Source organism: Streptomyces sp. NPDC048258, from assembly GCF_043201995.1.
GTDB lineage: Bacteria > Actinomycetota > Actinomycetes > Streptomycetales > Streptomycetaceae > Streptomyces.
The window spans coordinates 54189-109423 of sequence record NZ_JBICZH010000017.1; the positions used below are offsets into that span (position 1 = coordinate 54189).

Sequence of the window (55235 nt, forward strand, 5' to 3'; positions counted from 1 at the left end):
CCACCACCAGCACTCCGGCGGCCGACATGAAGTAGTGGACCTCGTCATGGGCCAGCGAGGTACGGACCGGACCGTCCGTCAGCAGGAACTGCTGCGGATACGAACTGCCCAGGAAGGGCACTCCCAGCACCTCGCGGACCCTGCTGTGCGCGCCGTCGCAGCCGACGAGCCAGCCGACGCGTTCCGTCACCCGGCCCCGCGCCGTCTCCAGCTCGGCGCTCACCCCGGCGCCGTCCTGGGTGAACGAGGTCAGGGACGTCCCGAACTCGATCGTCCCGCCCAGCCCCCGGAAGGTGTCCCGCAGGACCGCCTCCGTCTCCTGCTGCGGAATCGACAGGGCGTACGGGTAGCGCGTGCGGCGCATTCCGCCGAACGCCAGACGGGCGACACGCTCCCCCTGCGAGTGGTAGTTCTGTGCGCGCAGCACCACGCCGCGCCGGTGCAGTTCGTCCGCGGCACCGAACCGGGCCAGGGCCTCGATGCCCCGCGGCCACAGGGCGATCGCCTTGGAGTGGGGGTTGGGACGCTCGGAGCGGTCGACGACGCGCACCGGCACGCCGCGCCTGAGGAGTTCGATCCCCGTGACGAGCCCCACCGGGCCCGCTCCGACGATAAGCACCTGCGACGATTCGGTCATGATTCCACCTTCTGTGCGGATGTCTCTTTAGGCGCAGCCGTGCGCTTCTTGCGGGGCAGAGCCGCCGGACACGGCCCACCTGCGTGCTTGTATTCCAGCCGGTGAACGGCGATGCGCACGGTGTCGCCGGCGGACTGACGGAGGTGCTGGCAGCAGTGGCCGGCCAGATCTGTTTCTCGGTGCTCGGCGCTCTCGGCGTCTCCACGGGCACCACCCCCCACACCCTGCGCGGCCCGATGGTGAACAAGGTGATGGCCCTGCTCCTGCTGCGAGCGGGCCAGGTGGTGGAGGTCGACACCTTCGTCGACGAGCTGTGGGAGGAGCGGCCCCCGCGCTGGGCGCTCAGCACCCTGCGCACGCACGTCTACCATCTGCGCCGCCAGCTCGACGAGGTCCTGGAGCTCCCGGCCCAACAGCTGGTGCACACCCGCCGGTCCGGCTATCTCCTGGACATCGACCCCGAGCAGTTGGATGCCACACGGTTCACGCGGCTCCTCCGGGACAGCGAGCGGCTGCTCGCCCGGGACCGGCCGGACGAGGCCGTCGCCGCCTGCCGTGAGGGGCTGGCGCTGTGGCAGGGCCGCGCCCTGTCCACGGTGCGCCCGGGGCGGGTCCTCACCGGTCACGTCCAGTACCTGGAGGAGCTGCGCGTACGGGCCCACCAGGTGCGCGTCGAGGCGGAGATGCGCCGCGGCCGCCACATCCACCTCGTACCCGAACTGCGCGACCTGGTCGCCACGCACCCCTTCAACGAGTGGTTCCACCACTCCTTGATCGAGTCCCTGCGGGAGTCGGGCCGACGCGGTGAGGCGCTCAGCGCCTTCCAGGCGCTCAGGACCATGCTCCGGGACGAGCTGGGTCTCGAACCCGCCGACGGTCCGTCGTGGAGCGTGCCCGCGTGACGGGATCGTGCACCCTCTGGACATGGACCTCCTCCTCGCTCTGCCGGGAGTCCTGATGGTGGGGCGCCGCCATGAAAGCCCGATAAAAGCGAGGGGAAGGACTGCCGGATGGACGGAATCTGTCACCTTGGAGACACGGGCGGCCCCTCCTTGAGAGGCACAGCGACCCCGGTCCTGGCCGTGCGCCCCGCGCGGGACGTGATCGCCGTCCTGCGCCTGGCGGACGGGTACGGAGATGGGTACGGGGACGCGGACGGGGCCGGCATGCATCCGGCGGAGCGGGCCCTGATGCGGGGAAGCTCACCGGGCCGCCGACGCGACTTCGCCGCGGGGCGCGCCGCGGCCGCCGACGCCCTGCGGCTGCTGGGCCGGTCGGGGCCGGTCCTGCGCGAGGCCCGGCGCCCCCGATTCCCGACGGGGGTGCGGGGATCCATCAGCCACTGCCGGGGCGCGGTCGCCACCTGTCTGGCCACCACCCGGACGGACGTGTCCGCCGTGGGCGTCGACGTCGAACGCGTCGGCCGGCTCTCACCGGAGACCGCCGGCCTCGTCTGCACACCACAGGAGCGCGCCCTGGTGGCCGGCGGCGACGGGGGCGGAGTCGGAGGCGGAGGCGGACGGCTCCTCACGGTGATGTTCTCGGCGAAGGAGGCCTTCTACAAGGCGGCCACCGCCCTGGACCTCCCCCGCGAGCCGGTCTTCCACGACCTGGAGGTCGTCCCGGATCCCGGCCACGAGAACGGCATCGGCATCGGCATCGGCAACGGGCTGTGCCTGACGCCCGCCGCAGGGCTCCTCCCCGACGGATACACCGTCCGGGGCCAGGTCCGGTCCGTGGGCCCGTACGTCTGGACGACAGTCCTGCTCCACGTCGGCGACGGCCCCACGTGAGCCGGTGGGCACCCCACGGACGACCGTCCGGACGCCCACCCGACGCTACAGCCGGGTCGTCACCCTGTTCGCGATCAGATCCACGCCGGAAGGTCCCGCAGGAGAAGCCGACGGACCGTGACGAAGGATCGAGGTCATTCCCAGTTGCACCCGTGGAACGCCACGAACAGAGGGTTCATGGCGTAGTCCCAGGAAACATCGGGCCGCCGGGATTCGAGATTCCACTCTTCGCCACCGGCATGAGTGCCATCGGAGTTCTTGGTGGCGTACTTGGCATGGCAGGCGAGTTGCTTGTACAGCGACGAGCCCTGCGCGTCGGTCAGCCATGCCTTCGGGTAGGGAACCGAAAGCCACGCCTGGTTCCAGACCTTGTCGTAGTCGGTTTCGTTCTTCGCGTCCTCGAACCCGGCCTCAGTGGGAATCACCTCGACTGTGATCTGGCCGTTGCTCACGAGCCGGTCAACAGATGTCTTCTGCACCCACGTCGCCGAAGACGGGGCCTGGTACCCCACGCACTCGGTCCTGCACTGATTCTTGTCGGCGTTCTCGCCGACCCCGGGGCTCCACGTCATCGCGATCTGCTGCCTGCCCGAGAACGTTTGACGAACGCCGTGGAACGACGAGTCCCAGACCTCATCGCTGGTCGGGTAGCCGAACTCGCCGCCCTCCCACCCAAACACGCCCCACTGCTTGCCGATCTCGCCCCAGACCGGGTGCGCGCCCCTGGACCAGACCGGATGCCAGTAGACGGTGCCGCCCTCAAACTCCTGACGTTTGCCCAGGTTGTCGGGGTTGGTGAGCTCGTCGCCGACCGGAAAGCCCAGCTTCCCCTCCTCCCAGCGCAGCTCCCCCCACTTGTCGCGGATCGCGCCCCAGACGGGGTGGGCGCCAGTCGTCGGGGTCCAGTAGATCGAGCCGCCGTCGAAGGTGTTGTACTTGCCGCGCCCGTTGGGGGTGGTCAGCTCGTCCGAGGTGGGGCAGCCCAGGGGCGAGGTCTCGCCGCCGATCCCCTGGTACTTCGCCCGGATTTCCCCGCCGATCTGGTAGCCGCAGATGGGCGGCTCGTCGTCGGCGGCGGCCGGACCGGCCTGGATGGTCAGGGCGGCGAGCGCGGCCAGGGCGACGGTCGCCGCCTTGAGCGGGGTCCTTCGCCGTAACAGCCAAGTACGTGTCGTCACGCGGTGCCTCTCTTCGGTTGTGTGCCCGTACGGGCGAGCGTCAACTGTAGGCCGCCGACCTATCCCCGAAGGAGGGGGTCATCAAGGTCCGGCCGAAGGTGATGCCGACGCTGGCGCGTGGAGCGGCCGACAGCGTGGAGTTGTCGCAGACCGCGACGGCGGACATCGGTGTGTCCCGAGGCCGCCTTCCTGACGCGGACTGCTGCGAAGCCACCCCGGCCTCGTGCAGAGCGGCGGGGGCCAGGGGCTGGGCGGGGTGGGCGCGGCCATCGCCAACAGGCAACCGGTTATTTGTTCGCTGAGCTGCCAGGCTTCAAGAAGCCTTCCACTGATGGTGGATGCAATGTCCGGCATGGTCACCCAGGTGCGCCCGCCACGGCGGGATGAGATGAACGCGTACCACCGGGCCTCGCCACTCTGCGATCCGGGCAAACTGCAACCGAATCATCAGACAGGAGACGCCCACGCATGAATACGCCACCATCGCCACCTGGAGCGGGGCGGACTGACGGGTCATCCGTCCAGATCGGCGCTCTCGTTCCGCTGACTCGGCCTGGCTGGGTCGAGGCAGGGCAACACTTGCTCGCTGGACTCGAGCTGGCCGTTCGCGAAGTCAATGAAGCCGGCGGGATCGTCGGAAGACCACTCGAGCTGGTGGTCCGAGACACCGCGGCCGATCCACAGAGGGCCACGGCGGCCGTGGACGAATTGGCTCGCCTGGGCGTGTCCGCCTTGGCCGGGGAGTACCACAGCGTCGTCGCGCGCGCCGCTGCCGCCAGGGCCGACGCCCTCGGCCTGCCGTTCCTCTGCTCGTCAGCGGTTCTCGACGCGCTCACCGAACAGCCCACGGAATGGGTCGCGCGCCTCGCCCCGGCGCAGTCCCGCGGCTGGCAGATCTACGCGGACTTCCTCCTCGGCGCGGGCCACAGCCGCATCGCCGTAGCAGTCGAGTCGAGCGTCTACTGGGCATCCGGGGCCCGCATTCTGCGGGAGTACCTCGCTCCACGCGGCGGCACCGTCATCGAACTCGACATGCGCGCGCTCGCCCCCGCGGCCCTGTGCGACGAGCTCGTCGACAGTCGCGCGACAGCCCTCCTTCTTCTGGTCGGCAACCCGGAGCCGGCAGTGTCGATCGTCAAGTCCGTCCGCCGCGACCAGCGCCTCGCCGAGATCATGATGGGTGCTCCGGCCGGGCAACCGGAGTTCGCCGAATGGGCGACGTTGCTGGGCGACGACGGCGCCGCGATCCCGTTCTTGCGCTACCTGCCCGAGCGCCTCGGTCCACTCGGTGCACGGGTCGAGACGGCCCTCCGTGAGCGGCTGGGCGAAGCGCCCTCCTTCGTCGCCTTCGAGGGCTACGACACGGTCGCCGTCCTCGCCGATGTGCTGCGTTCTCACGGCGCGGACCGGGCGCGCACTGCCGAATCCTGGCCGCGCGTCGCAGTCGAAGGCACCCGCGGCCAGATCCGGTTCTCCCGCACGCCGGGCATCAGCGTGTGGCAATGGCCATGGACGCCCATCCAAGTCGTTGATCGAGATCCGGCGGAACCCGATCGCTTTCGGATCCTCCACGCCGGCTGAGAGAGCACGGAGGTCCGACTGCCCAGGTCTTCTCAAACCGTCGCGCGGCAGCCGGCGCCGGCCTGGGGCAGCCCGGGGCAGCCCGACCGTGCAGCGGGAACCACGACGGCCGCCCGTCCCTGGAGGGGCGGGCGGCCGGTGCGTGGCGCCGCACGGTGCGGGCGGGCGTCAGTTCTTGTCGTACATGCCGAACAGGTCGACGATCAGGTCGGTCGGCTGCCAGCCCCGGTTCCAGAAGTCGACGACATCGGTGCTGCCGGTGCTCGCCTGCACCAGGTTCGCGACGGTGGCGTCCTTCGTCCAGTTCAGGACGGACGAGTCCGGCGGGGTCGGCCGGACCGCCTTGCCGGCGATGTAGTCATCCATGCTGTTCGGGTCCGGAGCGACCGAGAGGTGCCCGCTGCCCTGCGGGTTGGTCACCGTCGTGTTCAGGACGAGGGCCTCGAGCGCCATACCGTACGTCCACAGGGTCTCGTGGTGGTAGGCCTGGCCGGCGAGCGGCCAGTCGGAGGTCCGCGAGTCGTGCATGCGCCTGGGCTCCACCGGCAGGTAGGCGGCCTCGCCGTCGGCGCTGTAGTAGCCGGTGACGTCCACGATCACGTCGGTCGGGCTCCAGGCGCCGTTGCGGACGTTGATCCTGCCGTCCGGTCCGACCGGCACGATCACCGCGTTGGCGACCGTCTGCCCGGCGGCGAAGTTCACGCTCGACGTGGACGGCGCCTGCTGACCGCTCGGGAACACGGTCAGGTGGCCGGAGCTCTTCGGCCCGGTCACCGTGACGTTGAGGGCCACGGCCGTAACGCCCTTGGCCGGCAGCCCGCCCTGACCGGCGATCTGGACACCGAAGGTGCTCTGAGCGGCGACCTGGCCCCTGGCCGTACCCAGTCCCTCCCGGGTGTCGACGAGCCGGGACGGCTTCACGGAGGTGTATCCGCTGGCGGCGGAGCGGGTGAAGTAGCCCGTCACGTCAGCGATCAGGTCCACCGGGCCCTCGCTGCGGTTGGCCAGCTCGACGTACCCGTCCTCGCCGACCGGCACGATCGCCAGGTTCGGCACGGTCTGGCCCGCCGCGAAGTTGACGTTCGAGGTGGTCGGCTGCGGCTTGCCGGAGGCGTACGCGATGACGTGCCCGCCCGCCGAGGTGTTCGTGGCAGTGATGTTCAGGGCCACGGCGGTCACCCCGGCCGGGATGCCGGCGTTGCCGGCGACCTTCACCCGGGTCGTGGCGTACGGGGCGACGGGGCGGCCGGCCGAGGTGCCGGTGCCTGTGCCGGTACCGGTGCCGGTGCCGTCGCGGGTGTCCAGCAGCCGGGTCGGCGCGTGCGGGGTGAACTCGGAGCCGTCCACGACGACGTCCTTGGTGGTGGTGGAGGTCTCCTTGGTGAGCAGGTCGGTCGCCGTGATCGTGATCGTGTGGGAGCCGACCTCGGCGTACTTGTGCTTGAAGTACACGAACGCGCCGGCGTTGCCGAAGTCCTGGTCGGTGGTGCTGTCACCCCAGTCGACATCGAACTGGACGAAGCTGTTGGTCAGGTCGGTGCTGACGGAGGTGGCCAGTCCGATGGTGTGCGCGTAGGAGGTGGACGTACCCATCCCCACCTCGAACCACTCGCTCTGCTGCCCGCGTGCCGACGCGCCGGATCCGGTCGTTGCCGCCGGCGCCCCGGCCCTGGCCCCAGCCTTGGCCTTGGCCTTGGCGACCTTTGCGGCAGTGTCCTTCGCGGCGGCCTCCTTGGCCGCCTCCCGCGCGGAGGCGTCCTGTGCGGTGGCGTCCTGCGCCGTGGCGTCCTTCGCGGAACCGGCCTTGGGGGCCGGGGAGGTGGCGGTCGCGGCGCGGCCGGGGTCGGCGGACGGACCCGCTGCCTGCGCCGTGGCGGGTACGAAGCCGACGGCTGCCGCGACGACGGCGGCGGAGATCATGACGCGGTGACGGTACACCGGCCCCCCAATTCCTGAACTTGTTCACAAAGGTCTTGATCAGACTATATGCAGACAGGTCCGCGCCCGATCGGGGCTGTGATCCTCTCGATGAACCTCTCGATCACGCGTCAGGATCCGGCTACGCACGACACGTTCATGTCAGCGATCGATTCACACCATGAAACGGTCCTTTCGCCCTGCGGTGCAGCCACCGTTCTTGGCGTCAAGCATTGACGTGACGGACGGGCCGGACCGAACTCCCGGCTCCGGGCTGGTCGGTAGCCCTCGTCACCTCCCGTCCGCCGGGATGCCGGAGCGGCCGCCCTGACCGTGGTGAGGTATCAACGATCGTTTCAGTTGTGGAATCGATCGTCGCTCTGATCTAGTGGTTTCGCAGGTGGGTGGGCTATCCTCCGGCCGCCGCACAGTCACCAGACCCCGCCAGGAGAATCCGTGACCCATGAGGGTGACCCGCACCTGAAGAGCCTCGGTCTCCTGGAAGAGCTGATCGAGGAAGCCGATCTCGACTGGGCCACGGTCCTCGACCCGGAACCGCTGTCGATGAGTACGGGCCTCCCGGTGAGCGTCGTGCGGGCGGGGCTGACCCGTCGCCCCATGCCCCAGACCGACTTCCAGCAACAGGTGGCGCAGCGGCTGGCTTTCCTCCGGGAAACCCGCCTGCGCCCGGACGGCGGCCAGTACACACAGGCCGAGATCGCCGAGGAAGCCGAGGTGACTCCCCAGTGGGTCGGTGAACTCCTCAAGGGCCGCAAGGTACCCAGCCTCGAGCTCGCTTCCCGGATCGAGGACCTCTTCAAGGTCCCCCGCGGCTTCTTGACCGCGACGCCCTCCCAGGCGCTCAACCGCGCGCTGGAGGAGAGGCTCGCGCACGAGCAGGCGCAGCAGCTCACCGGCTTGCGCGAGCTCAAGGAGCGGTTCCAGCTGCGGTCGATCGCTTTCCGGGGTGCCCCCGAGACCCTGGCCGCGATGCAGGATCTCCTGAACCTCATCCTGGACGACCAGCCGAGATCGACATGAGTTACGTGTCCACGGTGGCAGGGACGCAAGGGGATCACGCATCAGCGCTGCACGGCACGCGGTGCGCAGGCGAGGAGTCAAGGGTGGGGATCGTGCGCAACCGGCGACGGGACCGGCAGCTGGAAGAGGAGATGGTCCGGCTGTGCGACGAGTTGTACGCCGGCCTCGGCGAGCCCGCGCCCAGCGACATCGATGACCTGATCGACCGAATCGCCGTGTACCTCACCGATCACCGCGGGGCCTCCACACGCCCCGTACGCCCCGCAGGCCCTGCACGCCCCGTACGCATCGTGCGCCGGGACTTCCCCCAGGGCCTCGGCCCCGTTTCGGGACTCTGGCTCGACCGCGAGACCGAGGACGTCATCGTCGTCGCGAAGAGCACCAGCCCCTTCCACGCCCTTGTCATCCTGGGCCACGAGATCTGGCACATGGTCCGGGGTCACCGCGGCAGGCACGTCCTGGGGGTGGAGGTCGCCACGCGCCTGCTCGGCGATGACGTCCTGAGCGCCGAAGACCTCGACGAAACGCTGCGCCTGGTCGCCGCGCGGGCCCACGCCGTGCCCGGCGACGAAGCCGAGGCCGAGCGGTACGGCCAGATGCTGGGCCGGCGGTTTCGTCACCTGGTCGAATTCGACCCCGCGCAGCGGGTCCTTGAGGGACCGGCAGCCAGGATCCAGGCCTCCCTCGGCGACGGCTGATGAACGGATCGGACCACTGCATACCGGCGGCCGCCTGCGGTCTTCAGACGATGACGGCACGTCACGATCGGGCGCTCGACGACGGAGTGAGCCCGGAGGACGCGTGGGCCGCGGCCGCGGCCACGATGATCGCGTTCGCCATCGCGGCCAAGGAATCCGCTGCCGAGACGGGCGAGGATTGCTTGGAGACAGGCACTGCAGCCCTCGGCGCTGTGCTTGGCTCCGGAACCCGGGGGATCGCCCGGATTTCCCGCCAGTACGGCACTCTTCGCCGCCACACCGTGGCTGCCTAGTGAGAAAGACTCCGCTTATGAATGGCCCTCGGCTCCACCAAGCCCGGCAGGTCGCTTCGTGACCACTCCCAACGGTGTCGCGTTCTACATACCGGGCGCCCTTCTGCTGCTGGCCGGCTGCCTGAAGCTGCCTGCTCTGTGGCGTAGCCCCAAGGACGAACTGCTGAGGTCCGTCTGTGTGCTGCTCTTCGTCGCCGCCGGCGTCTTCGCCGTCGCCGCGGTGCCGTCCATCGCGGCCATCAACCGGGTCACCGGCATCCCGAACGCGGCCGCCCCGGTCGTGTACTCGATCCTGACCGCCTTTTCGGGCTCCAACTTGGTGCTCATCATCCGATGGAGCAGCGGCCCCGATGAGGCGGAGCAGGCAGCCCGGTGGTCCCGCCGCTGCAATGGGGCCACGATCACGGTCATCACCGCGATCATCGGGCTCTTCGCGCTGGGAAACGCCCCGGTGGAGCGGCTGGTCGACCTCGACACGTACTACGCGAACACGCCGTTCATCCGCGAGATGATCGTGCTCTACCTGGTCGCGCACACCATCGCCGCGGTCACGATGACTTTCCTGTGCACCCGCTGGGCGAGGGTGGTCCACGGTCCCCTGCGCGCCGGGCTGGTCCTGATCGTCATCGGCTACATCCTCAACCTGGTCTACGACGCCCTGAAATTCACGGCGGTCGGCGCCCGCTGGAGCGGCCACGACCTGGACCGCCTGAGCTGGCCGATCGCCCCGCCGATCGCGGCGGTGTCCGCGCTGCTGATCGGTATCGGCTTCGTGCTGCCCCTGCTGTCCCAGCGGCTCATGAACCTGGTGAGCCCGTGGCGCCGGTACTACCAGCTGCAGCCCGCGTGGAAGGAGCTGCGGGTGGCCACGCAGCACAGCATCAACCTGACGCGCGGCCTGTGGACCCCGATCGACGTGCGGGTGTGCCAGCTGGAATCCGACATCTACGACGGGATCCTCACCGTCCACCCGTTCCTGGACCCCGAAGTACACGCCTGCTCACTCCTCGAGGCCCGCAAGACGGCCCGGACCGACGAAGACGCGGCCGTCATCGCGGACGCCGCCGCCCTGGCCCATGCCGTCATCGTGTGGACCAGGAGGACCGGCAACCAAGAAGCCGTTCCCGAGGAGCAGTCCAACGGCGGTCCCCTGCTCTCCTCCGCCGTCAACGCCGCCGGCCTCGTACTCCTGTCCCAGGCCCTGTCGAAGTCGCCCATCGTCCGAGCCACCCGCGAAGCCGCCGTCCTAGAGAGCAGTACACGATGACCCATCAGCCCACCGGCCACACCCGCGCCGTCATCCTCGGGGGCAGCCTGGCCGGCACCCTCGCGGCCGCTGCACTGGCACCGCACGTCGCGGAAGTCCTCGTCCTCGAACGCGACAGAACGCTCCCCGAAACCGCCGCGCCCCGGCCCAGACTCCCCCAGGCGGCCCACGCCCACATGCTGTGGTCGGGCGGTGCCGACGCCATCGAGGACCTGCTCCCCGGAACGACCGACCGGTGGCTGGGGGCCGGCGCGCACCGCATACCGATCCCCAACGGGATGGTCTCCTACTCGGCCGCGGGCTGGTACCGGCGATGGAGCGAGACCCACTACCTCATCGGGGCCAGCCGAGACCTCATCGACTGGGGCGTGCGCACCGCCGCCCTGGCGATCCCCAACGTCCGCGTGCGCACGGGCATGACGGTCACCTCCCTGGTGGGCGACGCCTCCAAGGTGACCGGCGTACGCGTCCGCGGCGAGGGGAAGGAGGGGAAGGAGGAGAGCGTGATAGACGCCGACCTCGTCGTCGACACCACCGGCCGTGGCTCCAAGGTGCTGGAGTGGCTCGCGCAGATCGGCGGCCCCGTGGTGGAGGAGACCGTCGTGGACGCCGGCGTACGGTACGCCAGCCGCCGCTACCGCGCCCCGGAAGGTGCCGAAGCGGACTGGCCCGTCATCCACATCCAGGCGGACCCGCGGGAAGGAAAGCCCGGCCAGGTCGTCTCCATCATCTCGATCGAAGACGGCCAGTGGCACGTGAGCCTCTCCGGCACCCGCGGCGGCGAGCCCACGGCCGACGAAGCCCTCTTCGAGGAGTTCGCCCGAGCAGTCCGCCACCCGTTGGCCGCCGAATTCCTGGCCCGCGCGGAGCCGATCAGCGACGTCGTCGTCTACGGCCGCACCGCCAACCGCCAGCGCCGGTTCGAGAAGGCCGCGATGCCCGCGGGGTTCGTCGTCCTCGGCGACGCCGCCACCAGCCTCAACCCGGTCTACGGCCACGGCATGTCCGCCGCCGCGCTCGGCGCCGTCGCCCTGCGCGACACGGCCGCCAAGACGCCCGTGAACGCACCGGAATTCGCCGCCCAGGCCCAGAAGGCCGTCGTCCGCCCCGCCGATGCGGCCTGGCTCCTCGCCGTCGGCCAGGACCGGTTCTATCCGGGCACCATCGGCAAAGCCCCCAGCCTGGCCGACAAACTCGCGGCCCGCTACGTACACCGGCTCAGTCGCACCGCCATCGGCAACTTCCACGTCGTCAAGGCGCTGACGGACGTCATGACGATGAAGAAGCCCGCCTCGGTCCTCGGCAAGCCCGGCGTCCTGTTCGCCGCGGCACGCGGCCTGCGCCGGCCACTGCTCAAGGGACCTGAACTCACCGAGCGGGAGCAGAGCATCCTGGACCGCGAGCCCCTGCTCAGAGGTCCCCACGAAGACGCCGGACGTGTCGGTCGGTGATGAGGCGGGCGGCTGCGGGGCGAGGAGGGCTGCGTGGTGGTCGTAGCGTCGTTCCCACCGGATCCGTAGTCGGCCGAAGCCGTGGAGCCGGGCGATGGTCCGCTGGACGACCCAGCGGTGCACTCCGAGTCCGGATCCGTGAGGACGCCGGGGCGACCGATCACTGGTGCGACCCCGATCGCCCGGACCAGGCGTCCGTATTCATCGTGGTCGTAGCCGCGGTCCGCCGGCAGGGTGCCAGGCCGCTTTACCTGCCCGATCGCGAAAACGGTGCGACCACGGCCGCTGCCGGATCCCCTCGGCTGCCCTCCCGCCACAAGCATCACGCACTATCGTGGAGGGCGCCGACCGGAAGAGGAGCACGATGCCCACCGCCCCTGGGCCCTCCCAAGGCGTCCCGCCGATGCCCGAGCGCAGCATTCCCGCGCTTCGGGCTGCGATCGCCGCGCACACGCCACAGCTGCTGGCCGACTTCGAGGCCAACTGGCGGGCGAAGATCGCCGATACCTACGACATCGGCGCGGCCCCCGCATTTCTGGCGCGATGGTGGGGCGAATACGCCCTCGCCCGGGACCCCGAGCTCGACCACCACGTCCGTGATCTTGAGCAGCGGGCCGCCGAGTGCGCCGATCCGGACAAGGCCAAGGACCTCCTGGAAGAGGCGTCCCGAATCCACCACCGGGTGGCTTCGCTCGGGCCCGGCGAGTGAGCGCAGAGCTCACCGGACCGCCCTGGGCCGCAGACTGGACCAAGCTGGCCGCCGAGTACCGCGACGCTTTGCCCGCTCGAGTGCGAGACCTGATCATCGACGCGGTCACCGAACTGAAGACCTCCCGCCACCCCTACCGTGACGACCACCTCGACACGGCGAACCTCAGCATCGAGCCCGTCCGCTCCACCGAACCCCGCGGCGCCCACATCCTCTGCTTCGACCACGGTCACGGCTGGCTTCGCTACACCTTTGTCCACCGCACCGCCGAACCACAGATCGTCATCGAGCAGTTCTTCTGGCAGTGACACCCCACGCCTGAAGCGGGTCTACACCCACGCAGCCCGGCTTCGTCGGGGCCGCCAGTAAGAAAACGCCGGTGAACGGCGGTATGCCACTGAGAGAATCCCGGACATGCCCAGCCATACCGCGGAAGAGCTCCTTGCCAGCTTTCAAGGACTGACCCCTGAACGCGCACAACAGATCGGCGATCAGATCGACGAATGCAGACGGCTACTGAACGCGAACCCCGACATGGACGCCGTCCAGCAGCACCTGAAAGACGAAGGCGTCGGCATAATCCAAGCGATCCTGATCACCACCAGGCTGCTGGCGGTGGAGGAACACCCGAGCACACTGCGTGCAGCACGAGAGATCGTGGAGTGCAGCCCAGCCCGAACACGCAACACGGCGTGAGCGTGCGTGACCTCGGGGCAGCTGAATCGTTTATCCGACTGTCGCGTGATGCACATACCGCTCCCCCCTGTTGCGGTTCCGCGACACCCGCGGTGCCCTGGGAGACCCGCCGCTTCCCAGGGCGCCGCGCATGCGGTCGGAGAGCCTGACCCCGGCTCGGTCACACCGTCGGCGAAACACCTTCCGTGAGCTGCTGGTACGCGGCCATGACGTCGGCCGCGTGCAGCGTGGTGATCTCGTCCTGCGACGGCACCCCCGAGGTGCCGTGGAGGTCGTAGATCCGCAGGTCTCGTACGGCGGAGACCTTCCGGGAGAGTTCGCGTGCGAAACGGCCGTTGCCCAGCGTGTCGATCAACCCGTCGCTGACGGCGCGCTCGCACGAGGCTCGCAACGCGGCCTCCGCTTCCTCCGTGAGGACATCGCCCTGTGCGCCGAGGAAGGAGTGGGCGATGAGTACGAGTTCGTCCGGGGAGTAGGCGGGGAAGTCCACCCGGGTGGTGAACCGGGACGCGAGACCGGGGTTCGTGGACAGCAGCTCCGCGATCTCGTCGGAGTACCCCGCGAGAACGACGACCAGGCGGTGCCGGTCGTCCTCGGCTCGCTTGAGGAGGACCTGGAGGGCCTCCTGGCCGAAGGCGTCGCCCCCCGAGTAGCCGGAGTTGGACAGCGCGTACGCCTCGTCGATGAAGAGGACCCCGTCGACGGCGTTGTCGACGGCCTTGCTCGTCTTGATCGCGGTTTCTCCCAGGTGCTGTCCCACCAGATCGACGCGCTGCGCCTCGATGACGTGTCCGCGTTCCAGCAACCCGAGTCCGGCGAAGATCTTTCCGACGATCCGGGCGACTGTCGTCTTGCCGGTACCCGGCGGCCCGGCGAAGACGAAGTGCTGCGGCGCGGAGGTCGCCGCCAGCCCCTGGCTCCGGCGGACGGCGGCCATCCGCAGCTGCGCCGACATGGTGCGCACCTGCCGCTTCACCGGCCCCAGGCCCACCATGGCGTCGAGCTCGGCCATCGCCTCGTCCAACAGCGCCCCACGCGACTCGTCGGTGTGCGAGGGCTCGCCGGGTGTGCCCTCGGAAGGCGCCGGACCCACCCGGGAGTCGGGGACCGCCTGAGCGGGTACGGCTGCAGATGCCGGCGCCGAGACCACCTTCGCCCGCTCGGCCACATCGGCGAGGCGGGGGCTGTAGCGGTAGGCGGCCTGGAACTGCTTCAGCCCTTCCACGGCGTCGCCGAGCCCTTCGTACGCGCACCCGCGCAGGTAGGCGACCTCACCGAGGAACTTGGTCTCGCCTCCCAGAGCGTGCGGCAGGGGCCTCAGTACGTTGAGGGCCTCGTGGAAGACTCCCTGCACGACCAGCGCGGAGGCGACGTACAGCTGCGACTCGTCGCGCAGGAACCGATCGCTGATCCCCTCGGCGAAGGTCAGGACGAGTGGCCAGTCCTTCTTCAGGAAGGCGTAGCGCGTACAGACGAACCGGGTCTCGTCACAGTCGAGCAGCGCGGACGACAGCATGCGCCACGCCTCGTCGAGCCGGCCGTCGTCGAGCAGCTTGGCCGCCGACGCGAGCCACAGGTCGCGGGGCCACTCCAGGCGGAAGCGTACGTAGCCACCGATCTGGAACTGGGACGCCAAACGCATCTGGAACTGCGTGCGCAGGGCTCCGAAGGAGCCCTGGTACCGGTTCATGGCGTCGACCGCCTCGCCCTGGAGGCGGCCCGTCGCGTGGAGTCCCAGCCAGGCGTCGGCGGCGAGCGGATTGTGCGTGACGGCTGCGTGGAAGACATCGGCCGCCGCCGCCCGATCCCCCCGTCCGATCAGTGCGACACCATGGAGCCACGCTTCTTCACACTTCTTGATCGAATGTCGCGAAACCGACGGCTCCGGCACTGCGGGTCTCCTCTTGTCGTGTCTGGTGTGCGTACGCGTGCCGTCGGCAGGCGGGCGGGCGGGCGGCGCGGCCGGCCGGGCGGGCGGGAGGGCGGGCGGGCGGGAATCCCTAGCTCCACCCGTGGAGAGATACCTGAGCTGTTCCGTCCAGGTACGCACGCAGGGCGCCGTCCGTGGAGGGTACGAAGGCTTCGGGGATGGTGTCGGCGTCGGTCCAGCGGACCTGGGAATGCTTGCCGGGTTCGCGGTTCTCGGGTTCGCCCGTCCATTCGTGGGTGGCGAAGACGACGGTGAGGAAGCCGTTGGGGGACTCGACGCCCCACGCGCCGTGGATGACGTGGGCAACCTTGAGGGCCTCCGGCTTCACGGTGAGGCCGGTCTCCTCGTAGAGCTCGCGCACCGCGGTTCGCGTGATCGGCTCCCCCGGCTCGCTCTTGCCTGCGGGCAGGTCCCACAGCCCTTGGCCGAACTTGGCGTTCTCGCCGCGCTGGAGGAGCACGACACGATGGGCGGCCCTGTCGTGCACGATGACGGCCGCGACCAGCAGGGTCATCGATTCGAGCGCCGGCGCGAGCGCTGGGGAACGGCGGTGGCCGATGGGCTGGCTCACGGGACTTCCTTCGTCTGACGGCTTGTTGGGAATGTTAAGCGAGAGCCTCCCGGTCACGACCGCCCGAATCAGCCGAGCCCGGCCGGCCCGCGGCGGCGGCACGATGGGTTCTGCGGCGTAGTCGATCCGCTCGGTGTGACCGACCTGCCGGCCGAGGACGAGCTGCCCGAGGAGCTCCTTGCGCAGGCGGAGGCCTGGGCGGAGGCCCACGGCACGGAGTACCACCGCGGTCTTGCCTGTCGCGAGGGGTGGAAGGCCGGGGGGTGGCTCAGCTGGCACCTGACGGACCTCGTGCCGATGGACTGCGTCGCCTGCGGTACGGGGGCCCGGCTGCTGCTCACCGTGAACAGCGGTCGGGACCCGGGCCTCAACGTCGGCCGGTACGGTGAACTCCGCATGTTCACATGCCCCGTCGACGCTTCGCACCCGCTCCGTCTGAACATCCAGTAGCGCGACGCTCCCGAAGCCCTTGCTCCAGCCGTCGGCTCCCGGGACTACCGTCAACCGCATGAACGACGACAAGGACTGGCAGGAACGTCTCGCCGCGGCCGGGCTGGTGGTGAAGAAGGGAGGTGCCGATCCGACGGGATTCGTGCCGCCCGTCGTAGCAGGCCAGATGGTGAGCTGCCCGCCGGGGGACGGCCGCAGCGAAGCCTGGGTCGACATCGAAGACCGACTGCTCCACGAGAAGGCGAATGCCGACTGGTACCGGCTCTCGGTGGAAGGAGGCCTCTTCCCCGAGAGCGATCCCTCGTTCTTCATCGGGCTCGCGCCCGAGGAAGAAGGCCCTGGACAGTGGATCCGCGTCGAACTGCAGACCTCGTGGGACATCATGGGGAAGGGCGCATCCGGTCTGCTCGGCAGCGCACACGGGCGCCCGGAGTTCCTCGCGCTGTCGTGTGACGGGACCGTGCTGTGCTGCGGCACCACATCACAGTTCTCGATCGGCACGGTGGTGGTCACCTCACCCGACCACTCGGAGGTTCTCCGCAGATTCGCCCGCTACGTGGCCACCTCCGAGATCGGCCATCCGGACGAGCGCACGGCAGCGCGCCGCTGGCTGGACAGCAACCCTGCACACACCTGGAACCAGTGAGTTCAGGCTCTCTCAGCCCGTGAGGCGCTCCCACCACCTCGGGCCCCACCCGGCCGGCGCGCCACCAGGCCACGCCCCGGGGTTTCGGCAGCGGCAGCGCCGGAGCGGCTCGTCGGGGGACACGGACGTCGTGTGCGGCGCAATCCAGCTGTCCGGACCCGGGGAGGGGCGGATATAGTGAGAGCACCAACTGTTACTCAGGCGCAGAAGGCCCTCCACCTCGGTGGGGGGCCTTCTGTCTTGTCCGGCTCCCGCCGGCCCCGGTCAGGCGACCTGGAGCTTCGGGCGGCCCGTCGGGGCGGGCGGCGCCTGGTGGTAGGTCGGGAGCTTCAGGTTGGGCAGGTCGCCCGCCTGGATGCGGACGAGGGCGGTGCGGAACGCGGCCTCCATGGCCTCGGGGCCCTCGTACTTCGCCGCGAGCGGGTGCAGCCGGTACGAGTTGCCGGTGCGCTCCTCGCTGCGCGGCCTGAGCACGATGTTCAGGTCGCACAGAGGCGCCATGAGTCCACTGACAGCCTGGGGTGTGACCCCGTACTCGGCCGCCATGTCCTTCTGGCGTACCGGCAGCGCTCCCCCGAAGTCGCTCCGGGAGACGAGGTACTGGAGGAACTTGACGGCGGACCCTGACAGCGGCAGGGCCCAGATGCGCTCCGCGACGATCGGAGACATGACGTTAGCCATGGGACAGCCTTCCTCGTGAGCGGTCGCCCGTGCACGGGCCTGGCAGCAGCACTATCACCCGGTACGTTTCCTTCCACGAAAGTCGGCCTCGGCCCCGAAGTCGAGGTCGAGCTCCTCCTGATGGGCGCCTTCGGGGCCCACCGCGTACGGGAACACCTCGGTGTCGTGGTCGTGCCGGTCGGCGATCTCGGCGAGTACCTCGTGCTGGGCCGTGCTGTTGCCGTGGAACCACAGTCGCACGTTGATCTGGATCCGGCCGTTGCCGGCCTTCTCCACCCAGTTGTAGCCGCACAGTGCCTGGACGGCGCGGTTCACCGTCGAACGCGTGATCATCTTGCCGCCCTTCTGGGCGGCGATCTTGTTCAGTCCGTCCGTGATCTCCTGCTGCGTGTACTGGGCGATACCGGTCCCCGGCACCTGCCCGCCGGCCACGAAGAGGAAGACGCAGAGCTGGGACTTGGTGATGCTGTTCGCGACGGCCAGCTGCGCCAGCAGCTGCGTGAACCAGTTGCTGGCCAGGCTGTATCCGGCGCCGCCGGCCATGTCGTGGACGGCTCGCGGATCCGCCGCGTACTCGAAGTGGACGCCCTTGAGCCGACGTCGTCCGCCGGGGTCGGCGGCCTGGGCCACCTTCTCCCCGAGTTGCTGGCCGAGGACGGCCAGGATGTCTCCGTACTCGGCTTCGTTCCCTGTCGCCGCGGGGACGGGAACAGGCCGGGGCCCGCGCCGACGACGGGCGGGCGGATCAGATGTCACAGGACCTCCTTGTTACTCAGGCGGTCCGAGACTATCCAAAAAATCAACGTGGGCTTGTCTTTTGGTGCGTCGGCGCGCCGACGGATGCGCCCGATCGACACCCCACCCAGCAGGTGCGCCAAAAGTACACGGTACGTGAAGTAATTTTGCGCTCTAGCGCCGAAAGTACACGGCTGCTTGATTTCGGTTGTCGTGATGACGTCACATCTCGCGGAGCCCGAAACGTGCGCGGCGGTCCGGGCGGGCCTTTGCTCGACGCTCTGACCTGCGGTGATATCAGGCCGGTTGGCGCTCTCAGAAAATCAACGGGTGCTTTAGTTTCCGGCCAAATGTGCCCGCTGGGGCTACACTTCGAGGGACCAAATGTGTCCGGGGGGACACATGGCCTCCGCCAAAACCGCAGGTCAGCGGCGTGCCACGGCGGCGCCCTCTTACTAAAGAGCAACCTGGCAACGGGCATCGGCATGCGCCGGGCCTCGGTAGGCCGAGCCATCAACCAGCTGTGGATGTCGGCTGCTTCATGACCCCCGACCCCCGACCCCTGATCCCTGACACACCTACAGCGGACGTGCTTGCTTCCACTCCCCCATCGACATCCTCGACATCCTCAACACCATCGACGCCAGCCACACCACGGTCATTTCAACCGGCCTGTTCCCTGTCGTTCGACCTAGGCACCCCCTCCTCAGCCCCATCTTCGTCAGCCACTCTTGGCTTCGGCCCTCATGCCCAGTGAGGGCGCCCAGCGCCCGAGGGGTGCACCGCCGACCGTCAGGGAGGCGGTGCAGGGCGTGAGGGTGAGCGGGTCCAGGGCGCCCGAGCGCCTGGCGAGGGGGTCTGGGGGGCGAGTAGCCCCCCATGCCAAGGCCGGTCCAGCGCGGCCTAGGCGCTGGCGGGGTCCAGGGGCTGGCCCCTGGGATTCACGGTCCGCGGACGAGGGCGGACAAGAACCTTGAACACGTCGACCTCGTCCGCGGTGGTCGAGTCCGACCGACAGCAGTCCAGGAGCACGGATGGCTGCCTCAAGTGAAGCGATCCGGAATTTTCCGGCACACCGGACAAAAATCGACCTACAGAACGGCCCCTCAGAGGGCCGATCCCATCCCTCCCGGTGCGATGTGACCTTCCCTCACACAAAAGGCCGCCAGAAGAGCGCACAGCGCTTTCAGGTCGCTGTCGACCAGCTCCAAGGCTCTCGAGGGACACCTCAACGGCTCAATCGAGAGCGTGCGTTCCACTTGGCGAACCTGGTCAGGCCTGTCATCGCCAGCAGCGTGACCGGTCGGTCATGCATCGAGGCGCGGTCGGCAAGGGAAGCCACACTCAACTCTTGATCCCCCGACATGGCGGTGAGCACCTGGGCAGGCGTGGATCCCGCCCACCTCGTAGCTGAAGGCACCCACACTGCCGGTTGGCGGGCGGAGTTTCGGGGCAATGCCTGCCATACACGCGCAACATGTTCGGTGTGCCTCTTCGCCTTCCGGCCTGAAGGTTAGTAAGGTACCCGCATGACCGCTCCATACGATCCGGAAGTCAGGGAAAAGGTAGTCGCCAAGCTGCCCGCGTCCCTGCGGCAGGAACTCAAGGTCCGCGCAGCCCAGTTGGGCGTGGACATCCAGGACGCCGTCACCGAGGGCATCCACGCCTGGCGTGCCGACGCGTCCGCGGCCACTCCCGTGGACACCTCTGGTGCCTCCTCCTTCTCCACCTACCTCCCCACCGGCCTGTACGGGGACTTCAAGGAGGACTGCCGGGTACGGGAGGTCCCCTACAACCAGGGGGTCGCCCAGTCGATCCGGCTGTGGCTCGACACCCACCCCTCCCCCATGGGCCGACGCCGACCCTCCAACGAGGGTGCCCGCCGGATCGTGGTCTGCAACCAGAAGGGCGGCGTGGGCAAGAGCGCCATCAGCAACGGGCTCTCCCAGGCCCTAGCCGAGACCGGCGCCCGCGTCTGCGTCATCGACTTCGACCCCCAGGGACACCTCACCCGGCACCTGGGCGCCGACATGCTCGGCATCAAGGAACCCAGCCTCGCCAAGCACATGCTCGGGGAGATCGACGGCCGCATCCGCGACCTCCTCGTACCCATCGAGCACGGCGTCTTCGCGGGCCGTCTCTTCCTCCTGCCGTCCTGCAAGGACGCCTTCCTCCTCGACGCCCGACTGGCCACCACCCGCCACGTCCGGACGAAGGAAACCGCCCTGGAGAAGGCCCTGGAGGACCTGGAGAAGGAGTTCGACTACATCGTCGTCGACTGCCCGCCGAGCCTCGGCTACACCATGGACACCGCGCTCTACTACGCGCGGACCCGCGAAGGCGAAGCCACCAAGACCTCCGGCATCATCGTCCCGGTCCAGGCCGAGGACACCTCCGCCGACGCCTACGACATGCTCAGCGAGCAGCTCGAGGACCTCATCGACGACCTCGACATCGAGATCGCCCAGCTCGGTTTCGTCGTCAACCTCTACGACAGCCGCAAGGGCTACGTCGTCACCTCCTCCCTCAACAGCTGGAAGGAGTTCGGCGACCCGCCCGTCATCACGGTCATCGCCGACCTGAAGGAACAGCGCGAGGCCGTGCGCGTCAAACTGCCGCTGCTGCACTACGCACCGGACTGCGAGCAGTCCGAGGCCATGCGCGAGATCGCCCGGAGGATTGCGGCATGAGCAAGAGCGACCTCCTCGGCACCGGCGCCGCCTTCAGCAACGCCCGCCGCACGGGTGGCCGGAGCGAGCGCGGCCGGGCCAAGGCCATCGCCCAGGGCGACGTGCCGGCGTACGAACTCATCCGCGTCCCCCTCGACCAGGTCGCGCCGACCCCCCTCAACCCGCGCCGGAACTTCGGTACGGACGAGGAGAAGACCCGCTTCGGTGAGGAGCTCCGCCAGGCGCAGCTCTCCGCGTGTGTTGTGGTCAGCCGGAGCTCGTACCTCGCCCTGTGGCCCGACCACGACTCGCGGATCGGCGCGTCCTCGTACGTCCTCATCAACGGCGAGCGCCGCTTCCGCAGCGCCCTGCACGTGGGGCTGGAGTCGCTGGACTTCGTCGTACGCGACGACCTCGCCGCCTCCCGTGCGGACTTCATCGACCACCTCCTCGCCGAGAACCTGGAGCGCGAGGACTTCGACGTGATCGAGCGCGCCCGCGGCGTGCAGCAGCTGGTCAACACCTGCGCGGAGGAGGGCCGGGAGCACGGCGCCAAGTCGCGCGCCGCGGAGCGGCTGGGCCGCTCGCCGTCGTGGGTCACCCACCAGCTGGTCCTGCTGGAACTCCCCCAGGAGCTCCAGAGCATGCTCAGCTCGGGGGACCTGCCCGAGCGGGACGGCAGGCTCCTGGCGCGAGCGGCGAAGGACCGGCCCGGAGCGGACGCGGCCGAGCTGCTGGGCTTTCTGAAGGAGAGCAAGGAGCAGGAGGCCCAGGTCAAGGCGGCGCAGCGGGAGATACTGCGCGGCGCGCAGGAGTCCGTACCGGTACGACAGCCGGCCGAGGAAACGCCGGCCGGGGGAGTGCCGGAGGCCGCGGAACAGGAACCGCAGCCGGCCCGACTTTTGACCGCGGTCAAAAGTCCGGAGGCCTCGGAACAAGACCCGGAGCGGGCCCGGCCTTTGACCGCGGTCAAAAGTCCGGAGCCCGAAACGCTGCCTGCGGAGGCGCCTGCGGAGACGCCGACCCCGGTCGCCGCACCGAACCGGGTCAGCCCCGCTCCGGTGCCGGTGGCTCCGAGTGCACCGGAAACCGCAGCGGCGGAGTCGGCTCACGAGCGCGAACCGGAGGGTGTCATCCCGCCCCAGGGCAGGGGGACGGACACGGCCCCGGTTTCGTGGCAGGACCCGAAGGCCGTGTACGACGCGATCTGGTCGAACATGTCCGCCAAGCACCGGGCCGAACTGACGATGCTCCTGATCGAGAACAACCGTTAGCCGGCGCTGATCCGTGCCGAGGGCCGAGGGCCCCACCGCGTTCGTTCGCGGTGGGGCCCTCGGCGTTCCGTCAGAGCTGGTCCCGTCAGAGCTGATCCCGACGCAGCTCGACGTACGTGCGCTCGCCGTGCGCATCCGTGATGTCGATGACGACGCTCTCCCACTCCTCGTCGGGCTCTTCCGCCGGCCACTTACGTGCCCTAGGGGCGGGGCACGGTGAGGTAGGTTGCGCCGCTGAGAGCCGGCTTGATCGTTACCGTGAGAACCGCTCCGTACCGGGCACGGAGGACCGATACGGTGTCGTGCCGCTCCGGGTGGAAGAGGCACCGGGAGTAGATCGGCGAGTCCGGCAGGCACACGGACGCGTCCATGGCCTCGACCTGGCTCGACTCCGCCGGGTCTCCGGGCCGGGGCGGATAATCCCACAGGATGCTGATGTCCTTGATCTCGGAGCTGAGGAACGGTGTGGGCATCAGCTGTCCGTCCGGGAACACACCTCGCAGCCGGTGGTACTCCAGCGCGTAGTCGAGCGTGCCCGAGGACGCACTCCCGGGGCCGTTGATGTTGGGACTCCCCTGAACGATGCCCGCAGCATCGATGCGCCGCAGCACGTCGGTGACGTCACCCTCCACCCCGAATACGGCGCTCACACTCATCGAACAGGTCATCAGATGAACGGTGGCCTGCTTCTTGAAGCCCCCGTCACTGGGGCCGGTGCACTCGTCCTGGAGCACGGTGTACCCCTGCCGCAACCCCTCGACTTCGTTGAAGCGCTCAAGAAGCCCGCGGATACGTGCCTCCTCCGAGTCCCGCTTCAGCCGTGCGCCATCCGTGGTGGCCATGGCCCGCAGCTCTTCAACGTCCGGCAACTGCGAGCACCCGCTGGTCATGGCCACCGTCACGGCGCCCACGACGGCCAGCACTCCGGCGCGCAGGCCACGCCTCGCCCGCATTCCCCACCCCCACCTACTCGCTCCTCCCCCCACTTTCGAGGCACCGGCACGTGGACGCATGAGTACGCGTACTCAGGGCACCGGGCCATCCGGCGTGCGGCGAACCGGTCCGTCCCAGGTAGCCCCTGTGGCGCAGGCAGTCGATTCTCCGCCCTCTCCCGCCATGCGGCCGTCGCCGGAGATCGCCGAACCTTTGACCGCGGTCAAAAGTCTGGCCCTCCAGGGCCCAGTTCCTGACGCACCCCAGGCAGGCCCTGTCCCCGCGGCAGACGAGGCATCCAGTCCCCCGGCAGGCCGCCACGTCACAGACCCTGGGCACCGACCAGCCCGGCCGAGCCTTCGTGGGGGTCAGACTTTTGACCGCGGTCAAAAGTCTGGCCCCCACGCTCGGCTTGCCTCCGGAGCAGGGGTGTGACTCCGGGGCTGTGGGTCAGTGCGGGATGCCGTCGATGAGTTCGCGGGCACCCTGCCGCAGGAGCGCGACCGCGACAGAGGTGCCGAGCGTGGCGGGGTCGAGCCGGCCAGCCCACTCGTGCGCGTTCAGGACGGTCTTGCCGTCCGGGGTGAAGACGCAGGCACGCAGCGACAGGTCTCCCCCGCGTTCGGCACGGGCGTAGCCGGCAATGGGACTGTTGCAGTGACCCTGCAGGACGTGGAGCAGCATCCGCTCGGCTGTCGCCTCGCGGTGGGTGCCGGGGTGGCCGAGGCCGCTGATGAGGTCGATGAGGTGGGCGTCGTCCTGGCGGCACTGGAGGGCGAGAATGCCTGCGCCGATGGGCGGCATCATCGTTTCCGTGGACAGCACCTGGGTGATCACGTCGGTACGGCCGATGCGCTCGAGGCCGGAGACGGCGAGGAGGGCGGCGTCGACCTCGCCCGCGTAGAGCTTCTCCAGGCGCCGGTTGGCGTTGCCGCGGAACGGCACGCACTCCAGGTGGGAATGGCCGGCCGCGAGCTGTGCGACACGGCGGACGGATGAGGTGCCGATGCGGGTCCCGGGCGGCAGCTGATCCAGGGGGAGACCGCCCGGGTGGATGAGCGCGTCGCGGATGTCGTCGCGCTTGAGGAACGCGGCGAACATGGTCCCGGCAGGCAGGGGCCGGTCGCACGGAATGTCTTTGAGGCAGTGGACGGCCAGGTCTGCGTCATCGTTCAGCAGCGCGGCGTCGACCTCTTTGGTGAACGCCCCCTTTCCTTCGACCTGGGAGAGATCGCCCATCCACTTGTCGCCGGTCGTGACGACCGGGACGACTTCGGTGCGGATGTGAGGGTGGAGCGCGGCCAGTTCGCTACGGACGCGCTCCACCTGGGCCAGGGCCATGGGGGAGTTCCGGGAGACGATACGGATGAGCTCAGGGGCGGACATGCCGCCCACGATATTCCTGTCAGGTGCGGGTCCCGACCGTGTAGCCCGGGCCTCTCTTCGGCGATCTGGTCCGATTCGCTTTGACCTCGGGCGATCGGCTTCAGCGGCAGAGCTCCATGATGGTGTCGTCGAAGTCGGGGAACTCTCGGGCGGCCTGCTCGATCACGGCAGTTGCCGGCGCGCGGAGGTGTGGTGCGCAATCTTCCGCGATGGCCGTCAGATTCGTCCCAGAAGCAGTGAACTCAGCGTGTCACTGGCTCACCGCGTCGAAGGGCTCGTCATGCCAGCGCCAGCCGGCTGTCCCGTCGTAGTGGATGTGCAGCATGAACTCAGCGACCGGGCTGCCGTCGGGGAACGTCATGGTGAGCGCACTGCGGATCTGGGTGTAGCAGGCGTCGGCCCGCTCCCAGTCCTCCTCGTCGACAGCCCGCTCTTGCTCAGTGAAGACAGGGCGGAACTCTTCGAAGCCAGGAAGTGTCTCGGCTTCGGCGTGGGTCCACGGCATGTCGGCGCCGGTCACGGTGAGCCGGGCAATCTCCTGGTCGCCGTGGTGGAGCCGCCAGATACTGCCGGCGGTCAGGTTTGCGTTGGCCATGGCTCCATGATGGCGATCGCCACTGACAGGCAGATCGCTGATGGTGGTCGCCGCCGACGAGGAGGCCGGCAGGTGCCTGCGGCCAACTGACCTGAGTATCGGATGACGGTGGCAGCCAGGTGCGTGACCGGTCATGGTGGCCTCGAACGCTGTGGGCGTGCGCACCCGGATTTCCGCGCCGTGGTGGGCCCTGCCGGCAGTGGGTCTGCTCGCGGCCGGATACGCCGTACCGATTTCCCTCGTTGTCGGCACCTCGTACGCCGCCACGTTCGGCTGGATCGCGGCCGCCGGGTTGCTGCCCGTGGGGGTGGCGGTGTTCGCGCGGATGCGGGAGGTGCCGAAGGTCAAGGTGCGGCGGTGGGCGCTGGGGCCGATCGTGGTCGCGGTGATCGCCACTTTCTTCGTCGGGGCCGCCTCGCCGATGTACCAGCCGCCGGTCCTTGAGCGCGCCGACTACGTCGGCGAGTGGGCGGGCGACGGGGTCCGCCTGGAACTCGGCGCGCAGGGCGAGGCAATGGCGGAGAAGCTGCCGGTCCACGACCGGTCCGACGTCGTGGACCGCTGTTCGGGGCACGGGACGTGGGAGCCGGAGGAGGAGACCTACGGCAGCCGAGCGGGGGTGGCCCTGACCATCCTCGACTGCGAGGGTGCGCAGCTGAGGTGGGAGGTGGCGGGGACGGACGAGCGGCCGGAGCTGTTCGTGCTCAGGGGTGATCCGGATGCCGGGGACGTGGCCGTGCTGCGGAAGCGGGTGGGGTAGCCCGCGGTGGCGTCCGGTCTGCTGGGGCAGCAACTTTTGACCGCGGTCAAAAGTTGCTGGCTCTCAGGCGAGCACCGTGCCAGTAACACGGCATTTGTCCCGTCTCATCAGACCCTGACCGGTCTCACCGATGGACACCGGCAAGTCCACGTATCAGATTGCTGGAGCGGCGACTTTTGACCGCGGTCAAAAGTCGCGGCTTTCGCCGCTCGGTCTTCCGCGCCGTTCAGCAGGCGGAGCACACTGGTGCTGATGCCCGCCGAGTCCTCGGGGAATGGGTCTGGCGGGCACCAGAGGGGATCAGTAGCAGTTGCGGATCGACCAGACCGGCGACCAGTCGTAGCTACCGCCGACGCCGACCTGAACATCCTTCAGCTTGTTGCCGGCCTGGCCGTAGAGCGTCGCGGTGGCACGGTCACCGGTTTGGTTGTTGGCGTAGTACCCGACGCCGTCCCAGTTCGACACCGAGTACCTGGCACACGGGTCGAAGGTGAACACCTCCCAGTCGCCCGAGGAGTAGTCCCACACGGCGGTGCAGAAGCTTCCCGTCGGGCAGGGGACACCGGTAGTGCCTCCCGGATAGTGCTTGGACGGCGCGTACGGCGACACCGACGGCGAGGCTGCCGCCACGGCTCGCGGCCCCGTGTCGACCGGGGCTGCGGGCATGTTCATGGTCCGACCGCTGCCGGAAGCCGCCGGGGCCTGGGCGGCTCCGGCGGTGGTGGTGAGGCCTGCGACCAGCAGGACCGCCGTGGCGGCGGTGCCGAGAAGCGAACGTAAACGCATGAGTGTGAACTCCCCCTGTTTGACGTGGTGTTTCTTCGACCCGACCCACCCTGGCGGCTTGTCCGGTCCAGGGCAAGGCTTCCGATCCTCGTTGGACAGAGGGTCCGGCCAAGGCAATCACCTGCTACGTCAAGGGCGACGTACTGGACGACGCAGGCAGGGCCGGAGCTGGGAATTTGCTGTCTTGGGAACCCCTGCGGCGGGCAGGTCCCGCCAGGGCGAACCGGCCCACGCTCCGGCGGAGGTCGGGCTCATGGGGGAGGGGCAGGTCCTGGTTGAATGCCTGGGTGGATCTTGAGACGTTCCGGGCGCTGCTGACGAACGAGGGCCAGGCCCTGCTGGCCGACCTGCAGGACGCCGACCCGGCGCAGGGGCCGGTGACGTCGGCCGGGTGATGCTTGCGCCCATGTTCATCCTGAACTGCGCGGACATCACGACGTTCGACAGCCAGGGCGAGGCCGTCTTCATCGACCTGATGCGACGTGTCGGGCCGGACCAGGGGCGCGACCCCGAGGCGTACGATCCACCGCTCTCCTGGGCGCTGGACCGCGTGCGTAAGACCGGGGCGGGCTGGATCGGGCTTGCACCGGGCCTCCTGGACGAGGCCGTACCCGACCTCGGACGGGCCGACGAGGCGGAGTGGATCTCCTAGGACGGGGAGATCCAGGAAGCCGGGCCGGCGCCGGTGCCACACGCCGAGAACGACGGCACGTACCGCCCGCACGGCGCCTGGACCGGGTCCTGAGGCAACACCGGTCCCAGTGGGGCGCGGCATCACCACCCGGTGCGCGATCAACGAGAACATCTACCCATGCCAAGGCTCGCTGCCCGAAACCGCCGACGATCTCGTCCATCACCGGTCCGCCACCCGCCCGTCCGCCACCCGCCCGTCCGGCATCCCTCCCTGCCGCGAGCACGGTGCGCGGCTGCGCTGCGTGCACCGCACCACAGTGCCGCCCGTCAGGACCGCCCCAGGTGAGTGGACAGGACACTCCCCGCCCGTTCGAGCCGCAGCACGGTCATGTGGTCGCCGGTGAGGCCCGCTGGCCCATGGCCGTTGCCGTCGTGGCCGCGATCGTGCTGACGTTGCTGCTGCCCGACGACCTGCGTCTGGCACCGCGCTGGGTGCTCCCTGTCGTCGAGGGGATGCTTCTTCTGGCGCTCATCGCGGGCGATCCCGGCCGGATCGACCGCCGCTCGACCGTCCTGCGCGCCGCCTCGATCGCGCTGGTCGGTGTTCTGGCGTGCAGTGCCGTGTGGTCGACGATCCGGCTGGTCGACGATCTCGTCCACGGCGGGAAGGAGACCAGTTCCGCCGCCAGTCTGCTGCAGGCGGGCGGGACGGTCTGGGCCGGCACCGTTCTCGCGTTCTCCCTGCTGTACTTCGAGCTCGACAGCGGCGGAGCCGCCGCCCGTGCCCACCACATGCCCCACACCCCCCAGCTCGCCTTCCCCCAGCATCTCAACCCCGAGCTGGACACCCCGTACTGGCGGCCGCGCTACATCGACTACCTCTACCTCGCGCTCACCAACGCCACCGCCTTCAGCCCCACCGACGTCATGCCGCTGGCGCCCTGGGCCAAGATCGCCATGAGCCTCCAGGCCCTGGTCTCGCTGCTCATCCTCGGCCTCGTCATCGCCCGCGCCGTCAACGTCCTCGCCTAGCGCTCGACCACCGCCACTGAGGCCATCGCCTGGTTTCTAGGCTGGGGGCCTCATGGGTAACTCGCAGTCGAAGGCCGAGCTGTACGCCGCGATTCGCCGGGATCATCGGCCGGGGATGTCTCTGAGGTCGCTGCAGCGGGTCCATGACGTGACGTGACGTGGCGGGACGGTGCGGCGGGCCCTGGACGGAAGTGGCCCGAGCCGCGGAAGAAGCCGCGGCGCAAGGCGTACGGGTCCGAGGGGCTCAGCCCGTCGGCTGAGTCGGCTCCGCCGCCTCGTCAGCCGATCCGTCCTGCCCGCCGCCGAACACCGCCTCGACGAGCCTCTCCTGCGCCTTCTGGAACGCCGCGGCCAAGGACATCGCGGCGTCATCGACATAGTTCAGCGAGGCGGTCAGGGTCTTGCTGCCGTCGGGCGTGCTGTACATCAACGCCGCGTGGCCGCCGTGTCCGCCGTTGTGGAAGAGGATGGTGCCGCCGTTTTCGCCCAGGTCCTGCACGCGCAACCCCAGGCCGAAGCCGCTCTTGGCATGCGGCGTGCGCATCTCGGCCAGCAGCGGGGCCGGCAGGAGCTTGCCGGACGCGAGCGCGGAGATGAACGTGTGGAGGTCCTGGGTGGTCGAGATCATGTCACCACCGGCGGAGATCCAGGAGGGGTTGTGGCGGGTGACGTCGACCGTCTTCTGCCGGCCGGCGTCCTCGTACCGGTAGTAGGCGTGGGCATACGGCTCGGGGATCTCCGGCGAGGTGTCCGGCACCACGGTGCCCGACAGGCCGAGCGGCCCCAGGATCCGCTCCTGCGTCTCCTCGGCGCACGAGCGGCCGGTGACCTTCTCGATCAGCAGCCTGGCCAGCACGTAGTTGGTGTTGGAGTAGCTCCAGCCCGTCCCCGGCTCAAACCGCGCCGGCTTCGACAACGACAGCCGTACCAGCTCCTCGGGCCGGTAGGTCTTGAACCGGTTGTCCACCCACTCCCGGCCCGCGATCGTGGAGGGGATCCCGTGCGCGACCGTCCCGTCCTCCAAGAGCTCGCCGGTGTGGTTGAACACCCCGCTGGTGTGCTGCAGCAGCATCCGCACCGTGATCCGCCGGTCCAGCCCGAACGCGGGCAGGTAGTCGGCCGCCGGGGTGTCCAGTCCGATCTTGCCTTCGGCCACCAGTTGCAGCACCAGGGTTGCGGTGAAGGTCTTGGTGTTGCTGCCGATCCGGAAGTGCCCGTCGACCGGCGGCTCGGCGGTCTCGCCCAGCTCGGCCACCCCGGCGCTGCCGACCCACTCGCCCTGCTCATCGTGCACGCGCAGCTGCACTCCGGTGAGACCGGAATCGACGATCTCCTGGATGGCCTTCTGCAGCTCCGGGCGATCCGGTACGGCAGCGGAGTTCTTCGTGGTGCGGAGGGACTCGCTCATGGTCATTCCTCAATCTCGCGATAGGCAGGTGTTGGCACAGCTCGAAAGCGCAACGTGGCCCTGATGGCCACCAGCCCTTTGGAGGCGGCCATGCGATGAGCGTGCACCCTGACCCAAGGTCAAGGTCAACCTCCATCGCGACCATGGGCTGCCGGCTTCGGCGCCGACGGTGATGCGCTGGAACGGATGCGCGCTACCCTCGCCCCTGTGATCGCCCGCAACCCGTACACCGCAGCCGCCCACGATCCGGAGGTGTGCTGAGCCGATGGCAGACGGGCTCACGATCGGTCAGGCGGCGGCGTTCGTCCGCGTCACGATCAAGACCGTGCGGCACTATCACCGGCTCGGCCTGGTCGCCGAGCCGGAACGTGACGGTTCCGGTTACCGGCGTTACGGGTCGGCCGACCTGCTCCGGCTGGTCCAGGTCCGGACCCTGGCCGGGGCCGGCGTGCCGCTGGCCGAGATCGGTGACCTGCTCGACGCCGACCCCGAGCGGTTCGCCGGCGCCCTGGACGACGTCCATCATCGGCTCACCGAACAGATCGAGGACCTGATCGCGCGCCGCGACACGCTGCACCGGCTCGCCCATGGCGACCGGGCCCTGCTGCCCGACCGGGCCTGCGCGGTCTTGGACCGACTCGCCGATCTCGGCTTCGGTCCCGACTACGTGGCCGGTCAACGGGAGGGTCTGGTGCTGGCCCGGGCGCTGGTTCCGGAGATCTTCGACAGCTTCCTGACCCAGCTCGAACACTCGCTCGACGACCCCGAGTTCGTCGAGCTGACCAAGCGCGGTTGCGATGCGATGTCCTGGGATCCGGACGACCCGCGGATCGAGGAGCTGGCGTCCGCGCTGGCCGACAAACTGCTGGCCAACCGCGCGCTGCTGACGATGCCGACCGGGTTTCAGAACCGGTCCGACGCCGCCTCCCGGTACGGACTGGTCAACCACCACCGGGAAGACCGGGCACCGTCCATCGGCCGGTTGAACGCGCTGGTCGAGGCGAAGCTGCGCGCGGCCGGCATCGACGTCCCGCATCAGTGACGGCCGCCCAGCAGACCCGGTGCTGCGGCGGGGACGCCCGCCTCATCCCGCCGCGTCCGGACCGGAATCTGCCCGGCTCGGCGGGGCGGACGGGCCGCGCGTACAGCCATTGACCTGCATGGCCGTCGCAGACGACGTCGTATGGCAGTTCCCGTTCGCGGCCACTCAGTCGAGACAGAACTCGTTGCCCTCGATGTCCTGCATCAGGAGGCACGACTCGTTGACTCCATCGGCAAGCAGTAGTTGCCCGCGTACCGCGCCGAGCGGGACCAGTCGTGCGCACTCGGCCTCAAGTGCGGCCAGGCGCTCTTCGCCCACGAGCCCGGTGCCGACCCGCACGTCAAGATGCAGCCGATTCTTGACGGCCTTGCCTTCGGGAACGCGCTGGAAGAACATTCGCGGGCCCACACCTGAGGGATCGATGCAGGCGAACGCCGAACCCTGACGCTCGGCCGGCAGAGAGCGATCGAAATCGTCCCAAGTGGCAAACCCCTCCGGTGGCGGCGGTACGACGTAGCCCAACACCTCGCACCAGAAACGGGCGACGCGCTCAGGTTCTGCGCAGTCGAAGGTGATTTGGATCTTCTTGATCGACGTCATCGGTCCATCGTAGAGGCGGGTCTTCGTCGTCTCCACGGGCCCGCCCTAGCTGGATTGGGGCGCACGCGGCCGACTCTTGGCGATGAGTGGGACCTTGAACCGTGCGATGACGATCCTGACAGCTGGTGGCACAGGCACTATTCGGTCAGCCTGGATGGACGTTCGATGAAGCGCACGCAGCCGACAGCAGGTCAACGCCCCGCGTACGGCTGTCCCGCAGGCTGCCACCGTCCGTTTGGGCGTGATCGCGAAGGGCACACCCCCGGCCCGAGCTGCCCGAACGACCATTCGGTCGCCGATAATCGAACGAGATGTCTGTAAATCGGCGTTCGATGTGCATGCACCCTTCGCACCCGACAGACTCGGCGGTGTCCAGTCGATATATCGCAGCCAACTGCTGCGTCTCCCCTTCGAATTGAAAGAGAGTTCCGTCGTGCGTCACCGCATCGCTGCTGTCTCCACTGCTGCCCTCCTGACCCTGGTCGGCGCCACCGGCATCGCGGAGGCACAGCCCGCCAGCCTGTATGCCCCCTCCGCCGTGGTCCTGACCGTTGCCCAGGGCGAGGACGCGGACACCGTCATGCGGGCATCGACCCTCAGCTGCGCGCCGACCGCCCAGGGAACGCACCCCGACCCCAAGGCCGCTTGTGCGGCCCTCGCCGCCACCGCCGGCACCCTCGACGCGCTTCTGGCCGCCCCGGACTCGAACCGCGCCTGCCCGATGCACTACGCCCCCGTCACCGTCACCGCAGACGGCGTCTGGCAGGGCAGCCGCATCTCCTGGAAGCACACCTTCTCCAACGCGTGCGCCATGTCCGCGACCTTCAACGGAAACGCCGTCTTCGCGTTCTGACCGCTCCGCCTGGGTCGTCCGCCCTGCGCGTCCGCCCCCGCCCCTCCCCGGGCGGGGGCGGACGCGCGTGCAGTTGATGGACGAGGGTGGCAGACTCCTGCGTCGCGCAGGGCTCCCGGGCAGGAGCAACGGTTCCAGCTGACCGACGCGCCGCGGCGGACGTGACGCGAGTCGGTACGCGAGTCGGTACGCGAGTCGGTACGCGGGTCGGTACGCGGGTCGGGTCCACCGGCGGCATCGGCAGGTGCGACGTGACGTGCTTCGGCCGGCCCCGTAGGTGACGAGGCGGCGCTGTCCCCGTTGGGGCAGCGCCGCGTGTGGGGGACCGGAGTCAGGACGGCGTGGGGGCGAGCGACGCAGCGGCCTCCCAGGCGAACCCGTCCGGGTCGGTGAAGGTGTCGGCGGTGCTGCCGAGGACGATGCGGTGCGAGCCGGTGCCGTCGGCGGGGACGCCGAGGTCCTTGGCCAGAGCGCGGCGCTTGTACAGCGCCAGCTTGACGGGGCTGGACTGACCGGTGGTGAACTCGGCGTACTTGCCGCCGAAGCTCTTGCCCACGGTCAGGCCCCGGCCGACGTAGAACTGCTTGGTGGCCTTCACGTCCTCGACGCCGAGCAGCAGGACGACCTCGTCGATCTCGCGGGTGGCGGGGCCGGTGTCCTTCTTCGCCGAGGTCGCGATCTTCCAGATCGTCCCGTCCGGGGCCTGGACGACGCCGCCGTAGCCCCACAGTGACTTCGCGGCGGGCTTCAGCACCGTGGCGCCTGCGTCCACGGCGGCGCCGACGAAGCTGTCGACGGTGGCCGGCCCGGACACCGTGAGCGCCAGGGTGAAGCCGCGGAATCCGGTCGAGTGCCCCTCGGACGCCCGCAGGCGTACGTACGTTTCCACGCCGAAGGCGCTGTAGAAGCGGCGGGCGGCCCCGGGGTCGGCCACCTCAAGGGTGACGGACGCGAGGGACGTGTTGGCTGCGGTGGAAGCGGTGTTTGCCATGACCATCACGCTAGGGGCTGCGCGGCGGCCGGGGCTTCTCGATTCCTGACCGGTCTTGAGACGTGCTCCGCCACGCACGCCGGCATCCCCTGTTGACCGCACCTTCTTGAGCCCGTTCCTGACCCTCGTCATATGAGGGCGACAGCGTCCCCGGAACTCACCGGGCCGGGCGCCACCACTGTGGCCAGGGCGTCCAGCCGGGCGTCATGAGCCTTCGCGATGACTCGCAGTACCAGCGGGGAATGAGGCAGATCCTGCTGGGCCTCGTTGGTCATGACACACCGCTCGCTGGAGCGCACGAACTCCACGCACAGGGCAGCCCCGATCCGTGCCTTGCATCCGAACCACTCGTCTTCGACGAATGGACGGGTACCCGGTGGGGTCCGTACCAGGAGGTTCGGCCGGAAGCGCCGCTCGTCGACCGGAACGCCGGGAACGGCTGAGCGCACCCAGTCGAGGGTGGCTGTGGTCAGGATGCTGAGAGGGAGCTGGTCGAAGTGGGAGATCGATCGATCGCGGGCCAGTTCGACGTCGTGTCGGCCAAGGTATCGGCGAAGGTAGGTAGTCGGATCCGCAACGGTCGCGCCGTGCGGATCCAGCAGTTCGGGCTGCTCCGTCCCGTCCGGGTAGCGGGAGCGCAACTGCAGCAGACCGGGCATCCGGCGGAATCTCCGGGTGTTCTTCCCCGAGCCGAACTTGCCCTCGCTGTCGCGCACCGCGAACAGGCGGTCGCCGACGAGACCGCGGGGGTCAACGTCCGCTTGCTCCAGTTGTTCGCCTCCCGTCGACTTGATCGGATACCGCCATATGCGCTCGACCGTTCCTATGGTGTACGCCATTCTGTAGAGGCTACAAGAGCTTTTCTGCCCGATTTCGGGCAGGAAGCAGGCAGTTGACCACTCTGGCGTTACGCCGCCCTCATCCTGCGCACCGCTGCACTGGGTCACCGCAGTTGCGCCTGGGGCGTCATCCTCGGCATCCAGACGGGCACCCTCGCGAATGGGCCGGCGGATCCCGCCCACTGTGGACCTCGTGCGCGGCCTCCCTCCGACTGGCCGTCAGGTCGGCCCCTGACAGCCAGTTCCAGCAGGTGTGCCCGCACCCGGTTTCGACGTTCGCGGGAGGAAGCGTGTTGCCGGGTTCCGGAAGCGCGCCGGTGTTGCTGGAACCGCGCACCGAGCCGCAGCGTCCCTCCCGGGCATGAGCGGGAAACCCACGGGCGCCACCGGCACTGCCACGACGACCAGGCGCACCGCCGCGTGCGTCATCGCCGGACTCGGAGCCATCGTGACCGGGCTCGTTTGCGCGCCCCGGGCCGCGGTGGCGTTCAGTGGGGGGTTCGAGGGCGAGGACATCAACCCGGGCGTCCTGGTCACCCTGGCGTTCATCGTCATCGGCGGCGCCCTGGTCCCGCTCGCCGTGTGGGCCCTGGCCGTGCGGTGGTCACGCCCATGGATCGCCGTGCTCGCGGCCCTTGCCGTGCTCACGCTCGGCCTGTGGGGTGTCACGGAGTGGTGGACACCCCGATTCCCGACCCCAGTCCCGGGCCACGGCCCGAAACTGTGAGCCCGAGGAACTCCTCGCCCCTCATCGGGGGCGGCCTGCTGATCGCGGGTGTATGCCGCGGCGGCTGCGGATCAGAAACGCGATGACCACCGGGGCGCCGAACAGCGAGGTGATCGCGTTCAGCGGCAGCACGGAGTCCATCCCGGGCGGCTGGCTCAGCAGCGCGCACGCCAGGGCGAGGAACGCGCCCGCGAGCATCGACGCCGGAATCAGCGCGCGGTGGTCGGATGTCCCGAGGGCCACCCGCGTCAGATGCGGAACGGCGAGCCCCAGGAAGGCGACCGGGCCGCAGAACGCGGTCGCCGCGCCCGCCAGCAGCGAGGTACCGAGCAGCGCCAGATCGCGGCTGCGCCGAACGTTCAGCCCCATGGTGCGGGCGTAGTCCTCGCCGAGCAGCAGCGCGTTCAAGCGCTTGGCGGTCAGCAGGGCAGCCAGCAGACCCGCGCCGATCACGGGCAGCATCACCTTGAGGTCGGGCCAGGTCGTGGCGCTGAAACTGCCCAGCCCCCACATGACGAACTGCTGGGCGCGTTCGGGCTGGGCGTACACCAGCATCACGCTGACCGCCGCCGTGGCTGCCGAGCCGATCATGACGCCGATGACGAGCAGGGTGACGGCCGACCGCACCCACCGTGAGAGCAGCAGTACGAGGGCCAGTACACAACCGGCGCCGAGGGACGCGGCCAGCACCACGCCCAGGCGTCCCAGCGCCGACGACTGCGAGGCGCCTGCGCCGCCCGGGCCGCGGTGCGTCCGGAGTCCCGTCCGTAGTTCCGTCCGGGGCCGGGGCCGGGGCCGGGGCCGGCGAGGTGGCCGCGGTGACGATCGTCCGGGTCGTCACGCTTGGGGGACCTTGGTGTAGAAGGTGAAGGCGTGGCCCGAGCCGCGGCTGTGCCACGCCCTGAGCTCTACGGCCGCGCGGCCGTCGCGGACGCCTGGAAGTCCTGGCTCAGGTTCCTGCTGGCCCAGAGCGTCCGGGGGAGCCCTGGTGCTCAGAACCTGCCGAGGGCGACGAAGAGGCAGACGAGCAGCAGGACCATGTTGGCGCCGAAGACCTGCTTGTACTCCCGAAGGCTCCAGTGCGCGACGGCCGCACCGATCATGACCGCGACGAGGCCGACGGCAGCCAACGGGGTGAGGACCGGGGCTATGCCGGTCAGTTGGGGAGCGATGAGCCCGAGTGCCGCCACCATCTCCAGTGCCGCGACCACACGGATCACCGGCAGGGGGAAGGGCGCGACGCCGGTCTGGCCCGTGGCAATCATCTTCTCCTTCGTCTGCGTCGACTTCAGGAATCCCGAGCCCAGGAATACGGCGGCCAGCAGGCCCTGCGCGATCCACAATGCGATGTTCATCGAGCCACTCCCATGGTCTGTGCTGGTTGGTCAGTCGTGCTCGCGCCGCTCAGGAGGCGGGCTGCTGGAGGAATCCTTCGGCGAGGTCCACGAAGGCAGCCACCAAACGGTCCTCATCGAGGCCGCTGGGATGACTGTCGAACACGTCCCGCAGCAGCCAGAAGTGCGAGACCGCCCCCACGAGCACCACGGCAAGGGCGTCCCAGTCGCGTTCCCCTGCGCCGGCCTGCATCCGCAGCCACTGCGCCACCGCGGCGTGAATACGGCGCATCTCGCCCTCGCGGACCTCTTCCAGCAGCGCCGGAAACGCTGCCAGGTCGCGCACCACGATCCGGTTGAGGTCGCGCTCCTCGTCCAGACGCCGCAGGCCGGCACGAGCCAGTGTCGCCAGACGCTCGCGCAACGGCAGCGCGGCTACGGCCTGCATGTCACCGAGGAGTGCGAGCAGCCCGGCGTTCTCGGCGACCTTCGAGCGCACACCCTCGGCCAGCAGCTCCTCCTTCGAGCGGAAGTGCCGGTAGAGGGCTCCGGACCCCGGCGAGAGCCCAGCGGCCCGTTCGATCTCGGCGATCGTCGTCTTGGCGTAGCCCTGCTCGCCGAAGAGCCGCATGGCCTCCGCCACTACACGCGTACGACTGTCCACGCCTCACCCTCCTGCAAGTAAGCACTTACTTACGAGCTGAGCTTAGCGAAGACTGCAGCGCACGCAAAGAGGGAGCCCGGGCCCTTCTGTGGCCGGCGGGGGCCCGCAGGCGTGATTCGGCGCTGGGTTCAGGTACCGGTCGCTCGGGCTGAGCGGAGTTGAGTGCGCAGGGCAGGCAGGCGGGCACGGTCTTCAGACTCGGCCAGGCCCTCGCCCAGGGCCAGGAGCGAAAGGAGCTGCACCGGGCGGCCGGCTGCGGCCGCGGCCTCCAGTTTGTGGTGGCCGTCGAGGAGGAAGTGCGTCAGGCCCCAGTGCCGGTAGTGGTCGGTCGGCAGGCCGGAGGCGGGTTCGCACACGTCCAGCGTCGAGACCGCCACAGCCGTCGGGACCGTTCCCCGGCCCATGAGTTCGACGTACTCCTCGACGCGCTCCCTCGCGTTCCACGTCGGGGGAACCATGGGCACGATGAACTCATAGAGGTGAGCGGACGCGTCGACTGCGGTCTCGAAGGTCCGGTAGTACGGGGTGTGCGGGTATTCCGGGAGGCCCCAGAACTGGTCGAGCCCCCACGTGGCTACCTGCTCGCCGCTGAAGTAGTCGCCTTCCTGGCCGGGGATGATCAGACGGGGCTCGACGCGGAGCAGCAGCGGAAGGTACTCGCCCTCCGGCAGCAACGCACCGAACGCATCGATCACGCCGCCGTCGTCAGGATCGGCCAGCGCGGCGGTGAGCCGCTCCTGCACGCCCTCCAGCGACAACGTCTGCCGGGCGGTCTCCAACCGGCGGAACAGGAACGGGCATGTTCCGCACCAGGAGCTGAGTTCGAAGGCGGGTTCCCCGTCGACCACGAGCAACCTGCGCCCCGGCCCGCCCCCGGTCTCCCGCTGCTCCGCCTCGAAGCGCAACCGCGCCTCGGGGGCCGGGACGCCTAGCCTGCGAGGCTCGCCCAATTCGATCATCACGGGCCGACCGTATGGGACATCCGCGGATCGGCGCCACCGGCTACTGAGATCGAGCCCGCGCAGTGGAAGGCGACATGCGGATGATGTGCGCACCGCACGCACCACACCGCACCGCACGCACCGCACCGCACGCACCGCCCCGGCCGGGCCGGGCCGGGCCGGGCCGTGCGGCAGGTGCCTTCGAGGCGGATGGGGGAGGGGCGACGAATCGGGCTGTCCGGTCGGCGCCGACACGCCCGCCCGGCTGCGGTGGATCGTCGGCCCGGTCGACGAGGATCGCACTGCGGCCACCGCCCCGCGTCTCGGAGAAGACGGCCGCCCGCGACGATCGTGCCCCGGCTTCGGCAGACCGCGCCGCGTGAGCGCGAGGTCCGCTCCCTGCCTCGGGCCGGACGAGTCCGTTCCCCTCCCACCTCGTAGTCGGAGTCACCATGGCCCCAACCTGGGACGAACGCCGCCCACGCCGCTCCGGGGCCTCGCTCCTGCCGGTCCTGCTTCCCATCGCGGTCCTGATCGTGGTGGCGGTGGCCGTGGGGTCGTGGCTGCAGTTCACCGAGCGACAGGCGCTCGACACGGTCCACACGGTCGGATCCGGAGCCGCCGACCGGGTGGACGTGGAGGCCACCGTCCAACACGTCGACGCCGCGGCCAGAGAGCTGGTACTGCGGGTCCGGGTCACCCCGCGCGGGACCCTCGGCGAGGAGGAGGGGACCGCCCCGGTGGCCGATCTCCGCCTCCAGACCTCCGCGGCGACCCTCGGCGACCTGGCGTTCAAGGCGCACGAGCGGCTCGCGACCAGGGACGTGCAGGTCGCGATCACGGGTGGATCGATCAGCGACTACCCGTTCGACACCTACGAGACCGACATCGAGTTCTGGGCACTGCTGGGTGGCAAGCAGGTGCCGGTGCGGATGCTGTTCTCCAACAACGACACGCTCTTCTCGATCTCCGCGACACCCACGCCCTCCCGGCAAGAAGCCGGCGTGGGGCTGGGGCTGTCCCGATCAGGCAGCCTGCTCGTCTTCGCGGTCTTCATGATGGTCGTGATGTGGGCGCTGGCGGCGTCCGTGCTCATCGGTACCTGGTACCTGACGACCCGCAGCAAGGGCCTGGTCTGGCCCGCTCTCGCCTGGATGGCCGCCACCCTGTTCGCCCTCTCGGCGTTCCGCAACACCGCCCCCGGCACACCCCCGATCGGCTGCGTGATCGACTGGTTCGCCTTCCTGTGGGCCGAGACCATCATCGCCCTCTGCCTGATCGCCGTGGTCATCACCGGCGTCCGCACCGCCCTCCACCCGGACGACACCCACCACACCTAGTCGCCGATCACATTCCACCTCGTCGTTCACGAAGACCCACGCCACCTCCGGCCCCTCCGTTGGTCGTCGAGGGCGGCCGACGGCGTCACCGCCGGGACGTTCCGAGGGTCTGGTCGGCCGTCGCGAAGCGGTGCTCCGTCGGCTTCAGCACGTCGTAGAGGTAGCCGAAGTACTCCGTTTCCGCCGTTCCTGTGAGCACCGCCAGAAGGAAGGCGAGGCACCCCATGGGGTGGTGCTCCCACAGCGGGCCGCGCCCCTCGTTGTAGAGCACGGTCCACTCGTCGGGGTGCTGACCGGGCCGCGCCAGCCAGTACAGGAACGCTCCCGTGCCCTCCTCGAATGCCCACGGCACGACCCTCGCCCCCGCCTCCAGCAGGCCGGCCGGCTTCTCCTCGCCCACCCCCCACAGGTCGGCCAGGATCTCGTCCCGTTCCGTCGTCTGCGCGTGCAGGTCGCAGTCGTCGTAGGCGGAATCGGGGACGAGCAGCCAGATCGTCTCGTCGAAGATGCCGTCGCCGTACGTCTCGACGAGCTGCTTGTAGTCGGCGGGCAGAGCCGCACCGAGGGCGCGCTCGGCCTGCGCCCAGTCCACCGCGGGCGACGGATCGGCGGGCGGCGGGCAGAGGCGGACGAGGGCATCGAGGGCATCGAGGGCGATCATGGAACGGACGCTACTGGGAGCCCGGGCCGGTGCCCGTGGGCGGGGCGGGGTCGGCCGGGTCGGTCGCAGTCGTACCAATGGGACCCAGGCCGGTGACCGCCCGTCAACCTGCCGGGTGCGGCGGTGCGGACGGCAGCGGAGCGCGGGACCAGCGGACGGGATTGCCGTCGGGGCCGTCGGGGTCGTCGGTGAGCCAGGAGCCGTCGCCCAGGGGCTCCAGTTCGTACGGGCTGGTCACCTCGACGGCGAGCTCGCCGCTGACCGTACCCGTGCGCACGTCGACCAGGTGGTAGCGGAACCACTCCTCCTCGTCCTGGCTCTCACCGCCCAGGGTGACGACGGCCGTGTCCGGGGTCAGGTAGCCGCCGCTCCATTCCACGAAGGTCTCCTCCGGGTCGTACCCGAAGGCTTCGACGGGGAGAGTGAACAGCACGTCCCCGCTGGGGTGATGGTGGAAGGCGACGTCCGCCTGCCCGTGGTCGACGGTCATGAACTGCTGCCCGCACGGCGCCAGGTCGATCAGGCAGCGGTCCCACCACGGGTACGTCACGAACTCCGGCTCGCCGTCGGCCCCGGGCATACCCCGGAGAATGACGGAGCCGTCCTGGCCCTCACCGATGTCGAGGTAGATGCTGCCGTCCACGGGGTGCACGTGGTGGCCGGCGCCGTGCCCGACCGTCTCCAGCTCCCGGCGGACGAGGACCACCCCGCTGTCGGCGTCGTACACGACCCACTGGTCTCCGCCCCCGCGTCCCGCCATCGCGTCCGGCCGGTAGACCCACACAGTCCGGCCGTCCAGGGACAGCGCACAGCCAGGCCGGTGGCCATGGCGCACGTCGGAGTGCGGCTCGAAGGCCGACGCCCACACCAGGCCACCGGCGCGCGTGAGGCAGACGACCCCGTTCAGCGTCGTGTACACGACTCGCTCCAGATCGGGCCGGACCGCCGACGCCACGACCTCGTCGCCGGACCGCGGCTGGAACACCGCGGCCGGCTCCAGCGTCCCGAAAGCGCCGGAGTCCATCACGTAGGCATGGATCCAGCCGTCGCGATGGCGCGTGATGACCTTCGGAGGCCGTGCAGGAATCATCCGCCGAGGCTAACGCCCAGCTCAGGCCCACTGGCAGCCGGGACCGGTGTGCACGATCCCGCAGGCGTGGGAGCGCGGGAGCGCCGCTGGTCACGGGTTTCCGGGAGGCCGTAACAGCTTCCGCGAGGCAGGCTGATCCCATGAGGCCATTTCCTCGCTCACTTGTTCGGCCGGGGCGCCCGGGAGCGTCCTCGCGACCAGGAGTGGGCGATCACGGCGAGGTCCTGTTCACGCTGGCGCGGTGTGCGCCCTTCGTGATCGCGCTGGGCGTGCTGGGCATCGAGCTCTCGCCCGCACACGATCTGGTCACCGGTCCCGTCCTCACCACGACGCCGGCGCTGGCCGCGCTGACTATGGGCCCGGTGGGCACGCTGTCCGCGGCAGCCCTCGCCGTGGGTGTGAACGTGACCACCGCGACCTACAACCAGTCGTGGGGAACCCAGGCCCAGCTGATCATCGGCAACTTCCTGGGGCTGATCGTGGTGTCCGTGGCCAGTGTCATCCTGAGTAACGCGGTGCGCACGCGCAGGCAGAGCGAGCTCGACCAGGTCCGGCGGATCGCGGTGGCGGCTCAGGAGGTCGTCCTGCGGCCTGTCCCCGAGCTCCTGGGCCCGGTACGGGCGGCCAGCCTGTGCCTCGCGGCCGGGACAGGGGCACAGATAGGCGGCGATCTGTACGAGGCCGTGCAGACGCGCTACGGCGTCCGCCTGATCGTGGGGGACGTCCGGGGGAAGGGGCTGTCCGCCATACGCGCGGTCGCGGTGGCATTGGGCGCGTTCCGGGAGGCCGTTCACTACGAGGACGAAGTGCAGGAGGTCATGAACCATTGCGCGGCCGCGCTGCGGCGAGAGGCCGCCGTACCGGGTACGTACTCTCAGGCGGAACTTCCCGAAGTCCTCATGGAGGGATTCACCACCGCGCTCATCGCCGAGGTGCCGGACGAACAGGTGGTGCACCTGGTCAACCGCGGCCATCCGCCTCCGCTGGTGCTGCACCAGGGCAAGGCTCAGGCCCTGATGCCCGCCTCGCCACTGCCGCCGCTCGGTCTCGAAGACCTCGTCGACGGCCCTCCCGCCAAGCCCGAGAGTTACCCGTTCCTCCCCGGTGACCGGCTGCTGCTCTACACCGACGGCGTGATCGAAGCCCGCAACCGTGACAACGACTTCCTCCCTCTGCCGGAGACCATGGAGCAGATACCCGCCGGCACCTCCCCACAGGAGTTCCTGGACGAACTGCACACGGCGTTGATCCGCCACACCGAGGGCCGCTTGACGGACGACGTGGCGATGATCCTCATCGACCGGCTCGCATGAAGGGGCCCCGGTAGTTCTCGCCGAAAAACCAACGCTAGGGAATGATCCGCAGGTCAGTGCGCGGTTCCACCGTAGGCATCCGCTCGTCGTGCTCGCGCAGCATCCGCATGACGGTCGCAGGCGAGGGGTGCTGGCCCTTCTTCTTGCCTGTGGTGATGACGAGCCGGGCGGCGATGTCGCGCAGGCTCATCTCCTGCTCCCGCAGGTGGAGGGCCATGGAGAGCATGTGGTCGTCGGTGACGCCCGCGCCGCCGATGGTCTTGCCGCGCTTGCGGGCGGACTCGTGGCCTTCCAAGGTGCGGCCGCGGATGTAATCGCGTTCCATGCCGGAGAGAGCCGCCAGGACCGTGAACACGACACCGGAGGGGTCGTGTGAGCCCTGGAGCTCACCGGTGAGGAACTGAAGGCCGACGTCACTGGCCTTCAGCTCTTCGGCCAGCGTCGCCAGTTCGATGCCGCGGCCGACGCGGCCCGTCGGGCAATAGGTGATGACTGGGCTGATCAGGCGCTGCTGGACATCGCTTGGCCGAACCCATGAAGCGTCATCAGGGTGGCGAGGAATAGCTGTGGTTGTGAGCGTCCCGGGTCGGTGTGCCGTCCCACTGGGATCTGCCCCCGAGCGAGTGCACGAGGTACCCGCGAGAAGTGGCGTCGCTGCGATGACCGCTGGATGCGGTGGCGCGAGTGGCGGCACGAAGACGAAAGGCGACTTGAATGGCCATGTCCATGTTCTTTCCTGATCTGCTCTTCGCGTTCAGACGACGTACTAGACGTGCCACAGGCGGGCAGTGGTCGAGGAACAGCCGGGTTGGGGCGGCAGCGGCCATGGGCGCGGCGCTCGTATTGTTCTGTCCCGGGGTCGCGCTGGCGGCGCCGGGCGACCTGGATCCCACCTTCGGCACCGGCGGCACGGTGACCACCGACTTCGAAGGCGGCAACGATGTTGCCCGGGGTGTGGCGGTGCAGGCCGACGGCAAGATCGTCGCCGCCGGCGCCGGCGGGGCGGGCGACTTTACGCTGGCCCGCTACAACACCGACGGCAGCCTGGACACCACCTTCGACACCGACGGCAAGGTGACCACCGACTTCGCCGGCGGCAACGACCGGGCTAACGGGGTGGTGGTGCAGGCCGATGGCAAGATCGTCGCCGCTGGCGGGGCGGGCTTCGACTTCGGGCTGGCCCGCTACAACACCGACGGCAGCCTGGACACCACCTTCGGCACCGGCGGCAAGGTGATCACCGGCTTCTTCGCCGGCGACGAGGCTTTCGGGGTGGCGCTGCAGGCCGACGGCAAGATCGTCGCCGCCGGCGGAACGGACACGGGCAGCAGCACCAACACCGACTTCGCGCTGGCCCGCTACAACACCGACGGCAGCCTGGACACCACCTTCGACACCGACGGCAAGGTGACCACCGACTTCGCCCTCGGCTTCGACCAGGCTCACGGGGTGAAGGTGCAGGCCGACGGCAAGATCGTCGCCGCCGGGGAGGGAGAGTCGGCCGGCAACGTCGACTTCGCGCTCGCCCGCTACAACACCAACGGCAGCCTGGACACCACCTTCGACACCGACGGCAAGGTCACCACCGACTTCGGCGGCACCGAGAGGGCTTTCGGGGTGGCGCTGCAGGCAGACGGCAAGATCGTCGCCGCCGGGGGGTCGACCGCCTTCTCGCTGGCCCGCTACAACACCAACGGCAGCCTGGACACCTCCTTCGACACCGACGGCAAGGTCACCACCGCCTTCGCCGGTCAGGCCAACGGGGTGGCGCTGCAGGCCGACGGCAAGATCGTCGCCGCCGGCGGGCCGGGCGACTTCGCGCTCGCCCGCTACAACACCAACGGCAGCCTGGACACCTCCTTCGGCACCGGCGGCACGGTGACCACCAACTTCGGCACATTCGACAATGCTCGGGGGGTGGCGCTGCAGGCAGACGGCAAGATCGTCGCCGCCGGCCAGGCGGGCACTGACTTCGGGCTGGCCCGGTACGAGGGCGTTGGCGCTGCCCCTGTCGGCGTGGACGTGGCCGTCACCAAGACCGGGCCGGCGACCGTCAGCCTGGGTGATCAAGCCTCCTACACCGTGACGGTGACCAACACCAGCACCACCCTGTCGGCCACCGGCGTCACGCTGGCCGACACCGTCAGCGGAGCCGGCGCGACCCTGGTGTCGGCCACGCCCAGCCAGGGCACCTGCACCACCACGTCCACCAGTGCCAACTGCATCCTGGGCACCCTCGCCCCCGGCGCCAGCGCCACGGTGACCGTCGTCGTCGAACCCACGGCCACCGGCTCCATCTCCGACACCGCCACGGTCAGCGCCACGGAATCCGACCCCGTGCCGACCAACAACACCGACACCGCGAACACCACCGTGAACAACGCCCACGGCTGCACGATCCTCGGCACCAGCACCGCCAACAACCTAGCTGGCACATCCGGCAACGACGTGATCTGCTCCTTCGGCGGCAACGACAACATCAGCGCGGGCAACGGCAACGACACCGTCTTCAGCGGTTCCGGCAACGACTCGGTCAGCGGTGGCGACGGCGCCGACACCCTCAACGGCGGTCCCGGCAACGACAACCTCAGTGGCGGCAACGGCGCCGACACCCTCAACGGCGGTCCCGGCAACGACATCCTCAGTGGCGGCAACGGCGCCGACGCCCTCAACGGCGGTCCCGGAAGCGACATCTGCGCCCCCGGCCCCGGCCCCGGCGACACCGTCACCAGCTGCCCGTAGCGAAGACACGACATACCCGGCGGCGGTCTGGGCGACCGTCCGCTCCCACCCCTCCTGACCCGCCCCGCTGCCCTGCGCTGCTGCAGTCACAGCGGGGCGATTCACCGCCGATCGGGCTCGGCGCCGCCCGCATGGAGGCGGCGCCGAGGACTACGGCTACTACAGCCCGGCTCCGGGATCGTCCATGGCCACGGCCCGCAGCGGCCGGTGTCCCCGCTCGTCGAGCTGGGCCAGTTCGTGCTCGTAGTCGACGGTGATCGAGCCGTAGTAGTTCACCACCGAGCTGCGGGCCGGCGAGATGTGCGCCAGGATCTCGGCGTCCACCTCGCGGCCGGCCCCGCGCAGTTCGCCGACGGCCAGGCCCATGTACTCGGTGTGCCAGCAGACCACCGCGTTCGTCACCACCGTCAGGCACCACGAGGCGTTTTGGGCCAGGTCTCGTCCTTCGAACCGTTGCAGGTCCACTGGATCAGTTGCGAGCCCTTCGTGGCGGCGGAGCCCAGGCCAAGGCACTTTCCGGAATACACGTTCCGTAGGACGTGGGTGTTCTCGTCGTACCACCACTTCTCGTCGACAGCGCCGTTGCAGGTGTACTGGACGATTTTGGCCCCGTTGTCCAGCTTGGATGCCGGCCCCATGCACTTGCCCGAGTGTTCGTTCTGCAGGAAGAACGCAGCCTTCCCGTTCGCATCGGTCGTGTCCACGAATACCCAGCGTTCGTCGCGGGCGTTGGTACACCCCCACTGGATGACGGGGTCGCCGTTGTCGTGCTTGTTCCCGACTCCCGCACACAGGACGCTGTAGCCGTTGCTCAGGTACACGCTCTTATCGGCGGCCTTCGGGACCAGCGAGAACACGGACCGGTCGCCGGCCGCCTCGTTGAGACCCCACAAGCGGCCGGATGACGGCGCGTAGCTCAGGTTCTGCGTGACCGAAGGTGCGCGGGATATCACCTCCGGAACACCGTTGGGCTCCGCGCGGTAGATACACGCGTGATCGCCGTTGTCCGAGGTCCATTCGTCGTCGCCCATGTAGTGGGGTGGACACGCCGCGGACAGGTAGTAGTACGTGCCGTCCGTAGCAACCCCCTGCAGGAAGGTGATGGTGCGCGGTGCGGCGTACGCGGCCGATGCCTTGACCGTGCCGGTGCTGTCGGGCTGGAGCAACTCGGTGGAACTGTCGAGGGGCCAGCGGATCACGTTCGTGGTGTACGGACTGCCCCCGTTCGGATCGACTCTGCTCGGTCCGGCAAGGTATTCACCCGATACCAGGTGGTCGGTCGAGCCACTCCGGTCCAGGCTCAGGGAACTGAGGCATGCCCGCTCACCGGGACAACTCCACAGGCTCTTCCCGACGGGCGGGATGATGTAGCGGCCCACCATGGGAAGGGCCCATTGGTGGTGGCGGGCGGAGGAAACGCCGTTCACGATGCCGACGTGGTCGCTTGCAGCGTTGCCCATCTTCCACAGGTGCCGGAAGTCGTAAACCTGCAGCTCTCCACCATTGGCCACGAACAGTCTGTTTCCGTACCAGACCATGCCGTCCGTGTGGATCTTCGTCACCGGCACGTAGTTTCCACCGCCGGCACGGGTCGGCTGCACGAGCATGACGTGCCCGTAGCTCCATTCGCTCCCGGTCGAATCGACGATGGAGATCCGGCCGAACTTGTTGCGATGTTCCTCGGCGTCGCCGCCACCGTTCCCGTAGTACCAGGACGCGAGGACAAGGTGGTGACCGTTCACGGTCCCGCCGGGATAGGCGTCATGCGAGCCCGTCAGTCCCTGAGGGTGCCAGCCGCCCGCCGGGTCCCAGGCGCTCGTCTTGTCATCGACTCCGTCCCAGCAGAACCCGTTGTACTTGTAGGTCCCGTTGAGTCCGGTGGTGTGGCACAGGGAGCGTCCTGCGTGCTGCCGGGATCGCGCAACGTCCAACGGAGTCACGTTCGTGACGGCTCCGGAACCCTCCAGATCCCGGACGATGTCGCCGTAGTCCTTGAAATTGGCGTCCGGGTCCACGTGCATCGTGTACTTGCCGGCGTCGACCTCCGCGAAGGTGGCGTCCGCGGCCACCGCAGCAGGCTGAGATCCGACGAGGGCGAGTGCAGCCAGGCATAAGGCGGTCAGCACTGCCCCCACGGAACGCACTTTTTCTGAACGTCCGTCTGAATTCATGCGAGGACACACTACTGGCCGGTCCGGCCGCGCCACACACGGGGATACGGCCTCTGGTGAGTATCCGAACGGAACATAGAGGTAGGTGCCAGGTGCCAGGTGCCAGGTGATGGGTCCCGGCACGAGCCCCTGTACCGATTCCGGCGCCCGGTCCTCAGACGGGGCGCTCGGCCATGACGACCAAGCCCGGCCCGCTCTGCTCATCTGCGGGGAGCCGAAGTTCGGCGACCGGGCGCAGTCCAGCCTGCTCGATCAGGTCCACGAGCTGTTCCGGCCGCCATTTGTGTGTCGTCCAACGAACGGGTACACCTCCGTAGGCCTCGGTGCGCACCGCGTCTTCGTCTCCGACGTGTGTCGCCGTGATGAAGTGGCCGCCTGGCTTCAGGGCGCGGGCGAACAGGGCGAGGACCTGGGGAAGGACGTCGCGGGGGAGGTTGAACAGTGACCACCACCCGAGTACGCCGCCGAGGGACGCTTCTCCAAGGTCGAGGTCGGTGGCAGAGGCGACGCTGAAGCGGCATTGCGGATGAAGGCGGCGCGCGTTCTCGATCATGCGGGGTGAGAGATCGACTCCGGATACGTCGAGTCCGCGTTCGGTGAGGTAGGCGGTCACCGTTCCGGGCCCGCAGCCGACGTCGAGGACGGGCCCGAGCTCGCCCACGGTGTCGGCGAAAGCGTCGATCGATGCCTTGAGCCACGGATGGCTACGGATGTCGCCGACTCCCGTCGTCACCACCATGTGGGCGTAGTTGTCAGCCACCCGGTCATAGGACTCACGGACCACGTCGAGATCGGCTGGGCGGTCAATAGGGTGTGCGCGCATCAGCCAACAATAGGACGGTACGGCGCCGTCAACGGGGCGACGAACTCCTCCTGACTCAAACGGGTCGAAGCCCGGTTCACAGCCCTCCGCTACGTCACCCCTCGACCGCACCGACCACGCCGACGCGCCCGGACCCATGCGGGAAAACGGTCAGCAGCGATGCGTCAGGTGACCGCCTATGGGCCATTAGGCGATCATTTCTGCCCGATTCACCTGTGGTTCATGTCACTTCGGGTGTCTGCTCTGATGAGAAGCATCGGGGTGCGGTCACGTTTCGCCTGATCAGACCATGTATGAGGTGCGCACGTTCGATTGCCGAAGCTGCCCAGCGCTCTGATTCATGATCATCGGATGGTTTTTCTCCGGGGGCAATGAGTGGTCCGCCCCCCGTTCTCGACATTGTGGTGACGGAAGTTCAACTGACTTCCGGCGCAGGGTCATTGACCGCGCTGCCCTCAATGAAGAGGTACAAGCGATGAACGCATTCCGGAGGCCCGCATGAGCGACGACGACGTCCTTCACGGCCCTTCGCCCCGAAGTGGCAGTGGTCGGCCGATGTACGAGCCGCTCGACCTGCCGTTGGACTTCGAGGGGTTCTACCTCGGACACCAGGAGTTCTACCACCTCTACGCCGAGATCCATCTCGGTAGCCTCCATGCCGCCCGCGAAGTGGTCCATCAGGTGTTCCTGGAGATCCACGCGGGCTGGGACCGGCTCCTGCGAGAGGACGACCTGGACCAGCGGACGCTGGAGGTGCTGACCCGCCGGGTCCGCCAGCAACTGGCCGTCGAGGGGCGTGATCCCGCCTTCCTCAACGAGGGGCTGATAGGGCCGACGCTGGGCGCGGTCCGCGCCGGGCTGGAAATCGCAGACGGCGCCGCCGGCCTGTACGACGCGATCCTCGAACTCCCGACCCGGCAGTTCAACGTGATCGTCCTGCGCCACATCCTCGGCTACAAGACCGACCGGATCGCCCGGTTCATGGGCCTGGACGTGCGCACCGTCGATTACCACGGCCGCAAGGGCAAGGAGCGGCTGCGCGTCCGGCTCGGCCTGCCCGCAGGCAAGCCGAGGAACACGAAGGAGGGGGAAGAACAGTGAGCACGACGATTGACGACCTGCTGGCCCGGGTGGCGCTGCCCACGGATTCAAGGCCCGGCATCGACGTCGGTGTGGCGCTGCGCCGGCTCGCGGCCGACGCGGCCAGAGCCAAGGCCAGGCCGACGCCGGACATGGTGTGCGCGGCGGAGGCCGCCCAGAGCCTGGTCGTGGTCTCGCGCTGGGTCCTCAACGGCCCGAGCGCCGCGATGCACGTCGACCGGCTCGCAGGGGCCCCTGAGGACGAAGACCACTTGGACGTCGAGGGCGCTGCGGTGTTCGCCTGCCTCCTCTACCTCACCGGACATCCCGAGAGCGCCCAGTTCTGGTGGCAGCTCGCCGCCGGAGCCGGACACCGCGCCGCCGCGTACTGCCTCCACCTGCATCACCTCGCCCTGGGCGAAGTCCGGGAGGCGATCCACTGGCACCGCCAGATCAAAAACGCGCCCGCGGGCTCCGCAGTCCTTGACGAGGGCTTCCTCGCCGGGCTCGGCGTCTTCGCCCGCTACGTCCGGCACAACGGCTCCGAGGCCTGCGGCCCCACCGGTCTCCTGGAGATGGAAGTCGACCGCCTCGCCGACGCCGGCGACAGCTCCTGCATCATCGTCCCCCGCCCGGACCGGCGCCTGGCCGAGCACCTGCTCGACTTCGCCCGGCGCTGACCGGGCCGCCCGCGCAAACGACAGAGGAGCCCCTGCTCCGACCCTCGGTTCCTAGGCCACCGGGTCGGAAGGGCTCCTCACGTGACACCCCCCGATCACGAAGGACATCCGTTGTGAACCATAACCCCGTCCGCTGGGTGCGACGCAAGGCCGCCGACATCATCACCCGCGCCCGCCGGATCTACGCCTGGGCGTACGCCCGCCGTTGCACCGCCCTCTCCTTCCTCCTGCGCGGCCTCTGCTACGGGACCGGCACCGCGGCCGCCGGACTCGCGGCCTTCTGGATCCAGAACCGGATGTGACCCCTCTCGGACCAGCCGGCGCATCCTGCCAGCGAACCGCTGGCGGGGTGCGGCCATGCCCGGGGGCGCACCCCGGCCGTCTCGTCCTTGGTGAGGCCGCGCGGGCGGAGGTGTTCCGGCGGGAAGCGCCCGTCCGCTCGCGGCCGACAGCGGCGCTGTCAGCGGGACGGTCTAGCCTGCGTCACATGATCGAGGGGGAATTCGCCGCACCGTCACCTGGGGAGCTCGCCGACGAGGTCGCGGCTGTGCTGGCCGACCGTCGTGACCCAGGCGTGGAGACGTTCGAACGTGTGCTCAACGCCGTGGTGAGTCACAGCTACCGGGACCGCGAGACACTGACCGCCGCGTTGCGGACCGTCCCGCGCGAGTTCACCGTGCGGCCGCACCCCCAGGTGCGGTGCGTCGCCGACGTCGTCGGCGCCGCAGTGGGGCCGGTCCAGGCCACGGAACCCTGGGAGCACGCCGGGGCGGGCTGGCTGGAGCTGTGCCAGCACGTGGCGTTGGACTACGTCGCGGGAGCCCGCGTCGTCGAACTCGCCGCGCGGCTGCGGGCCGGTGACCCCGTCCCGTTCCTGCTGTCCGTACCGAGCAGGCCGACCGGGGCGGTGGAGCCGTACGAACTGGTGGCGCGCCTCGCCGAGTACGGGCGGCTGGGCGTCCGGCCCGGCCCGGCGGACCTGGGACAAGCGCTGCTGCGCTGCGGCGGCCCGGTCGATCCCGAAGTGCTGCGTGCCGCGGAGAAGCTGGAGCTGGAGGAGGGGCCCCGGGTGGCCGCCTGGCTGCGACAGGGCGGTCTGCCCCAACCGGCGTGGTGGCGGGAGCGCGAGTCCGGTGCGCCCGAGCGTCCCAGCAGGCGCCGGGGCGCACGGATCGGCCGCCGGATCCTGGTGGGGCACGAGGCGATCGACGGCCGCGGTGCGTTCCCCCGGCGTTTCTGGTCGCTGTTCCGGAAGTTCGAGCCGCACATCGGCTGCGCGCATGCGTCCCTGCCGGAGGGCAGGGACGCGCACACGGTCGCGACCCTGCCCTGGCATCCGGAGATCGCCGCGGCCCGGCTGCTGACGGGTGTCGCCTCTGCGGCCGACCAGGACGGTGGTGGGGCCCCCGCGTTCCTGGAGGCGCTGGCCGCGGCCGAGGGCCCGGCCGGACCCGCGGTGCACCTGGCCGTCGCGTACGGGCTCGCCTCCGTCCCGGAGGGGGACCGGGAGGCCGCCGTACGGGCGCTGGTCCTGCTGGCCTCGCGGAGCCGGCTGGACGGGGGGCTGCTGGGCCGGGAGATGAACGAACTCGTGGGGCTGGGCACGCTGAGGGTGCCCCTGCTGACCGAGTCGCTACGGGCGGCGGTAGCCCTGCCGCAGGGAGCCGCGGCGGTCTGGGCGGTACTGGCCCCAGCGCTCCCGGGCCTCCTGGCGTGTACCCGGCCGCAGGCGCAGGGGTCGCTGCTGGCCGTCGCGGCGGACTCCGCGCGGCTGTCGGGTGCGTACGGTGAGCTGCCCGAGGTGACCGCTCTCGCGCAGCGGCCGGGTTCGTCCCAGCTGCTCAAGCAGGCCCGGCGGTTGCACGACACGCTGGCCGGGCGCGGCTGAAGACGGTTCCGGCCGCCGGGGTGTGCTCGATGTCCACCTCGACGATGTCCCGGTACGGGGAATGCGATCCGCGCCGTCCTCGGCTGCCGCCTCGTCCTCCTCGGTGGCCGGGACGAGGGAGGCGGGCTGCTCGCGGAGCGAGTCTGCGAGGCCGCCGTCTACAGGCCGAGGGCCAGCAGGATCGTGACCGTCGGCGGGACCGGCGCGAGCCACCCCGCCCAGCGGCCCGCCCTGGCCAGGGTGGGGTGCCGCACGCACAGCCGGAAGGCCACCACGAGCAGCGGGGTGGCCGTCCAGGACGCCCACCAGCAGGCCGTGACGACCGCCACGGTCTGAGGGTGAACCTCTGCTGCCATCTGGGCCAGACCCCCGAAGAGAAGGGCCACCGGGATCAGAGCCACCGTCAGGGCCGTGGCCCACATCAACACCCCGTCGATGGCAGAAGTCCCGGCGGCGCGGTCGGTGGTCAGGGCGGAGGTTGTCTCGTGCATGGGTACAGCCAATCGGCTCCGGCGCCGGTTCGCCTGCGCGGGCGTACTCAGGGTCGGCCGTCTTCGTACTCATCATGCCCAGGCAACTGTCCAGGCGTCGGCACCGGGCCGCCACGGCTGGCCGGCATTCCCGGCCAGCGCAGCCCGTGCAGCGACGTGCGACGTTCGCCCAACTGCACGCCGCCCCGGCTCCGGCGGCCGTGCCGAGCTCCTGGACCGCACCGCCTGAACATTTCGGGGTGGACCGCAGGCACCACAGAACAGCCCAGGAACCCTTGAACGTGCAGGTCAGGCATGAAGGAGTCGCCTCAACCAGAACTCTCTTGAAAACCGTGCCCGAGGCGCACCTGCGGGCGGACATGGCTACGGGCGGGCGGTCCCCACGCCCTGATTCGGCGCGTCATCCACCGAACCGGCGGACCTGCTCGTGCATGCGGCCTACCCGGGGATGCGGCGGCGTCCGCTGTTGACGACGCTGGACGCGGTGCCTGAGCAGAACGGGACCGTGCCTCACCGCCTGTCGGCATCCGCGGGGACGAATGCAGCATCGCAGCACCCGAAAGGAGGCCGTCTTGGCACCGGTGACCCGAATTCCGCTGGATGGCGGGGGCTGCGTTCTGGTCGATGAACCAGCAGGTGTGCTGGAAGGACCGGTGAAGGCCGGCCGCATCGGCGAGGCCATTGGTGAGCTGCCCAGGACGCTGCAAGAAGCACTTGCGCCCGTCGCGGAGGCGGCGCGCGCCGCACTCGACCAACTGCGCAAGGCCCGTCCCGACGAGATCGAGGTCGAGTTCGGTGTCGACCTCGCCGCCGAGGCCGGGGCAGTGATCACCAAGACCCAAGCGGGTTGCCACCTCAAAGTGATCATGTCGTGGAAGATGAAGGACGACACGGGTCGTCCTCCTCATCCAGACGCAGGCGCGGGCTGACCCGATGGCCGGCACCGCGTACACACCCGACGGCGGCAGGGCCTGGGGCCTGCCCGCTGCCGTGGCACAGGTCCTCGGACCGGACGGAAAGGTCGCCGGGGCCGGTTTCCCGGTGGCCGACGGACTGCTGGTCACCTGCGCCCACGTCGTCGGGCTCGCCGGAGGGGGCCCGGTACACAGGTACGGCTGCGCTTCCCCCCTCCTTCTCAGGGCCAGGTGTCCTGCGGCCCGCGCGGGGCGGCATGAGCAGCGCCGCGGCCCGCAAGGGAAGCAGGGCGGCCGGCCACCGGTCATCACCGAGGACATGCTCCACACCGTGCTGCGGCGCAAGGTAGGCAAGCGACCCGTGACCCGCCTCAGCCCGGCAGAGCGTCCTCAAGCTGCGCCAGCTCCGCCGTGCTCAGCGTGAGCTCCGCTGCCTTGGCCGAGTCGGTGATGGAGGACGGACGGCTGGCTCCCGGTACCGGGATCACTGCGGGGGAGCGGGCGAGCAGCCAGGCCAGGGCGATCTGCTGCGGGCTGACGCCGCGCTCGGCTGCGATGTGGTGGAAGGCGGTGCCGACCGAGGTGGGGCCGAGGGGGCCGTCGAGGGAGCTGCGGGAGATGCCACCGAGTGGGCTCCAGGGCAGAAAGGCCAGACCCAGCTGGGTGCTCAGCCGCAGCTCGGGCTCGCTGTCGCGGACGGCGGGCGAGTACTGGTTCTGCACGGAGACGAGTCCGTCGCCGAGGATCTGATGCGCCTGGCGGATCTGGGCGGTGGTGACGTTGGAGATTCCCGCGGCGCGGATCGTGCCGGCGTCGAGCAGCTCGCGCAGCGCGCCGACGGACTCCGCCCAGGGCACGGCCGGGTCCGGCTTGTGCAGCTGGTACAGGCCGATCGCGTCGACGCCCAGGCGTGTGGCGGAGGCCTCGGCGGCTTGCTTGAGGTGGGCGGGGGTGGCGGTGACGGTCCAGCTGCCGTCGCCGGGGCGGCCGCGGCCACCCTTGGTGGCCACCAGGACGCCGGAGGTGTCGCCGCCGTAGCGGGCCAAGGCGCGGGCGATCAGCAGCTCGTTGTGGCCCGCCTCGCCGGCGTGCCAGTGGTAGCTGTCGGCGGTGTCGATGAGCGTGACGCCGGCGTCGAGGGCGGCGTGGACGGTGGCGATGGCCCGCGTCTCGTCCGGGCGGTGCTCGATGGACAGCGGCATGGCGCCCAGGCCGATGGCGCTGACGGCGGTGTGGGCGAGGGTGCGGTGCTGCATGGTGGCTCAGTTCCTCAGGCGGTGGGTGACGGCTCGGTGGTGAGGGCTTCGGCGACGGCGCCGGGCAGCCAGTCGGTGGTGTGGGAGAAGGCAAAGCCCAGCTCCTTCGCGCGGGCGTTGCTCATGGCGTAGTGGCGGTCGAAGGAGAACGCCGAAGCCTCCTCGCCCGCCGGGACGGTCCGGTAGACGGGCTCCCGGCCGGCCTGCGCGGCGATGACCGCGGCGAGGTCGTGTACATCGAGCGGGCCGTCGGAGCATGCGTTGACCGGACCGGTGAAGTCGGCTGTGGTCGCCCACAGCAGCAGGTCCGCCAGCTCCTCGTGGTGGATGAAGACCGTGGGTAGCGCCTTCGCGTGCACAGTGATCTCTTCGCCCGTGGTGATGCGCCCGGTGTAGTGCGCCAGTCGGCCGGTGAACTCCTGCGCGCCGCCGCCGAGCACATGGGCGCTGCGCACACCGGCGAACTCGAAGCTGCCGGCGCGGGCGAAGACGGCCTCCGCCTGGCGCTTGCCCTCGGCGTAGTGAGCCTTCAGGTACGCGTCGTCGTGCCAGGGCAGGTCCATGGCCACCACCCAGGTGGCCGGGTCCACGATCTCCTCCGGCACCGGCGTGCCCGGAGCCACGGCCGGCAGCGCGGCGGTCGCGGGGTCGTACACCTCGATCGTGGAGGTCATGACGTAGCGCCGGGTGCGGCCGGCGAAGGCGCGGACGGCGACAGCGGCCTGCACCGGGGTGTAGCAGACCTGGTCCACCACGACGTCGAACGTGCGGGAGCCCAGCGCGGCCGTCAGGGCGGCCTCGTCGTTCCGGTCGACAACGAGGTGCTCGACACCGGCAGTTGGCGGGATGGAACCGCGGTTGATCACAGTGACCTGGTGGCCCGCGGCCTGCAGGCGCTTCACCAGGAGCTTCCCGAAGTACCGGCTTCCGCCGATGACGCAGATCTTGTGCATGCCCCCATCCTGGAGACCTGTCGTCATCAGCAGAAGTCCTGACTTACTGGATACGCATTAAGGAAAACTGTTGATCGATGTGCAGCGGCTCC

Annotated in this window: 59 protein-coding genes (2 of these 59 cut by a window edge); 30 read left to right on the forward strand and 29 right to left on the reverse strand. The window is 69.5% G+C overall.

Going from position 1 to position 55235, the window contains the following annotated elements:
- Window positions 1–637, reverse strand: the 5' end (the start) of a protein-coding gene (locus ACGFYQ_RS30970) for an FAD-dependent oxidoreductase (RefSeq protein ID WP_393749486.1). Its footprint begins 896 nt before the window's first position; 637 of the gene's 1533 nt are visible here — the first part of the coding sequence; its start codon is at window positions 635–637; the stop codon falls past the left edge of the window.
- Window positions 638–738: 101 nt separating this feature from the next.
- Here ACGFYQ_RS30970 and ACGFYQ_RS30975 point away from each other — a divergent pair, with 101 nt between their 5' ends.
- A complete protein-coding gene (locus tag ACGFYQ_RS30975) occupies window positions 739–1539 on the forward strand; it encodes a BTAD domain-containing putative transcriptional regulator (protein WP_393749487.1) in 801 nt (266 codons plus the stop codon).
- Window positions 1540–1689: 150 nt separating this feature from the next.
- Window positions 1690–2430, forward strand: a complete 741-nt coding sequence (locus tag ACGFYQ_RS30980; protein WP_393749488.1) for a 4'-phosphopantetheinyl transferase superfamily protein — start codon at window positions 1690–1692, stop codon at window positions 2428–2430.
- Window positions 2431–2564: 134 nt separating this feature from the next.
- On the opposite strand, the gene ACGFYQ_RS30985 is transcribed toward ACGFYQ_RS30980, so the two are convergent.
- Window positions 2565–3608 (reverse strand): DUF2599 domain-containing protein, encoded by a 1044-nt coding sequence (locus ACGFYQ_RS30985; protein ID WP_393749489.1) that lies wholly within the window; start codon window positions 3606–3608, stop codon window positions 2565–2567.
- A 468-nt stretch (window positions 3609–4076) separates the two neighbouring features.
- Here ACGFYQ_RS30985 and ACGFYQ_RS30990 point away from each other — a divergent pair, with 468 nt between their 5' ends.
- The gene (locus tag ACGFYQ_RS30990; protein ID WP_393749490.1) at window positions 4077–5189 is read left to right on the forward strand and encodes an ABC transporter substrate-binding protein; all 1113 of its coding nucleotides are present in this window, start codon (window positions 4077–4079) and stop codon (window positions 5187–5189) included.
- 168 nt (window positions 5190–5357) lie between these two features.
- On the opposite strand, the gene ACGFYQ_RS30995 is transcribed toward ACGFYQ_RS30990, so the two are convergent.
- Window positions 5358–7127, reverse strand: coding sequence for a hypothetical protein (locus tag ACGFYQ_RS30995; RefSeq protein WP_393749491.1), 1770 nt, complete (start codon window positions 7125–7127; stop codon window positions 5358–5360).
- A 435-nt stretch (window positions 7128–7562) separates the two neighbouring features.
- Between ACGFYQ_RS30995 and ACGFYQ_RS31000 the strand changes: the two genes are divergently transcribed.
- The 8 genes from ACGFYQ_RS31000 to ACGFYQ_RS31035 all read left to right on the forward strand — a co-directional run bounded on the left by ACGFYQ_RS31000 (window position 7563) and on the right by ACGFYQ_RS31035 (window position 13261).
- Window positions 7563–8147 (forward strand): helix-turn-helix transcriptional regulator, encoded by a 585-nt coding sequence (locus ACGFYQ_RS31000; protein WP_393749492.1) that lies wholly within the window; start codon window positions 7563–7565, stop codon window positions 8145–8147.
- 83 nt (window positions 8148–8230) lie between these two features.
- Complete coding sequence (locus ACGFYQ_RS31005; RefSeq protein ID WP_393749493.1) at window positions 8231–8845, forward strand: toxin-antitoxin system, toxin component; 615 nt, start codon at window positions 8231–8233, stop codon at window positions 8843–8845.
- Entirely contained in the window at window positions 8845–9138 is a 294-nt protein-coding gene (locus ACGFYQ_RS31010; protein WP_393749494.1) for a hypothetical protein, read from the forward strand. The genes ACGFYQ_RS31005 and ACGFYQ_RS31010 overlap by 1 nt, the downstream gene beginning before the upstream one ends.
- Before the next feature lie 58 nt (window positions 9139–9196).
- Window positions 9197–10405: a DUF6545 domain-containing protein gene (locus tag ACGFYQ_RS31015; protein ID WP_393749495.1), complete on the forward strand. Its 1209-nt coding sequence runs from the start codon at window positions 9197–9199 to the stop codon at window positions 10403–10405.
- On the forward strand, window positions 10402–11856 hold the full coding sequence (locus ACGFYQ_RS31020) for a pyridine nucleotide-disulfide oxidoreductase (RefSeq protein ID WP_393749496.1): 1455 nt from the start codon (window positions 10402–10404) through the stop codon (window positions 11854–11856). The genes ACGFYQ_RS31015 and ACGFYQ_RS31020 overlap by 4 nt, the downstream gene beginning before the upstream one ends.
- Before the next feature lie 364 nt (window positions 11857–12220).
- The gene (locus ACGFYQ_RS31025; RefSeq protein WP_393749497.1) at window positions 12221–12565 is read left to right on the forward strand and encodes a hypothetical protein; all 345 of its coding nucleotides are present in this window, start codon (window positions 12221–12223) and stop codon (window positions 12563–12565) included.
- On the forward strand, window positions 12562–12873 hold the full coding sequence (locus ACGFYQ_RS31030; protein WP_393749498.1) for a hypothetical protein: 312 nt from the start codon (window positions 12562–12564) through the stop codon (window positions 12871–12873). The genes ACGFYQ_RS31025 and ACGFYQ_RS31030 overlap by 4 nt, the downstream gene beginning before the upstream one ends.
- Window positions 12874–12979: 106 nt before the next feature.
- Complete coding sequence (locus tag ACGFYQ_RS31035) at window positions 12980–13261, forward strand: hypothetical protein (protein WP_393749499.1); 282 nt, start codon at window positions 12980–12982, stop codon at window positions 13259–13261.
- 160 nt (window positions 13262–13421) lie between these two features.
- Here ACGFYQ_RS31035 and ACGFYQ_RS31040 read toward each other — a convergent pair whose 3' ends face one another.
- Complete coding sequence (locus tag ACGFYQ_RS31040; protein WP_393749500.1) at window positions 13422–15152, reverse strand: AAA family ATPase; 1731 nt, start codon at window positions 15150–15152, stop codon at window positions 13422–13424.
- Between the two features lie 109 nt (window positions 15153–15261).
- Entirely contained in the window at window positions 15262–15795 is a 534-nt protein-coding gene (locus tag ACGFYQ_RS31045) for an NUDIX domain-containing protein (protein WP_393749596.1), read from the reverse strand.
- Window positions 15796–15897: 102 nt separating this feature from the next.
- On the opposite strand from ACGFYQ_RS31045, the gene ACGFYQ_RS31050 reads away from it, so the two are divergent.
- Together ACGFYQ_RS31050 and ACGFYQ_RS31055 are read left to right on the forward strand one after the other, a co-directional pair.
- On the forward strand, window positions 15898–16212 hold the full coding sequence (locus ACGFYQ_RS31050; protein ID WP_393749501.1) for a hypothetical protein: 315 nt from the start codon (window positions 15898–15900) through the stop codon (window positions 16210–16212).
- Window positions 16213–16270: 58 nt separating this feature from the next.
- Window positions 16271–16858, forward strand: a complete 588-nt coding sequence (locus tag ACGFYQ_RS31055) for a hypothetical protein (protein ID WP_393749502.1) — start codon at window positions 16271–16273, stop codon at window positions 16856–16858.
- Between the two features lie 264 nt (window positions 16859–17122).
- Here the strand turns inward: ACGFYQ_RS31055 and ACGFYQ_RS31060 are convergent, their stop codons facing one another.
- The 3 genes from ACGFYQ_RS31060 to ACGFYQ_RS31070 all read right to left on the reverse strand — a co-directional run bounded on the left by ACGFYQ_RS31060 (window position 17123) and on the right by ACGFYQ_RS31070 (window position 19730).
- On the reverse strand, window positions 17123–17539 hold the full coding sequence (locus ACGFYQ_RS31060) for a hypothetical protein (RefSeq protein ID WP_393749503.1): 417 nt from the start codon (window positions 17537–17539) through the stop codon (window positions 17123–17125).
- A 54-nt stretch (window positions 17540–17593) separates the two neighbouring features.
- Window positions 17594–18295 carry a hypothetical protein gene (locus ACGFYQ_RS31065; protein WP_393749504.1) on the reverse strand — a complete coding sequence of 234 codons (702 nt, stop codon included), beginning with the start codon at window positions 18293–18295 and terminating at the stop codon, window positions 17594–17596.
- Window positions 18296–19502: 1207 nt separating this feature from the next.
- A complete protein-coding gene (locus tag ACGFYQ_RS31070; RefSeq protein WP_393749505.1) occupies window positions 19503–19730 on the reverse strand; it encodes a DUF6924 domain-containing protein in 228 nt (75 codons plus the stop codon).
- A gap of 73 nt (window positions 19731–19803) precedes the next feature.
- Here ACGFYQ_RS31070 and ACGFYQ_RS31075 point away from each other — a divergent pair, with 73 nt between their 5' ends.
- Both ACGFYQ_RS31075 and ACGFYQ_RS31080 read left to right on the forward strand, forming a co-directional pair.
- Window positions 19804–20964, forward strand: a complete 1161-nt coding sequence (locus tag ACGFYQ_RS31075) for a ParA family protein (RefSeq protein WP_393749506.1) — start codon at window positions 19804–19806, stop codon at window positions 20962–20964.
- Entirely contained in the window at window positions 20961–22217 is a 1257-nt protein-coding gene (locus ACGFYQ_RS31080; protein WP_393749507.1) for a ParB/RepB/Spo0J family partition protein, read from the forward strand. Before ACGFYQ_RS31075 ends, ACGFYQ_RS31080 begins: the two co-directional genes overlap by 4 nt.
- A gap of 200 nt (window positions 22218–22417) precedes the next feature.
- On the opposite strand, the gene ACGFYQ_RS31085 is transcribed toward ACGFYQ_RS31080, so the two are convergent.
- From ACGFYQ_RS31085 to ACGFYQ_RS31095, 3 genes are all read right to left on the reverse strand, one after another.
- Entirely contained in the window at window positions 22418–23170 is a 753-nt protein-coding gene (locus ACGFYQ_RS31085) for a hypothetical protein (protein ID WP_393749508.1), read from the reverse strand.
- 430 nt (window positions 23171–23600) lie between these two features.
- Complete coding sequence (hemC, locus tag ACGFYQ_RS31090; protein ID WP_393749509.1) at window positions 23601–24536, reverse strand: hydroxymethylbilane synthase; 936 nt, start codon at window positions 24534–24536, stop codon at window positions 23601–23603.
- Between the two features lie 250 nt (window positions 24537–24786).
- Window positions 24787–25131, reverse strand: a complete 345-nt coding sequence (locus ACGFYQ_RS31095; protein ID WP_393749510.1) for a hypothetical protein — start codon at window positions 25129–25131, stop codon at window positions 24787–24789.
- Window positions 25132–25288: 157 nt separating this feature from the next.
- Between ACGFYQ_RS31095 and ACGFYQ_RS31100 the strand changes: the two genes are divergently transcribed.
- Entirely contained in the window at window positions 25289–25891 is a 603-nt protein-coding gene (locus tag ACGFYQ_RS31100; protein WP_393749511.1) for a hypothetical protein, read from the forward strand.
- Between the two features lie 300 nt (window positions 25892–26191).
- Here ACGFYQ_RS31100 and ACGFYQ_RS31105 read toward each other — a convergent pair whose 3' ends face one another.
- Entirely contained in the window at window positions 26192–26677 is a 486-nt protein-coding gene (locus ACGFYQ_RS31105) for a hypothetical protein (protein WP_393749512.1), read from the reverse strand.
- 406 nt (window positions 26678–27083) lie between these two features.
- Between ACGFYQ_RS31105 and ACGFYQ_RS31110 the strand changes: the two genes are divergently transcribed.
- Both ACGFYQ_RS31110 and ACGFYQ_RS31115 read left to right on the forward strand, forming a co-directional pair.
- Window positions 27084–27329, forward strand: coding sequence for a hypothetical protein (locus tag ACGFYQ_RS31110; RefSeq protein WP_393749513.1), 246 nt, complete (start codon window positions 27084–27086; stop codon window positions 27327–27329).
- Between the two features lie 323 nt (window positions 27330–27652).
- Window positions 27653–28342, forward strand: a complete 690-nt coding sequence (locus tag ACGFYQ_RS31115; protein WP_393749514.1) for a hypothetical protein — start codon at window positions 27653–27655, stop codon at window positions 28340–28342.
- A 244-nt stretch (window positions 28343–28586) separates the two neighbouring features.
- On the opposite strand, the gene ACGFYQ_RS31120 is transcribed toward ACGFYQ_RS31115, so the two are convergent.
- Window positions 28587–29750: a serine hydrolase domain-containing protein gene (locus ACGFYQ_RS31120; RefSeq protein WP_393749515.1), complete on the reverse strand. Its 1164-nt coding sequence runs from the start codon at window positions 29748–29750 to the stop codon at window positions 28587–28589.
- A 265-nt stretch (window positions 29751–30015) separates the two neighbouring features.
- Here ACGFYQ_RS31120 and ACGFYQ_RS31125 point away from each other — a divergent pair, with 265 nt between their 5' ends.
- Complete coding sequence (locus ACGFYQ_RS31125; protein WP_393749516.1) at window positions 30016–30792, forward strand: MerR family transcriptional regulator; 777 nt, start codon at window positions 30016–30018, stop codon at window positions 30790–30792.
- Window positions 30793–30957: 165 nt separating this feature from the next.
- Here ACGFYQ_RS31125 and ACGFYQ_RS31130 read toward each other — a convergent pair whose 3' ends face one another.
- The gene (locus ACGFYQ_RS31130; RefSeq protein ID WP_393749517.1) at window positions 30958–31392 is read right to left on the reverse strand and encodes a VOC family protein; all 435 of its coding nucleotides are present in this window, start codon (window positions 31390–31392) and stop codon (window positions 30958–30960) included.
- 433 nt (window positions 31393–31825) lie between these two features.
- Between ACGFYQ_RS31130 and ACGFYQ_RS31135 the strand changes: the two genes are divergently transcribed.
- On the forward strand, window positions 31826–32245 hold the full coding sequence (locus ACGFYQ_RS31135; protein ID WP_393749518.1) for a subtilase-type protease inhibitor: 420 nt from the start codon (window positions 31826–31828) through the stop codon (window positions 32243–32245).
- A gap of 331 nt (window positions 32246–32576) precedes the next feature.
- Here the strand turns inward: ACGFYQ_RS31135 and ACGFYQ_RS31140 are convergent, their stop codons facing one another.
- Both ACGFYQ_RS31140 and ACGFYQ_RS31145 read right to left on the reverse strand, forming a co-directional pair.
- Complete coding sequence (locus tag ACGFYQ_RS31140) at window positions 32577–33242, reverse strand: glyoxalase (protein ID WP_393749519.1); 666 nt, start codon at window positions 33240–33242, stop codon at window positions 32577–32579.
- A 122-nt stretch (window positions 33243–33364) separates the two neighbouring features.
- The gene (locus tag ACGFYQ_RS31145; RefSeq protein WP_393749520.1) at window positions 33365–34183 is read right to left on the reverse strand and encodes an MOSC domain-containing protein; all 819 of its coding nucleotides are present in this window, start codon (window positions 34181–34183) and stop codon (window positions 33365–33367) included.
- Window positions 34184–34436: 253 nt separating this feature from the next.
- Between ACGFYQ_RS31145 and ACGFYQ_RS31150 the strand changes: the two genes are divergently transcribed.
- A complete protein-coding gene (locus ACGFYQ_RS31150) occupies window positions 34437–34802 on the forward strand; it encodes a hypothetical protein (protein WP_393749521.1) in 366 nt (121 codons plus the stop codon).
- Between the two features lie 21 nt (window positions 34803–34823).
- Here ACGFYQ_RS31150 and ACGFYQ_RS31155 read toward each other — a convergent pair whose 3' ends face one another.
- From ACGFYQ_RS31155 to ACGFYQ_RS31170, 4 genes are all read right to left on the reverse strand, one after another.
- Entirely contained in the window at window positions 34824–35510 is a 687-nt protein-coding gene (locus ACGFYQ_RS31155) for a FecCD family ABC transporter permease (protein WP_393749597.1), read from the reverse strand.
- 284 nt (window positions 35511–35794) lie between these two features.
- Window positions 35795–36157: a DoxX family protein gene (locus ACGFYQ_RS31160; protein WP_393749522.1), complete on the reverse strand. Its 363-nt coding sequence runs from the start codon at window positions 36155–36157 to the stop codon at window positions 35795–35797.
- Window positions 36158–36206: 49 nt separating this feature from the next.
- Window positions 36207–36800 (reverse strand): TetR/AcrR family transcriptional regulator, encoded by a 594-nt coding sequence (locus ACGFYQ_RS31165; RefSeq protein WP_393749523.1) that lies wholly within the window; start codon window positions 36798–36800, stop codon window positions 36207–36209.
- Window positions 36801–36928: 128 nt separating this feature from the next.
- A complete protein-coding gene (locus ACGFYQ_RS31170; protein WP_393749598.1) occupies window positions 36929–37759 on the reverse strand; it encodes a hypothetical protein in 831 nt (276 codons plus the stop codon).
- A 434-nt stretch (window positions 37760–38193) separates the two neighbouring features.
- Here ACGFYQ_RS31170 and ACGFYQ_RS31175 point away from each other — a divergent pair, with 434 nt between their 5' ends.
- Window positions 38194–39081 carry a DUF4436 family protein gene (locus ACGFYQ_RS31175; protein WP_393749524.1) on the forward strand — a complete coding sequence of 296 codons (888 nt, stop codon included), beginning with the start codon at window positions 38194–38196 and terminating at the stop codon, window positions 39079–39081.
- 85 nt (window positions 39082–39166) lie between these two features.
- On the opposite strand, the gene ACGFYQ_RS31180 is transcribed toward ACGFYQ_RS31175, so the two are convergent.
- On the reverse strand, window positions 39167–39742 hold the full coding sequence (locus ACGFYQ_RS31180; RefSeq protein WP_393749525.1) for a hypothetical protein: 576 nt from the start codon (window positions 39740–39742) through the stop codon (window positions 39167–39169).
- Between the two features lie 103 nt (window positions 39743–39845).
- The gene (locus ACGFYQ_RS31185; protein ID WP_393749526.1) at window positions 39846–40832 is read right to left on the reverse strand and encodes a hypothetical protein; all 987 of its coding nucleotides are present in this window, start codon (window positions 40830–40832) and stop codon (window positions 39846–39848) included.
- 203 nt (window positions 40833–41035) lie between these two features.
- Here ACGFYQ_RS31185 and ACGFYQ_RS31190 point away from each other — a divergent pair, with 203 nt between their 5' ends.
- The gene (locus ACGFYQ_RS31190; protein ID WP_393749527.1) at window positions 41036–42145 is read left to right on the forward strand and encodes a PP2C family protein-serine/threonine phosphatase; all 1110 of its coding nucleotides are present in this window, start codon (window positions 41036–41038) and stop codon (window positions 42143–42145) included.
- Between the two features lie 34 nt (window positions 42146–42179).
- Here the strand turns inward: ACGFYQ_RS31190 and ACGFYQ_RS31195 are convergent, their stop codons facing one another.
- On the reverse strand, window positions 42180–42839 hold the full coding sequence (locus tag ACGFYQ_RS31195) for a recombinase family protein (protein WP_393749528.1): 660 nt from the start codon (window positions 42837–42839) through the stop codon (window positions 42180–42182).
- A 131-nt stretch (window positions 42840–42970) separates the two neighbouring features.
- On the opposite strand from ACGFYQ_RS31195, the gene ACGFYQ_RS31200 reads away from it, so the two are divergent.
- On the forward strand, window positions 42971–44887 hold the full coding sequence (locus ACGFYQ_RS31200) for a calcium-binding protein (protein WP_393749529.1): 1917 nt from the start codon (window positions 42971–42973) through the stop codon (window positions 44885–44887).
- Between the two features lie 159 nt (window positions 44888–45046).
- On the opposite strand, the gene ACGFYQ_RS31205 is transcribed toward ACGFYQ_RS31200, so the two are convergent.
- From ACGFYQ_RS31205 to ACGFYQ_RS31215, 3 genes are all read right to left on the reverse strand, one after another.
- The gene (locus ACGFYQ_RS31205) at window positions 45047–45292 is read right to left on the reverse strand and encodes a Tn3 family transposase (protein ID WP_393749530.1); all 246 of its coding nucleotides are present in this window, start codon (window positions 45290–45292) and stop codon (window positions 45047–45049) included.
- A gap of 2 nt (window positions 45293–45294) precedes the next feature.
- Window positions 45295–47022 (reverse strand): RICIN domain-containing protein, encoded by a 1728-nt coding sequence (locus ACGFYQ_RS31210; RefSeq protein ID WP_393749531.1) that lies wholly within the window; start codon window positions 47020–47022, stop codon window positions 45295–45297.
- Between the two features lie 190 nt (window positions 47023–47212).
- The gene (locus ACGFYQ_RS31215) at window positions 47213–47881 is read right to left on the reverse strand and encodes a class I SAM-dependent DNA methyltransferase (protein WP_393749532.1); all 669 of its coding nucleotides are present in this window, start codon (window positions 47879–47881) and stop codon (window positions 47213–47215) included.
- A 498-nt stretch (window positions 47882–48379) separates the two neighbouring features.
- On the opposite strand from ACGFYQ_RS31215, the gene ACGFYQ_RS31220 reads away from it, so the two are divergent.
- The 4 genes from ACGFYQ_RS31220 (at window position 48380) to ACGFYQ_RS31235 (ending at window position 51529) form a co-directional block, all read left to right on the forward strand.
- Window positions 48380–48982: a sigma-70 family RNA polymerase sigma factor gene (locus ACGFYQ_RS31220; RefSeq protein ID WP_393749533.1), complete on the forward strand. Its 603-nt coding sequence runs from the start codon at window positions 48380–48382 to the stop codon at window positions 48980–48982.
- Entirely contained in the window at window positions 48979–49641 is a 663-nt protein-coding gene (locus tag ACGFYQ_RS31225) for a hypothetical protein (RefSeq protein WP_393749534.1), read from the forward strand. The genes ACGFYQ_RS31220 and ACGFYQ_RS31225 overlap by 4 nt, the downstream gene beginning before the upstream one ends.
- A 113-nt stretch (window positions 49642–49754) precedes the next feature.
- Complete coding sequence (locus ACGFYQ_RS31230; protein ID WP_393749535.1) at window positions 49755–49943, forward strand: hypothetical protein; 189 nt, start codon at window positions 49755–49757, stop codon at window positions 49941–49943.
- Window positions 49944–50128: 185 nt separating this feature from the next.
- Window positions 50129–51529, forward strand: a complete 1401-nt coding sequence (locus ACGFYQ_RS31235; RefSeq protein WP_393749536.1) for a hypothetical protein — start codon at window positions 50129–50131, stop codon at window positions 51527–51529.
- 158 nt (window positions 51530–51687) lie between these two features.
- Here ACGFYQ_RS31235 and ACGFYQ_RS31240 read toward each other — a convergent pair whose 3' ends face one another.
- Window positions 51688–52020: a hypothetical protein gene (locus tag ACGFYQ_RS31240; RefSeq protein ID WP_393749537.1), complete on the reverse strand. Its 333-nt coding sequence runs from the start codon at window positions 52018–52020 to the stop codon at window positions 51688–51690.
- Between the two features lie 581 nt (window positions 52021–52601).
- On the opposite strand from ACGFYQ_RS31240, the gene ACGFYQ_RS31245 reads away from it, so the two are divergent.
- Entirely contained in the window at window positions 52602–52949 is a 348-nt protein-coding gene (locus ACGFYQ_RS31245; protein WP_393749599.1) for a CU044_2847 family protein, read from the forward strand.
- 356 nt (window positions 52950–53305) lie between these two features.
- Here the strand turns inward: ACGFYQ_RS31245 and ACGFYQ_RS31250 are convergent, their stop codons facing one another.
- Entirely contained in the window at window positions 53306–54190 is an 885-nt protein-coding gene (locus ACGFYQ_RS31250; protein ID WP_393749538.1) for an aldo/keto reductase, read from the reverse strand.
- A 14-nt stretch (window positions 54191–54204) separates the two neighbouring features.
- The gene (locus ACGFYQ_RS31255) at window positions 54205–55143 is read right to left on the reverse strand and encodes an NAD-dependent epimerase/dehydratase family protein (RefSeq protein ID WP_393749539.1); all 939 of its coding nucleotides are present in this window, start codon (window positions 55141–55143) and stop codon (window positions 54205–54207) included.
- 70 nt (window positions 55144–55213) lie between these two features.
- Between ACGFYQ_RS31255 and ACGFYQ_RS31260 the strand changes: the two genes are divergently transcribed.
- Window positions 55214–55235, forward strand: the 5' portion of a protein-coding gene (locus ACGFYQ_RS31260) for a hypothetical protein (RefSeq protein WP_393749540.1). It continues 170 nt past the right edge of the window; 22 of the gene's 192 nt are visible here — the first part of the coding sequence; its start codon is at window positions 55214–55216; its stop codon lies beyond the right edge, outside the window.

Coding starts and splice junctions, on each gene's coding strand:
- ACGFYQ_RS31250 (WP_393749538.1), bottom strand. CDS start 54,190: ATGCAGCACCGCACCCTCGCCCACACCGCCGTCAGCGCCATCGGCCTG.
- ACGFYQ_RS31140 (WP_393749519.1), bottom strand. CDS start 33,242: ATGGTCATGGCAAACACCGCTTCCACCGCAGCCAACACGTCCCTCGCG.
- ACGFYQ_RS31200 (WP_393749529.1), top strand. CDS start 42,971: ATGGGCGCGGCGCTCGTATTGTTCTGTCCCGGGGTCGCGCTGGCGGCG.
- ACGFYQ_RS31095 (WP_393749510.1), bottom strand. CDS start 25,131: ATGGCCAACGCAAACCTGACCGCCGGCAGTATCTGGCGGCTCCACCAC.
- ACGFYQ_RS31105 (WP_393749512.1), bottom strand. CDS start 26,677: ATGCGTTTACGTTCGCTTCTCGGCACCGCCGCCACGGCGGTCCTGCTG.
- ACGFYQ_RS31160 (WP_393749522.1), bottom strand. CDS start 36,157: ATGAACATCGCATTGTGGATCGCGCAGGGCCTGCTGGCCGCCGTATTC.
- ACGFYQ_RS31185 (WP_393749526.1), bottom strand. CDS start 40,832: ATGATTCCTGCACGGCCTCCGAAGGTCATCACGCGCCATCGCGACGGC.
- ACGFYQ_RS30990 (WP_393749490.1), top strand. CDS start 4,077: ATGAATACGCCACCATCGCCACCTGGAGCGGGGCGGACTGACGGGTCA.
- ACGFYQ_RS31035 (WP_393749499.1), top strand. CDS start 12,980: ATGCCCAGCCATACCGCGGAAGAGCTCCTTGCCAGCTTTCAAGGACTG.
- ACGFYQ_RS31215 (WP_393749532.1), bottom strand. CDS start 47,881: ATGCGCGCACACCCTATTGACCGCCCAGCCGATCTCGACGTGGTCCGT.
- ACGFYQ_RS31255 (WP_393749539.1), bottom strand. CDS start 55,143: ATGCACAAGATCTGCGTCATCGGCGGAAGCCGGTACTTCGGGAAGCTC.
- ACGFYQ_RS31085 (WP_393749508.1), bottom strand. CDS start 23,170: ATGCGGGCGAGGCGTGGCCTGCGCGCCGGAGTGCTGGCCGTCGTGGGC.
- ACGFYQ_RS31150 (WP_393749521.1), top strand. CDS start 34,437: ATGAGCGGGAAACCCACGGGCGCCACCGGCACTGCCACGACGACCAGG.
- ACGFYQ_RS31235 (WP_393749536.1), top strand. CDS start 50,129: ATGATCGAGGGGGAATTCGCCGCACCGTCACCTGGGGAGCTCGCCGAC.
- ACGFYQ_RS31020 (WP_393749496.1), top strand. CDS start 10,402: ATGACCCATCAGCCCACCGGCCACACCCGCGCCGTCATCCTCGGGGGC.
- ACGFYQ_RS31125 (WP_393749516.1), top strand. CDS start 30,016: ATGGCAGACGGGCTCACGATCGGTCAGGCGGCGGCGTTCGTCCGCGTC.
- ACGFYQ_RS31110 (WP_393749513.1), top strand. CDS start 27,084: ATGTTCATCCTGAACTGCGCGGACATCACGACGTTCGACAGCCAGGGC.
- hemC (WP_393749509.1), bottom strand. CDS start 24,536: ATGTCCGCCCCTGAGCTCATCCGTATCGTCTCCCGGAACTCCCCCATG.
- ACGFYQ_RS31075 (WP_393749506.1), top strand. CDS start 19,804: ATGACCGCTCCATACGATCCGGAAGTCAGGGAAAAGGTAGTCGCCAAG.
- ACGFYQ_RS31080 (WP_393749507.1), top strand. CDS start 20,961: ATGAGCAAGAGCGACCTCCTCGGCACCGGCGCCGCCTTCAGCAACGCC.
- ACGFYQ_RS31060 (WP_393749503.1), bottom strand. CDS start 17,539: ATGGCTAACGTCATGTCTCCGATCGTCGCGGAGCGCATCTGGGCCCTG.
- ACGFYQ_RS31240 (WP_393749537.1), bottom strand. CDS start 52,020: ATGCACGAGACAACCTCCGCCCTGACCACCGACCGCGCCGCCGGGACT.
- ACGFYQ_RS31175 (WP_393749524.1), top strand. CDS start 38,194: ATGGCCCCAACCTGGGACGAACGCCGCCCACGCCGCTCCGGGGCCTCG.
- ACGFYQ_RS31010 (WP_393749494.1), top strand. CDS start 8,845: ATGAACGGATCGGACCACTGCATACCGGCGGCCGCCTGCGGTCTTCAG.
- ACGFYQ_RS31025 (WP_393749497.1), top strand. CDS start 12,221: ATGCCCACCGCCCCTGGGCCCTCCCAAGGCGTCCCGCCGATGCCCGAG.
- ACGFYQ_RS31180 (WP_393749525.1), bottom strand. CDS start 39,742: ATGATCGCCCTCGATGCCCTCGATGCCCTCGTCCGCCTCTGCCCGCCG.
- ACGFYQ_RS31120 (WP_393749515.1), bottom strand. CDS start 29,750: ATGAGCGAGTCCCTCCGCACCACGAAGAACTCCGCTGCCGTACCGGAT.
- ACGFYQ_RS31170 (WP_393749598.1), bottom strand. CDS start 37,759: ATGATCGAATTGGGCGAGCCTCGCAGGCTAGGCGTCCCGGCCCCCGAG.
- ACGFYQ_RS31055 (WP_393749502.1), top strand. CDS start 16,271: ATGAACGACGACAAGGACTGGCAGGAACGTCTCGCCGCGGCCGGGCTG.
- ACGFYQ_RS31130 (WP_393749517.1), bottom strand. CDS start 31,392: ATGACGTCGATCAAGAAGATCCAAATCACCTTCGACTGCGCAGAACCT.
- ACGFYQ_RS31220 (WP_393749533.1), top strand. CDS start 48,380: ATGAGCGACGACGACGTCCTTCACGGCCCTTCGCCCCGAAGTGGCAGT.